The organism is Pseudomonas sp. D47 (assembly GCF_045447305.1).
GTDB lineage: Bacteria > Pseudomonadota > Gammaproteobacteria > Pseudomonadales > Pseudomonadaceae > Aquipseudomonas.
In genome coordinates, this window is sequence record NZ_JBJGXU010000040.1 from 1 (window position 1) to 54,340 (window position 54,340).

The 54,340-nt window shown below is 59.5% G+C and carries 45 protein-coding genes, 4 tRNA genes, 1 pseudogene and 1 riboswitch; of the genes and pseudogenes, 14 read left to right on the top strand and 36 right to left on the bottom strand.

What is annotated here, in order from left to right:
- Window positions 1-129: 129 nt before the first annotated feature.
- The 3 genes from ACI77I_RS22170 to ACI77I_RS22180 are packed head-to-tail and all read right to left on the bottom strand — an operon-like array spanning window position 130 to window position 2,477.
- Window positions 130-1,476, bottom strand: coding sequence for an ATP-binding protein (locus tag ACI77I_RS22170; RefSeq protein WP_094950529.1), 1,347 nt, complete (start codon window positions 1,474-1,476; stop codon window positions 130-132).
- Window positions 1,473-2,150 carry a response regulator gene (locus ACI77I_RS22175; protein ID WP_017138377.1) on the bottom strand — a complete coding sequence of 226 codons (678 nt, stop codon included), beginning with the start codon at window positions 2,148-2,150 and terminating at the stop codon, window positions 1,473-1,475. Before ACI77I_RS22175 ends, ACI77I_RS22170 begins: the two co-directional genes overlap by 4 nt.
- An 18-nt stretch (window positions 2,151-2,168) precedes the next feature.
- On the bottom strand, window positions 2,169-2,477 hold the full coding sequence (locus ACI77I_RS22180; protein WP_094950528.1) for a hypothetical protein: 309 nt from the start codon (window positions 2,475-2,477) through the stop codon (window positions 2,169-2,171).
- A 138-nt stretch (window positions 2,478-2,615) separates the two neighbouring features.
- Here ACI77I_RS22180 and ACI77I_RS22185 point away from each other — a divergent pair, with 138 nt between their 5' ends.
- A complete protein-coding gene (locus ACI77I_RS22185; RefSeq protein WP_406998439.1) occupies window positions 2,616-3,332 on the top strand; it encodes a 4'-phosphopantetheinyl transferase in 717 nt (238 codons plus the stop codon).
- A gap of 90 nt (window positions 3,333-3,422) precedes the next feature.
- On the opposite strand, the gene ACI77I_RS22190 is transcribed toward ACI77I_RS22185, so the two are convergent.
- The gene (locus ACI77I_RS22190) at window positions 3,423-5,033 is read right to left on the bottom strand and encodes an ATP-binding protein (RefSeq protein WP_242152091.1); all 1,611 of its coding nucleotides are present in this window, start codon (window positions 5,031-5,033) and stop codon (window positions 3,423-3,425) included.
- Window positions 5,030-5,755 (bottom strand): response regulator, encoded by a 726-nt coding sequence (locus ACI77I_RS22195; protein ID WP_406998440.1) that lies wholly within the window; start codon window positions 5,753-5,755, stop codon window positions 5,030-5,032. Before ACI77I_RS22195 ends, ACI77I_RS22190 begins: the two co-directional genes overlap by 4 nt.
- A 753-nt stretch (window positions 5,756-6,508) precedes the next feature.
- Between ACI77I_RS22195 and ACI77I_RS22200 the strand changes: the two genes are divergently transcribed.
- A complete protein-coding gene (locus tag ACI77I_RS22200; RefSeq protein WP_094950524.1) occupies window positions 6,509-9,403 on the top strand; it encodes a ribonucleoside-diphosphate reductase subunit alpha in 2,895 nt (964 codons plus the stop codon).
- Window positions 9,404-9,496: 93 nt separating this feature from the next.
- Here ACI77I_RS22200 and ACI77I_RS22205 read toward each other — a convergent pair whose 3' ends face one another.
- From ACI77I_RS22205 to flgB, 5 genes are all read right to left on the bottom strand, one after another.
- Window positions 9,497-10,594: a hypothetical protein gene (locus ACI77I_RS22205; protein ID WP_406998442.1), complete on the bottom strand. Its 1,098-nt coding sequence runs from the start codon at window positions 10,592-10,594 to the stop codon at window positions 9,497-9,499.
- A 182-nt stretch (window positions 10,595-10,776) separates the two neighbouring features.
- Window positions 10,777-12,093: a flagellar hook protein FlgE gene (gene flgE / locus ACI77I_RS22210; RefSeq protein WP_094950522.1), complete on the bottom strand. Its 1,317-nt coding sequence runs from the start codon at window positions 12,091-12,093 to the stop codon at window positions 10,777-10,779.
- 31 nt (window positions 12,094-12,124) lie between these two features.
- Window positions 12,125-12,850 (bottom strand): flagellar hook assembly protein FlgD, encoded by a 726-nt coding sequence (gene flgD / locus ACI77I_RS22215; RefSeq protein WP_094950521.1) that lies wholly within the window; start codon window positions 12,848-12,850, stop codon window positions 12,125-12,127.
- 16 nt (window positions 12,851-12,866) lie between these two features.
- Window positions 12,867-13,310: a flagellar basal body rod protein FlgC gene (flgC, locus tag ACI77I_RS22220; protein ID WP_016973698.1), complete on the bottom strand. Its 444-nt coding sequence runs from the start codon at window positions 13,308-13,310 to the stop codon at window positions 12,867-12,869.
- 3 nt (window positions 13,311-13,313) lie between these two features.
- Window positions 13,314-13,721: a flagellar basal body rod protein FlgB gene (gene flgB, locus ACI77I_RS22225; protein ID WP_016973699.1), complete on the bottom strand. Its 408-nt coding sequence runs from the start codon at window positions 13,719-13,721 to the stop codon at window positions 13,314-13,316.
- 318 nt (window positions 13,722-14,039) lie between these two features.
- Here flgB and ACI77I_RS22230 point away from each other — a divergent pair, with 318 nt between their 5' ends.
- Window positions 14,040-14,828: a hypothetical protein gene (locus tag ACI77I_RS22230; protein WP_094950520.1), complete on the top strand. Its 789-nt coding sequence runs from the start codon at window positions 14,040-14,042 to the stop codon at window positions 14,826-14,828.
- Between the two features lie 89 nt (window positions 14,829-14,917).
- On the opposite strand, the gene cheR is transcribed toward ACI77I_RS22230, so the two are convergent.
- Window positions 14,918-15,745: a protein-glutamate O-methyltransferase CheR gene (gene cheR / locus ACI77I_RS22235; RefSeq protein ID WP_094950519.1), complete on the bottom strand. Its 828-nt coding sequence runs from the start codon at window positions 15,743-15,745 to the stop codon at window positions 14,918-14,920.
- Window positions 15,746-15,789: 44 nt separating this feature from the next.
- Window positions 15,790-16,722 (bottom strand): chemotaxis protein CheV, encoded by a 933-nt coding sequence (locus tag ACI77I_RS22240; protein ID WP_094950518.1) that lies wholly within the window; start codon window positions 16,720-16,722, stop codon window positions 15,790-15,792.
- Between the two features lie 80 nt (window positions 16,723-16,802).
- On the opposite strand from ACI77I_RS22240, the gene flgA reads away from it, so the two are divergent.
- The 4 genes from flgA (at window position 16,803) to ACI77I_RS22260 (ending at window position 19,395) form a co-directional block, all read left to right on the top strand.
- Complete coding sequence (gene flgA / locus ACI77I_RS22245; RefSeq protein WP_094950517.1) at window positions 16,803-17,561, top strand: flagellar basal body P-ring formation chaperone FlgA; 759 nt, start codon at window positions 16,803-16,805, stop codon at window positions 17,559-17,561.
- A gap of 142 nt (window positions 17,562-17,703) precedes the next feature.
- On the top strand, window positions 17,704-18,030 hold the full coding sequence (gene flgM, locus ACI77I_RS22250; RefSeq protein ID WP_094950516.1) for a flagellar biosynthesis anti-sigma factor FlgM: 327 nt from the start codon (window positions 17,704-17,706) through the stop codon (window positions 18,028-18,030).
- A gap of 48 nt (window positions 18,031-18,078) precedes the next feature.
- Window positions 18,079-18,549, top strand: a complete 471-nt coding sequence (locus tag ACI77I_RS22255) for a flagella synthesis protein FlgN (RefSeq protein ID WP_094950515.1) — start codon at window positions 18,079-18,081, stop codon at window positions 18,547-18,549.
- Between the two features lie 96 nt (window positions 18,550-18,645).
- Entirely contained in the window at window positions 18,646-19,395 is a 750-nt protein-coding gene (locus tag ACI77I_RS22260) for a flagellar brake protein (RefSeq protein ID WP_094950514.1), read from the top strand.
- A gap of 61 nt (window positions 19,396-19,456) precedes the next feature.
- Here the strand turns inward: ACI77I_RS22260 and ACI77I_RS22265 are convergent, their stop codons facing one another.
- Both ACI77I_RS22265 and ACI77I_RS22270 read right to left on the bottom strand, forming a co-directional pair.
- On the bottom strand, window positions 19,457-20,842 hold the full coding sequence (locus ACI77I_RS22265) for an MFS transporter (RefSeq protein WP_094950513.1): 1,386 nt from the start codon (window positions 20,840-20,842) through the stop codon (window positions 19,457-19,459).
- A gap of 276 nt (window positions 20,843-21,118) precedes the next feature.
- A tRNA-Arg gene (locus ACI77I_RS22270) sits at window positions 21,119-21,195 on the bottom strand.
- A 323-nt stretch (window positions 21,196-21,518) separates the two neighbouring features.
- On the opposite strand from ACI77I_RS22270, the gene ACI77I_RS22275 reads away from it, so the two are divergent.
- The 3 genes from ACI77I_RS22275 to ACI77I_RS22285 all read left to right on the top strand — a co-directional run bounded on the left by ACI77I_RS22275 (window position 21,519) and on the right by ACI77I_RS22285 (window position 22,653).
- Window positions 21,519-21,743 (top strand): hypothetical protein, encoded by a 225-nt coding sequence (locus ACI77I_RS22275; RefSeq protein ID WP_094950505.1) that lies wholly within the window; start codon window positions 21,519-21,521, stop codon window positions 21,741-21,743.
- 10 nt (window positions 21,744-21,753) lie between these two features.
- Window positions 21,754-21,933, top strand: coding sequence for a PA3371 family protein (locus ACI77I_RS22280; protein WP_406998444.1), 180 nt, complete (start codon window positions 21,754-21,756; stop codon window positions 21,931-21,933).
- Window positions 21,934-22,326: 393 nt separating this feature from the next.
- Window positions 22,327-22,653, top strand: a complete 327-nt coding sequence (locus ACI77I_RS22285) for an Arc family DNA-binding protein (protein ID WP_003193592.1) — start codon at window positions 22,327-22,329, stop codon at window positions 22,651-22,653.
- Between the two features lie 102 nt (window positions 22,654-22,755).
- Here the strand turns inward: ACI77I_RS22285 and mgtE are convergent, their stop codons facing one another.
- From mgtE to ltaE, 8 genes are all read right to left on the bottom strand, one after another.
- The gene (gene mgtE, locus ACI77I_RS22290; RefSeq protein ID WP_094950503.1) at window positions 22,756-24,198 is read right to left on the bottom strand and encodes a magnesium transporter; all 1,443 of its coding nucleotides are present in this window, start codon (window positions 24,196-24,198) and stop codon (window positions 22,756-22,758) included.
- Between the two features lie 338 nt (window positions 24,199-24,536).
- A tRNA-Arg gene (locus tag ACI77I_RS22295) sits at window positions 24,537-24,613 on the bottom strand.
- A 72-nt stretch (window positions 24,614-24,685) separates the two neighbouring features.
- Window positions 24,686-24,762, bottom strand: a tRNA-Arg gene (locus ACI77I_RS22300).
- Between the two features lie 108 nt (window positions 24,763-24,870).
- Window positions 24,871-24,961, bottom strand: a tRNA-Ser gene (locus ACI77I_RS22305).
- A 62-nt stretch (window positions 24,962-25,023) separates the two neighbouring features.
- Window positions 25,024-25,212 carry a carbon storage regulator CsrA gene (csrA, locus tag ACI77I_RS22310; protein ID WP_003175645.1) on the bottom strand — a complete coding sequence of 63 codons (189 nt, stop codon included), beginning with the start codon at window positions 25,210-25,212 and terminating at the stop codon, window positions 25,024-25,026.
- Window positions 25,213-25,387: 175 nt separating this feature from the next.
- Window positions 25,388-26,629, bottom strand: a complete 1,242-nt coding sequence (locus tag ACI77I_RS22315; RefSeq protein ID WP_094950502.1) for an aspartate kinase — start codon at window positions 26,627-26,629, stop codon at window positions 25,388-25,390.
- A 97-nt stretch (window positions 26,630-26,726) separates the two neighbouring features.
- A complete protein-coding gene (alaS, locus tag ACI77I_RS22320) occupies window positions 26,727-29,345 on the bottom strand; it encodes an alanine--tRNA ligase (protein WP_242152097.1) in 2,619 nt (872 codons plus the stop codon).
- A gap of 146 nt (window positions 29,346-29,491) precedes the next feature.
- Window positions 29,492-30,496: a low-specificity L-threonine aldolase gene (ltaE, locus tag ACI77I_RS22325; RefSeq protein ID WP_094950500.1), complete on the bottom strand. Its 1,005-nt coding sequence runs from the start codon at window positions 30,494-30,496 to the stop codon at window positions 29,492-29,494.
- 191 nt (window positions 30,497-30,687) lie between these two features.
- Window positions 30,688-30,857: riboswitch (FMN riboswitch) on the top strand.
- Window positions 30,858-30,970: 113 nt separating this feature from the next.
- Here ltaE and ACI77I_RS22330 point away from each other — a divergent pair.
- Window positions 30,971-31,480, top strand: a complete 510-nt coding sequence (locus ACI77I_RS22330) for a 6,7-dimethyl-8-ribityllumazine synthase (RefSeq protein ID WP_032879834.1) — start codon at window positions 30,971-30,973, stop codon at window positions 31,478-31,480.
- A 161-nt stretch (window positions 31,481-31,641) separates the two neighbouring features.
- Here the strand turns inward: ACI77I_RS22330 and astE are convergent, their stop codons facing one another.
- From astE to ACI77I_RS22365, 7 genes are all read right to left on the bottom strand, one after another.
- Window positions 31,642-32,646 carry a succinylglutamate desuccinylase gene (gene astE / locus ACI77I_RS22335; protein ID WP_242152102.1) on the bottom strand — a complete coding sequence of 335 codons (1,005 nt, stop codon included), beginning with the start codon at window positions 32,644-32,646 and terminating at the stop codon, window positions 31,642-31,644.
- 11 nt (window positions 32,647-32,657) lie between these two features.
- Window positions 32,658-32,948: a hypothetical protein gene (locus ACI77I_RS22340; protein WP_003214319.1), complete on the bottom strand. Its 291-nt coding sequence runs from the start codon at window positions 32,946-32,948 to the stop codon at window positions 32,658-32,660.
- Between the two features lie 23 nt (window positions 32,949-32,971).
- Window positions 32,972-34,318, bottom strand: coding sequence for an N-succinylarginine dihydrolase (gene astB / locus ACI77I_RS22345; RefSeq protein ID WP_094950498.1), 1,347 nt, complete (start codon window positions 34,316-34,318; stop codon window positions 32,972-32,974).
- A gap of 173 nt (window positions 34,319-34,491) precedes the next feature.
- Window positions 34,492-35,961: a succinylglutamate-semialdehyde dehydrogenase gene (gene astD / locus ACI77I_RS22350; RefSeq protein WP_406998451.1), complete on the bottom strand. Its 1,470-nt coding sequence runs from the start codon at window positions 35,959-35,961 to the stop codon at window positions 34,492-34,494.
- A complete protein-coding gene (gene astA / locus ACI77I_RS22355; protein ID WP_094950495.1) occupies window positions 35,958-36,983 on the bottom strand; it encodes an arginine N-succinyltransferase in 1,026 nt (341 codons plus the stop codon). Before astA ends, astD begins: the two co-directional genes overlap by 4 nt.
- 48 nt (window positions 36,984-37,031) lie before the next feature.
- Entirely contained in the window at window positions 37,032-38,051 is a 1,020-nt protein-coding gene (gene aruF, locus ACI77I_RS22360; protein WP_242152108.1) for an arginine/ornithine succinyltransferase subunit alpha, read from the bottom strand.
- A 257-nt stretch (window positions 38,052-38,308) separates the two neighbouring features.
- Entirely contained in the window at window positions 38,309-39,529 is a 1,221-nt protein-coding gene (locus tag ACI77I_RS22365) for an aspartate aminotransferase family protein (protein ID WP_094950492.1), read from the bottom strand.
- A 305-nt stretch (window positions 39,530-39,834) separates the two neighbouring features.
- On the opposite strand from ACI77I_RS22365, the gene ACI77I_RS22370 reads away from it, so the two are divergent.
- A complete protein-coding gene (locus ACI77I_RS22370; RefSeq protein WP_406998446.1) occupies window positions 39,835-44,880 on the top strand; it encodes a dermonecrotic toxin domain-containing protein in 5,046 nt (1,681 codons plus the stop codon).
- Here ACI77I_RS22370 and ACI77I_RS22375 read toward each other — a convergent pair whose 3' ends face one another.
- From ACI77I_RS22375 to acs, 7 genes are all read right to left on the bottom strand, one after another.
- The gene (locus tag ACI77I_RS22375) at window positions 44,881-45,861 is read right to left on the bottom strand and encodes a GlxA family transcriptional regulator (protein WP_406998448.1); all 981 of its coding nucleotides are present in this window, start codon (window positions 45,859-45,861) and stop codon (window positions 44,881-44,883) included.
- 247 nt (window positions 45,862-46,108) lie between these two features.
- Window positions 46,109-46,873, bottom strand: a complete 765-nt coding sequence (locus tag ACI77I_RS22380) for an ABC transporter ATP-binding protein (RefSeq protein ID WP_003214336.1) — start codon at window positions 46,871-46,873, stop codon at window positions 46,109-46,111.
- Between the two features lie 27 nt (window positions 46,874-46,900).
- Window positions 46,901-48,013: a succinylglutamate desuccinylase/aspartoacylase family protein gene (locus tag ACI77I_RS22385; RefSeq protein ID WP_406998450.1), complete on the bottom strand. Its 1,113-nt coding sequence runs from the start codon at window positions 48,011-48,013 to the stop codon at window positions 46,901-46,903.
- Between the two features lies 1 nt (window position 48,014).
- Entirely contained in the window at window positions 48,015-48,713 is a 699-nt protein-coding gene (locus ACI77I_RS22390; protein WP_094950488.1) for an ABC transporter permease, read from the bottom strand.
- Window positions 48,710-49,399, bottom strand: a complete 690-nt coding sequence (locus ACI77I_RS22395) for an ABC transporter permease (RefSeq protein WP_053257623.1) — start codon at window positions 49,397-49,399, stop codon at window positions 48,710-48,712. The genes ACI77I_RS22390 and ACI77I_RS22395 overlap by 4 nt, the downstream gene beginning before the upstream one ends.
- A 91-nt stretch (window positions 49,400-49,490) precedes the next feature.
- The gene (locus ACI77I_RS22400) at window positions 49,491-50,276 is read right to left on the bottom strand and encodes an ABC transporter substrate-binding protein (protein ID WP_094950486.1); all 786 of its coding nucleotides are present in this window, start codon (window positions 50,274-50,276) and stop codon (window positions 49,491-49,493) included.
- A gap of 693 nt (window positions 50,277-50,969) precedes the next feature.
- Window positions 50,970-52,925: an acetate--CoA ligase gene (gene acs / locus ACI77I_RS22405; protein ID WP_056861684.1), complete on the bottom strand. Its 1,956-nt coding sequence runs from the start codon at window positions 52,923-52,925 to the stop codon at window positions 50,970-50,972.
- Between the two features lie 399 nt (window positions 52,926-53,324).
- Here acs and ACI77I_RS22410 point away from each other — a divergent pair, with 399 nt between their 5' ends.
- The gene (locus ACI77I_RS22410; RefSeq protein WP_094950485.1) at window positions 53,325-53,594 is read left to right on the top strand and encodes a DUF2790 domain-containing protein; all 270 of its coding nucleotides are present in this window, start codon (window positions 53,325-53,327) and stop codon (window positions 53,592-53,594) included.
- A 578-nt stretch (window positions 53,595-54,172) separates the two neighbouring features.
- A pseudogene (locus ACI77I_RS22415) lies at window positions 54,173-54,340 on the top strand (ribonucleotide-diphosphate reductase subunit beta); the annotation flags it as partial.

Below are 54,340 nucleotides of genomic sequence, written 5' to 3' on the forward strand. Positions count from 1 at the left end.
ATAAGCAGCCGTTACCGCAGCAACGGATATGTACTCATATCCACCTAAAAACCCCGTCAAAAGCTTAGCCCAACACAAAAAGTTGCGTAGATACCCATGCTGCGATGAGGCCCGCCCAGGCAATAAAGATCAAACAGCCGGAAAGTGAATCTTGAACGCCGCGCCACCCAGTGGCGAATCCCCAAGGGTCAGCCGCGCGCTGTAGCTTTCGATGATGTCCTTGACCACCGCCAAACCAATGCCCTGCCCCGGGTGCTGACGGTCAAGCCGTTCGCCCCTTTGCAGAATCCGTGCACGCTGATCGGGCGGCACGCCAGGGCCATCATCCTCAATGCACAGCTCAGTGCCTTCGAGGTTTTCCGTCAGGCTGATGTGCACTTCGCTCAGGCACAGGCGGTAGGCGTTTTCCAGCAGGTTGCCGAGCATCTCGAGCAAGGCGCCCTTCTCGATCGGCAAATCACACTCTGGCGGCAAATCGAAGGTCACCGTCACGCGCTTGTCGCGGTAGACCTTGTCCAACGTGTCGCACAGGCTTTGCAGCACCGGCTCCAGGCGCACCTGGTGGCGCACCAAGCCACTTTTGCGCAGGCTGGCGCGCTGCAATTGATAGCCGATCTGCTGGCTCATGCGCTCGATCTGCGATTGCAACACCCAGGCCTGGCCGCGCTCTTCGGGGCGCTGGGCCATGTCTTCGCTCACGCCCTGCAACACCGCCAGCGGGGTTTTCAGGCTGTGGGCCAAGTCGTCGAGGGAGTCGCGGTAGCGCGCCCGCTGCTCACGCTCGCTGTGCAGCAAACGGTTCAGAGAACCGGTGAGGCGCAGCAGTTCGCGCGGGTGCTCTTCGGTCAGGCTTTCGCGGGTGCCGCCTTCAATCTGGTCAAGTTCCTGGCTCAGGCGCCGCAGGGCCTGCAGGCCCCAGGTCAGGCCCAGCCACAGCAGCGTCAGCAACACTAGCAAGGCGGCGCCGAAACCCAGATAGAGGTTTTCTTGCAGGCCTTCAAGGGTCAGCTGGTATTCGCGTACCGGTTGCAGGGCGACGATACTGAACGCCGCGCTCTTGCCGCCCAGCAGCCTGACCTCGACGTCATACACGAAAAACTCCTGGCCATTGGCCTCGCGGATCCGCGCAAACTCATTCCCGCGCCCGTCATAGCGCGGCTTGTAGTTGATGTTTTCTTCCTGGGTCGCCCGCGAACGCCAGACCAGATGGCCTTCACGGTCGTAGATATAGCCGAGCAGGCGACTGTCGGTGAGGTTGAAGCGTTCATCCGGCAACTGCGCCGGCATCAGCAGGCGGTTGTTGTCGACCCGCGCGGCGGAAATCAGCGTGGTAACGTCCGAGGCCAAGCGCTGCTCGATGGAATCCTGCAGCGCCAGGCTGAACGCACCTTGCATCGCGGGCAATAAGCCCAGCATAAACAGCACGGCCAGGGTGGTGGCCGCCAGCATCAAGCGCACACGTAACGAGCGTATCAACGGCAGCGCTCATTAAACAGGTAACCCAGGCCGCGCACGGTGTCGATCGGCTTGAACCCGGCCGGGCCTTCCAGCTTGCGGCGCAGGCGCCCGACCAGCACTTCGATCACATTCGGATCACGCTCGTCGTCATCGGGGTAGAGCTGTTCCATCAAGCGGTCCTTGGCGACAACTTGCTGATGGTGACGCATCAGGTATTCGAGAATCCGATACTCATAGGCGGTCAGCGCCAAAGGCTGCTCATCCAGGGACGCCTGCTTACGATTGAGGTCCAGCAGCAAGGGCCCGGCGACGATGGTCGACTGGGTGAACCCGCTGGAGCGGCGCAGCAAAGCGTTCATGCGCGCTTCCAGCTCTTCGAACTGGAACGGCTTGACCACGTAGTCATCGGCGCCGGCCGCCAAGCCTTCGACCTTGTCCTGCCAGTTGCCGCGCGCGGTGAGGATCAGGATCGGAAAGGTCTTGGCCTGGCTGCGCAGTTGGCGGATCAGGTCCAGGCCGCCCATGCCGGGCAGGCCCAGGTCGATGATGGCCAAGTCATGGTTGAACTGCCCGGTCTGGTACAGGGCTTCCTCGGCATTGGCCACGGCCTCGACCACGTGCCCGCTGTCGGTCAGGCGGGTGAACAGGTGATGACGCAACAGCGCCTCATCTTCCACGACCAGCAATTTCATAAGGCTCTCCAAGGCAATTCAACTGTCCGACAGGGGGATATCATAGCGGCCCTGCAAGTCTTGCGGGCGCAGTTTAATGCCATTGTATTGGCTCGTCAGGTGTTCGTAGCCGGTGCGGTAGCCTGGCTGGGGGCTGGTCAGCCCCAGGGACTGGCCCCACGGTGCGGCCTGGCTGCCCGCGTCTTCGAAGCTGACACGCTGGATCAGGTTGCTGGACTTCTTGGTTTTCTCGCCACCAAAGCCTGCAAAAGCGCTGTCCGAAGCCTGGACCCCGGCAGTGGCACTGAGCATGGTTAACGCCAACATCAGCTGTTTGATCGCAGTCATGGTGCTTACCTCTACGCGTTTTGGCTGTTGAAGCCAGACTACGCAAGCGCCCCTGAACTCCCCCTGAACAGGCTCTGAACCTGGCCTGAACCGTTACGGGCTATCCACTGGCGCGCCAACTGACGCAAAATACCGCGCATGACGCCCCTACCTGCTTGCTGCACCCCACTCGATGCCCATTGGCCGCTGCCCGTCCCGTTACCGGGCACGGTGTTTCTGAGCACCCGATTCGATCCAGCTTTATTAGAGGCCGGTGATTTCCAGCGCTGCGCGGTGCCGCCGCCGGCCAGCATCCAGCGCTCGGTGGCCAAGCGCCAGGCCGAGTTCCTCGCTGGCCGCCTATGCGCCCGTGCGGCATTGCAACAACTCGACCACTTGGACTGCGTGCCGGCCATCGGCGAAGACCGTGCGCCGTTATGGCCTGGGCACATCAGCGGCTCCATCACCCATAGCACCGGGCATGCGGCGGCGATTGTCGGGCACAAGACGCAATGGCGTGGGCTGGGAATAGACTTGGAGAATGTGCTGACACTGGAGCGGGCGGAACGCCTGGCCGGGGAAATTCTTACGGCTGAGGAAATGCAGCGCATGACAAGCGTGCCGCGCGAGCAGCTCGCCTTGTTGGTGACGCTGACGTTTTCGGTCAAGGAAAGCCTGTTCAAGGCGCTCTACCCGATTGTGCAGAAGCGTTTTTACTTTGAGCATGCCGAGGTGTTGGAGTGGTCGGTGGCTGGGCATGTGCGGTTGCGGTTGCTGACCGACCTGTCGGCGCAGTGGTGCCATGGCACCGAATTAGAGGGGCAGTTTGTGGTGGATGGGGAGCAGTTGTTGAGCCTAGTGGCTATCGGCGCCTGATTTACCGCCATCGCGGGCAAGCCCGGCTGCCGCATTTGATTGGGTTCACACTTTCAAACTGTGGGAGCTGGCTTGCCTGCGATAGCGGTGTCAGGGTTTCTCCTGATCCCTGGGCCAACTCAGGCTAAAGCACGCCCCACCCAGGTTGTTGCTCTTGCTGATCAACGCCCGCCCGCCGTGCCAATAGATAATCCGCCGCACAATCGACAAGCCCAGGCCATGCCCGCCCGAGGCGCGGGTGCGGCTGTCGTCCAGGCGCAGGAACGGCGTGAAGATCCGCTCCCAGGCGCTTTCCGGCACGCCGGGGCCGTCGTCTTCCACGTCGATGCGGCAACGCACCTGGCCCACCTGATAACTGATCAACACGTGGCCCTGAGCATGGCGCATCGCATTGCTCACCAGGTTTTGCAGGGCGCGATGCAGGTAGCGCGGCTCGGCGTCGACCCAGGCGTCATCCCAATGCGCGGAAGACAAACAAACGCCGCGAGTCACCGTGACCTGCGGGCGCAGTGGTGACAATTCGCCGATCACCTGATCGAGCAGCGCGTTGAGGTCGACCCGTTGGAAACTCAGCTCCGGCGCGCCTTGCTCCAGGCGTGCGTAAGTGAGCATTTCGTCAACCAGGCCATCCAGGTCTTGAATGTCGCTGTCCATGCCGTCCATGTATTTGCGCCGCGCCTCGGGGGTGGCGGCGTCGCCGATCATCTCCAGGCCAAAGCGCAGGCGCGCCACTGGGGTGCGCAGTTCGTGGGACACCGCGCGCACCAGTTCACGCTGGATCGCCAGCAATTGCTGCAGGTGCTCGGCCATGCCATTAAAAGCAGCGGCCAGGCGCCCCACCGAGTCGGCGCCGCGCGCCGGTACGCGCACCTCCAGGTTGCCTTTGGCAATGCGCGTGGCCGCCGCTTCCAGGCCCTTGAGGCGCCGCTCGAGCTGGCGCACCAATAAATACACGATCAAGCCGATCAGGGTCAGGCTGATCAAGGCAATCAGGATCAACCACTGCGGCGGGTAAGGGTTCATTTGGTAAAGCGGGCCGATTTCCAGCACCCACGGCGTGCCGACCATGCCGGCAAACACGCGGATCGAATCGCCGCCCTTGCCCAAGGCCATCACCGTGTCGCCTTCCGCAACCCGGCGGCGCTGGTCATCGTCCATGTCGGCCTGATCCAGGGTGATCAGGTGCATGTCAAAACCAAAGCCCTTGGCCTGCTTAATGTCGGCCAGCGTTTGCGGCTGCTCGGCGACCGGGAAGCGCACCAGTTCGTCAGCCAGCAGGTAAATCGTCGCGCGGGCCAGCTGTTCGCTGATCTGCTGCACTTCGCCCGTGAGTACCAACTGCTCCGGTTCGCTGACCAGGCGCAACACGCGCGCCGCATGCGGCCCGGTCTGCTCCACCAGCACCTGGCCGCGTTGCAGGCGGTTGCGTTGGCTCAGGTCCAACTTGGCATCAGCCAGTGTGCGCAACTCCAGCGGGATACCCAGTAAGCGCTCCCACACTGCCAGCGCGCGCTGGCGTTCGATGGGGCTCATGGGTTGCAGGTTGTCGCCCATCAGCGCAAAGGTGCCGTGGGCCAAGCGCTCACGGTACTGGCCACTGCGCACCTCATTGAGCAGGTGCAAGGCCAGCACGCCGAGCAGCGCGACCAGGATCAGCGCCGCGCACATGCCGCCGTAGATGCGCAGGAAGATCGAGTTCACAGCGGCATGTCGGCGGCGGCTTCGGGGACGAACAAGTAGCCTTTGCTGCGAATGGTCTTGATCAGGCGCGGGTGGATCGGGTCGTCGCCAATTTTTGGGCGAATGCGTGAGATGCGCACATCAATGGAGCGGTCCTGGCCGTCGTAGCCGATGCCACGCAGCGCAATGAAGATTTCCTCGCGGGACAGGATGCGCCCGGCGTTCGCCACCAGCAGCCACAACAGGTCGAACTCGGCACTGGTCAGCTCGATGCCACCCTCGTGCAGCCAGGCTTCGCGCAGGGCGTTGTCCACCACCAGCGGGCCGAATTGCAGGCGGCGCTGGTTTTCCACGGCGACGGGCAACGCCGGCTCGCTGCGCCGCAGCAGGGCCTGGATACGCGCCAGCAACAAGCGCGGGCGCACGGGTTTGCACACGTAGTCGTCGGCGCCCATGTCCAGGCCCAGCACCTGGTCCATGTCGTCGGTGCGCGCGGTCAGCATCAGAATCACGCCGTCATAGCGTTCGCGTACTGAGCGGCAAATGCTCAGGCCGTCTTCGCCGGGCAGCATCAGGTCGAGGATCACCAGATCAGGCTGCTCCGCAATGATGCGCGCCGCCGCCAGGGAGCCGTCGCCCTCCACCGACACCCGCAGGCCGTTGCTCTCCAGATAATCACGGGTCAACTCGGCCAATCGCTCGTCGTCCTCGACAATCAATATTTGCCAGGCTTCTTGCTCCACGGGTGATCCTCATTGTTATAAAGGGATTGGTTGGCCAGCTCGCTCACCCGCCGCACCTTATTTGTAATGTTTTGAGGGCATAACAACGCCTGTCAGTAGTCCGATTGTAGCCATGGGCCAACCCTCCAGCACAAGCCGGGAAATCCATTCGGTGATCAGGTTTTTTTGTGGTAGGGTTCGCGCCCTCAAAATTCCAATCAGCTGTTTTTACCTTGGAATATTCGGTGACAAACGGCGCAATCCAGCAGTACTGCGGCCTACACGGGCGTTCCACGTTTCATACACATTTTACCCACAGCGTTATCCACAGGTAGTGCGTTGCTAAGCCCCTGAAAACGCATTATCTTGTAGCTCGGCGCTAAAAAAACCCTACATGTAGGGTTTTAAGCGAAAAACCAAACACAGATCAGACAAGAAACTCAAGTGCTTTCTTGCTCCCGTTTGGTTGAACCAAAACATTTTTTCAAAGCCCAAACCGCGCACGCGGATGGCAGCCGTTTTCCAGCCTCAACGGCAGAAAGCGGTACGGGTGTTGCAGTGTTCGAAGCGAGCAACTGTCACCCACCAGGAATACGGCGAAGGGTGCTTCAAGGCCCGAACCGAAGACTTCGGCATGGAAGCGGCGCGATGAGCTCCCTTCCTCCTGTCCCGAAGTTGTTATGCCAGGCCCAGGCCTGCTGTAAGTGCTTCAGGACGGAACGGTGGGCACCGTGATGGTGCCCAAATAAATATAGAATGTGGAGACAACCCCCCATGCAAACCGACACAACTCGCGAGAACCCGCAAGGCTCCGTGCCGCAGGCCGCTGATTCGAACCTGGATCTGTCCGCCACCGCACCGGGCCAACTGCGCGTGATCAAGCGTAACGGCACTGTCGTTCCTTACACCGATGACAAAATCACCGTCGCCATCACCAAAGCGTTTCTTGCAGTTGAAGGCGGCACCGCTGCTGCCTCGTCGCGCATCCACGACACCGTTGCCCGCCTGACTGAACAAGTCAGCGCAACCTTCAAGCGTCGCATGCCATCGGGCGGCACCATCCACATCGAAGAAATCCAGGACCAGGTTGAACTGGCCCTGATGCGTGCCGGCGAGCAGAAAGTAGCCCGCGACTACGTGATCTACCGTGACGCCCGTTCCAAAGAACGCGCCGTGCGCTCCCCGGCCGAAGAAGCTGCCGTACAAGCTCACCCGTCGATCCGCATCACCCTGGCTGACGGTACATTTGCACCGCTGGACCTGGGCCGCCTGAACACCATCATCACCGAGGCCTGCGAAGGCCTGGAAGAAGTTGACGGTGACCTGATTCAGCGCGAAACCCTGAAGAACCTGTACGACGGCGTGGCCCTGACCGACGTCAACACCGCCCTGGTGATGACCGCACGTACCCTGGTTGAACGTGAGCCGAACTACTCGTTCGTGACCGCGCGCCTGCTGATGGACACCCTGCGTGCCGAAGGCCTGGGCTTCCTGGGCGTGGCCGACAGCGCCACTCACCACGAAATGGCCGACCTGTACGCCAAGGCCCTGCCTGCCTACATCGCCAAGGGTATCGAATTCGAATTGCTGAACCCGATCCTGGCCACTTTCGACCTGGAAAAACTCGGTAAAGCGATCAACCACGAGCGCGACCAGCAGTTCACCTACCTGGGCCTGCAAACCCTGTACGACCGTTACTTCATCCACAAGGACGGTATCCGCTTCGAACTGCCGCAAGTGTTCTTCATGCGTGTGGCCATGGGCCTGGCGATCGAAGAGAAGAACAAAGAAGACCGCGCCATCGAGTTCTACAACCTGTTGTCGTCCTTCGACTACATGTCGTCGACCCCGACCCTGTTCAACGCCGGCACCCTGCGTCCACAGCTGTCGAGCTGCTACCTGACCACCGTGCCGGATGACCTGTCGGGCATCTACCACGCGATCCACGACAACGCCATGTTGTCCAAATTCGCCGGCGGCCTGGGTAACGACTGGACCCCGGTGCGTGCACTGGGTTCGTACATCAAGGGCACCAACGGCAAGTCCCAGGGCGTTGTACCGTTCCTGAAAGTTGTCAACGACACCGCCGTTGCGGTTAACCAGGGTGGCAAGCGTAAAGGCGCTGTGTGTGCCTACCTGGAAACCTGGCACATGGACATTGAAGAGTTCATCGAGCTGCGCAAGAACACCGGTGATGATCGTCGTCGTACCCACGACATGAACACCGCCAACTGGATCCCTGACCTGTTCATGAAGCGCGTCTTCGATGACGGCCCGTGGACCCTGTTCTCGCCATCCGAAGTGCCAGACCTGCACGACCTGACCGGCAAGGCCTTCGAAGAGCGTTACGAGTACTACGAAGCGCTGTCCCAGTACCCGGGCAAGATCAAGCTGTTCAAGACCATCCAGGCCAAAGACCTGTGGCGCAAAATGCTGTCCATGCTGTTCGAAACCGGCCACCCATGGTTGACCTTCAAAGACCCGTGCAACCTGCGTAGCCCGCAGCAGCACGTCGGCGTGGTCCACAGCTCGAACCTGTGCACCGAGATCACCTTGAACACCAACAAGGACGAGATCGCCGTTTGCAACCTGGGCTCGATCAACCTGCCGAACCACATCGTCAACGGCAAGTTGGACACCGTGAAGCTTGCACGCACCGTGAACACCGCCGTTCGCATGCTCGATAACGTTATCGACATCAACTACTACTCGGTACCACAGGCGCAGAACTCCAACTTCAAGCACCGTCCGGTTGGCTTGGGCATCATGGGCTTCCAGGACGCTTTGTACCTGCAGCACATTCCTTACGGTTCGGATGCTGCGGTCGAGTTCGCCGACAAGTCCATGGAAGCGGTCAGCTACTACGCGATCCAGGCTTCCTGCGACCTGGCCGACGAGCGCGGTGCCTACGAGACGTTCCAGGGTTCGCTGTGGTCCAAAGGCATCCTGCCGCTGGATTCGCAACAGATCCTGATCGAGCAACGTGGCCAGAAGTACATCGACGTTGACCTGAACGAATCCCTGGACTGGGCGCCGGTACGTGCCCGTGTGCAGAAAGGCATTCGTAACTCCAACATCATGGCCATCGCACCGACCGCGACCATCGCCAACATTACCGGCGTATCGCAGTCGATCGAACCGACCTACCAGAACCTGTATGTGAAATCGAACCTGTCGGGCGAATTCACCGTGATCAACCCGTACCTGGTTCGCGACCTGAAAGCCCGCGGCCTGTGGGACTCGGTCATGATCAACGACCTGAAGTACTACGACGGTTCGGTGCAACAGATCGAGCGCATCCCGCAAGAACTCAAAGAGCTCTACGCGACCGCCTTCGAAGTCGACACCAAGTGGATCGTTGACGCCGCCAGCCGTCGTCAGAAGTGGATCGACCAGGCTCAGTCGCTGAACCTGTACATCGCCGGCGCTTCGGGCAAGAAGCTCGACGTGACCTACCGCATGGCGTGGTACCGTGGCCTGAAAACCACTTACTACCTCCGTGCCCTGGCCGCGACCAGCACCGAGAAGTCGACCATCAACACCGGTAAGCTGAACGCTGTTTCCAGCGGCAACCACGGTGATGATTCGGTACTCGCAGCGCCAGCCGGCCCGGCACCTGTGCCAAAGGCCTGCGCGATTGATGAGCCGGATTGCGAAGCTTGCCAATAAGCTGAGCCAATCCAGGGCTTGAACGCCCTGGATTGAAAAAGCCCGATAGACCCTGATTGCATGGGGTTTATCGGGCTTTTTCGTTTCTCGCCCCTAGAGGAACGCGTACGCAATACCCTGCTTCGGCGCGCCACCTCGTCTTCCCCACAACTCCACTCGCCCATCGATGACCGCCATCGAGTGGCGATCATAGGCCACGACACCGAGCTTACCGCTCGCCAGCTCACTGCTCGAAGACTGCCGGTAAAGCCCTTTCAACCCCAGGCGATCCAACGCTTCGTGGGGCATTTCGCCGTTATTCAGGCTTTGCATCGCATGGGCAAAGCTCTTTTTCGATTCATTCGGGTTGTCGTCCAGGCCATTGCCTTCCATCTGCGCGCGCTTGGCACTCGCCGCAAACATGAAGTTGGCATCAGTCAACATCTGCGGATTATCGCCCTTGAACTGCGCATACCTGGCCGCTTGCTTCAATTCGTCCTTGGATAAATTGAGTTCGAAGCCGTCACGCATTTTCACCTGATAACCATTGGCCGTCTCTTTCACCTCCTTGAAAACGTCAGTGGGCTTCTGACCAAACTTCATCATTGCGCCCTTTATCGCTGAAACGGTGACGCAGTTACCGTCCGGCCCCTGGCTGAACCCACTCCAGATATTGTCTGGTTTTTTCCCTGGATTACTTTGATCAGGCTTGTAGTTGAAGTGCTTGGAGCCTTCGGTAACCGGCAGGTTACTCATGGGCTGGCTGGGACCAAAATTGTTTGGACTGGCCCTGCCACCGCCGCCGCCTCCGCCACCTCCGCCAGGCGATGGCGCGGGGGAAGGCGGTGATGGTGTTGGAGATGCATCATCCATTTCTGGAAACCACAACTTCATCAGGCGGCGCATATACTCCAACCAAGAGACGTCAGCCTTTTCCATCAGCTCTTTCATGATCTCTTTGAATTTTTCGTCACCCAGCTCTTCGCGCTTATCATTCAACTTGTTGCGAAGGTCTTGAGCCGTCTGGCTCTTGGATGTTTTTTCGGCATCCATCAATTCACTGAGCAGTTGCCTGACCGACTCCGTGTTGGCAGCCTTGTCATCGTTGGCCCCATACGCCGGACTTTGCCGCCCATACGTGCCGCCATAGACAGTCGCGTCGAAACCACGCGCTCCACGCGCGCTTCCCTCCCACAGTGCATAGCCCGCCATTTACTTACCCCTATAGTCGCTGGACGACGTTCGTCCGTTGGCTCATACGTGGCGAAATTGGCGTTACGCGTTCCCGCATCGGGGTAAGATGAAACAAGCAGTAAATGACTAAGTAGCGCACACAAAAAAGGCCCCTCGATCGAGGGGCCTTTTTTGTGTGCGTTGGTACTTGAGCGACGATATCAGGTCATCTGAATGATGGTCTGCATGATGGTGCTCTGGGTGGAGATGGTCTTGGCGTTCGCCTGGTAGTTGCTCTGGGCCTTGATCAGGTCCACCAGCTCGCTGGTCAGGTTGACGTTGGAGTTCTCCAGGGAGTTGGCCACGATCGAACCCAGGGTACCGGATTGCGGGGAATCGTAACCCGGCTGGCCCGACGCGAAAGTCTCTCTCCAGGTAGTGCCGCCGGCTGGCTGCAAGCCCTGCTCGTTGTTAAAGCTGGCCAGGGAGATCTGGCCGATAGCCTTGCTCTGCTGGTTACTGAAGGTGGCGAACAGCACACCGCTGCCGTCGATCTTCAGGCCGGTGATCTGGCCGGTGGCGTAGCCATCGGTAACCGGTGGGTTACGGTAGCTGGCCGAGTTGTACTGGGTGACGGTGCCCATGTTAATGGCGATGCCGTCTTTGTTCGCCGTCGCATCGTTAGCCTTCCATACGCCATCGGTCACCGTGCCAGGTACCCAATCCTTGATGGTCAAGGTGTTACCGGCAACCCCCCCGGTCACGATGCTCTTGAGATTACCGGCACCATCGAAGCTCAAGGTCGACGGCACAGGCGCCGTCACGCCAGCACCAGTACCGGTAGGGGCCGAACCATCAGGATTGCGACCATCGATCAAGGTGTAGGCCTGCCACTGGTTGGCATCGGTTTTCACCAGGTACTGCACCATCGGGTGTGCGTTGCCCTGGGAATCGTACAATGTGGTGCTGTATTGCGTGGTGAAGGTCTCGGACTTGGTTGGATCAAACGGGTTCTTGGTCTGATCGATCACCGGCGACGAGGAGTTCAGGTTACTGCTGGAGTCCACCTTGGTGGAGGCCTTCGGTGGCAGGTTCGACAGGTTCAGTTGCAGGTCGACCAGGCCGCCCTTAGTGATCTTGCCATTCTCATCCGCGGCATAACCCTGCAGACGCGAGGTGCCGGTGTTGTTGGTGATATAGCCGTCTTTGTCAGCACGGAAAGCACCACTGCGGGTGTATTCCAGCGAACCGTCGCTGCCCTTCTGTACGAAGAAGCCGCCACCCTGGATCGCCATGTCCAGAATACCGCCACTGCCGTTAACGTCGCCCTGGGTGAACTGCTGAGACACCGCCGCCAGGTTCACACCATTGCCGATGCTGTTCTGGCCGGTGCCCAGCTTGGAGGCCGCGTAGATGTCCGCGAATTCCGCACGGGACGACTTGAAGCCAGTGGTCGCAACGTTGGCGATGTTGTTGCCGGTCACGTCCAGTTGTTTGTTGGCCGCATAGAGGCCGCTAAGGCCGATATTAAAAGACATGTTTCTCTCCCTCTGCCGTATTTAGCCGGCTCTATGTACCGATAGTCTGAATTTGCGACAGCTTGACGCTGCCCATGCCGCCAGCAAGGTTGAGCAGCATTTCGCCGCCGGTCTTGCTCAAAGTCACGCTGGTTACCGTGGCTGGCAGCGAAGTAGCGAGGGCAACCGAGTCGCCCTTGTCGCTCTTGGTGGTGGCATTGAAGGTGTAAGTGCCAGCAGGCGCGACCTCACCTTTGTCGTTCTTGCCATCCCAGATAAAGCTGGCATCGCCGGCACTCTGCGCCCCCATGTCGAGGGTGCGTACCACGTTGCCGTCCTTGTCGGTGATCTTCACGGAGACGTTGCCCGTCGCCGCCGTCACCGCCACTGAGCCGGTCATGCTCTTGCTGGTATCAACCATGGCCTTGTCGGTCTGGGTGATGATCGAACGCCCCACCAGCGACGACGCTTGCAGCGCTTGCGACGAACTGAAGTTGCTGGAGATCGCATTCACCGAGTCGTTCAGGGTGTTGATGCCTTCCAGGCTGCTGAACTGTGCCAGTTGAGCCACGAACGCACCGTTGTCCTGAGGAGACAGCGGGTTCTGGTTTTTGAGCTGGGTCACCAGCAGTTGCAGGAATGCGTCCTTGCCGAGCGACTGGTTACCCGTCGCGGCCTTGGAAGCAGCACCGACACCGCTGTTGTCCGTCGCAGTCTTGACCTTGGCGTTAAAAAGGTTCTGGACTGCCGTGTTGTTAGTGGTATCAACGATGGCCATTATTTGGCGCCCCTTATCACTGACCCAGGGTCAGGACCTTCTGCATCATGGTTTTGGCGGTGTTCATCATTTCCGCGTTGGTCTGGAACGAGCGGCTGGCGGAAATCATGTCGGCCATTTCCTCGACCACGTTGACGTTGGGGTAGTAGACATAACCCTTTTCGTTCGCGGCGGGATGGTTAGGCTCATAACGGGCTTCCAGGTTGCTCTGGTCTTCGACCACACCAAGCACCTGCACGCCTTGGCCCGCCGCATCCTGGTTCTGGAACAGTGAATCGCTACCGCCGCTCTGGCCACCCTGGAACATGGTGGCAAACACCGGGTGACGGGCGCGGTAGGTCTGGTCAATGCTCGAAGACACGGTCTCGGCGTTGGCGATGTTACTGGCGACGGTGTTCAGGCGCGTGGTCTGCGCGCTCATGCCACTGCCGGCAATATTGAAAACACTGGCTAAAGACATGGCTTACTCTCCACGCAGGGCTGACATCAGCCCTTTGAATTTACTGTTGAGCAGGGTGAAGCTGGCCTGGAAGTTCACCGAGTTCTCGGCGTAGGCCGATTGCTCCAGCTGGGCGTCGACGGTGTTCTGGTCGATCGATGGCTGCATCGGCGTGCGATACAGCAGCGACTCGTCGCCACTGCTCAGGCCTTGCGCTTCGATATGACGGCTATTGGTCATATTCAAGGCGAAGGTGCCGTTCTTGTTCTTGTCCTGCTGTGCGGCGAGCACGGCGGAGAAGTCCAAGTCCCGAGCTTTGTAGTTCGGGGTATCGGCGTTGGCAATGTTGTTGGCCAGGACTTCAGCACGCTGGGCGCGGAAGCCCAGGGCTTGTTCGTGGATACCGAGCGCTTTATCGAAGCTGATGCTCATGGCGGAAACCTTTAGGCTGACCTGCTTTTCGTATCTGGGTTATAGCAAGGCGCATGCCAATTCCCTTAAGGCCCGTAATTAAAGGGGTTGCGGGATGTTTGCCAGCGGCAATGCCAGAAAAGCGGCAACGGTCTTCCGCGTGGCGCCAGTAAAGCGGCAATGGCGGTTGCCGCTTTACTGGCGGCGGCAACGGTGAGAGGCGAACGTCGAGGTTGTTGAGTGACCACTTGTCTGCACTGTCATTTCTGACAGTTGCGCTGTACGTCGCCTCGAATGCCTTATTAGCAGACGTCCCACCGTGCCTGGCAGAGGTTAAAAATGTTGAACATTCCGCCTCCAAAATTTAACGAACAAGATTCAGTGGTCCCCATCCCGAATCTGAACACCCTGCTTATTCTCGGCGACAGCGCCAAGTTGACGCTCGATTTCCCCGTCCAAGCCGGCGACATGATCTATCTGACATTGAGCAGCAGCGTCCTCGGCGGCGAGTACAACCAAAGCTTTGCAGTTGCCCAAAACGCCCCCCGGCGCGAGATTCTGATACCTAAAACCTTTGTTGAAGCCAGCACGGGCACTGTTGTAAGTTTGCTGCTGCAGATAAGACGCGGACAGCTAATTACCCCCGCGCCGACCGCCAGAGTGCGTATCAACTCACTCCCCATCATCGTGCCAACTCCAACCACAATATGGGATTTCAGCAATGGCACTTTCCAGGGCTGGGTACCCCAGGGGCCTTACGCCGGCGGGTTGCTGCACGTTCTCAATTCAAGCGTGGTCGTTGACGTGCCCAACAGCCAGGCAACCCGTTCCCATATCATTACCCGTCCCGTGCAGGTGACTGCAGGGCGCACGTATGATTTCAGCTTTGATGTGATTGGAGGCGGCCCAACCTCCGATGGTTCGAGCCTATATATGACGATGAACGGTCTGCGGATAAGCACCGTCAATGTCCAGAACATTACCCAAGCCTCGCCGCAAACCGGGCGAGCAACCTTCACCGCCTCCGCCTCCGACACAGCCGGGCGGCTAGGTATTTTCAATGAGGCGGTTCCCAGCGGTGTTCATCGTCTTTCCCTGGGAAATATCCGAATGACGCTCAGGCCCTGAGTGACGACGACCAGGTGTCGTCAACACTTTGAGCGCATAAAAAACGGGAGGCCTTTGCGGGCCTCCCGTTTTTTATGCTCCAGCGCCGATCACTTGGCTTGGTAAATGATACCGGGACTGCACTGCACCATTTGGTAATGATCCGGCAGACCATTCAGTGCTTCGGATGCACCGAGGAACAGGTAACCACCGCGCTTGAGCGTACCGTGGATACGCAACAGAATGTCTTTCTTCACTTCAGCCGAGAAGTAAATCAGCACGTTGCGGCAAAACACCATGTCGAACTTGCCCAGACTGGCATAGCTATCGAGCAGGTTGAACGAGCGAAACTCCACTCGGCTCTTGATCGGCGCCTTGACCGCCCAACGCCCGGCCCCTTTCGGGTCGAAGAAACGTTGCAGGCGTTCCGGTGACAAACCACGGCCCAGGGCCAGGCTGTCGTACTCGCCGGTCTTGCAGTTGGTGAGCATAGAGCCTGACAAGTCAGTGGCGACAATTTGCGCCCCAGCCTTCAGTTGGCCCATGTTGGTGCGCTCGAACTCGTCGATGGACATCGAGATCGAGTACGGTTCCTGCCCTGAGGAACAGGCGGCCGACCAAATGCGCAGGCGCTGGCCCGGGCTGGCCTTGATGGCTTCCGGCAGCACTTTGTTCTTGAGCACTTCGAAGGGGTAGGTGTCGCGAAACCACAGGGTTTCGTTGGTGGTCATGGCATCCACCACCATTTCCTTTAGCCCGCTGCGCGGCTGGCCCTGGATGCGCTGTACCAACTCACCCAGGGACTTGATGCCCTGCTGCTCCATCAGTTTGTTGAGACGACTGGATACCAGGTACTGCTTGTTTTCACCAAGCAATATGCCACAGGCTTTTTCCAGGAAGACCCGGAACTGTTCGAAATCCAAATTACCCGTAGACACTGATACCGCCTCTAAAATCGTAAGACCGCCAGGGAAAAAGCCCCTTAGCCATGATCTGCTGCCTTGATCCGGTCGACTACCCGGGATGCCAGGTCATCAGGGCGGAATTTGGCCAGAAAGTCATCAGCACCGACCTTCTTGACCATCGCCTGATTGAATACACCCGACAACGAAGTATGCAGGATGATATGCAACTTTTGCATGCGTGGATCGTTGCGAATCTCGGCCGTGAGCGTGTAGCCATCCATTTCCGGCATCTCGATGTCGGAGATCATCATCAAGAATTCTTCTTCCGGCTTCTTGCCTTCATCCACCAGCTTACGCAGGTAATCCAAGGCCTGGCGACCATCGTTGAGGGCCACCACTTCCACACCCACGGTTTGCAGGCAACGGCTCACCTGCTTGCGCGCGACCGAGGAGTCGTCCACGGTCAGCACGCGCAACGAGATCGCCTTGTGCGCCGTCTCAGCGTCGACGACACCCACCGAAATGGATTCCGAGGTCGGCGCCACTTCGGCGAGAATCTTCTCCACGTCGATGATTTCGACCAACTGGTTATCGACCCGCGTCACCGCCGTGAGGTAGTGATCGCGGCCGGTGCCCTTGGGCGGCGGATGGATCTCCTCCCAGTTCATGTTGACGATGCGTTCCACCGAGCGCACCAGGAAACCCTGGGTCTTGGTGTTGTATTCGGTAATGATCACGAACGGGCTCTGGCGGTCCTGCAAACCTGCAGAACCGGTGGCCAAGGCCAGATCAAGAATGGGGATGGTCGCACCACGGATGTTGGCCACGCCACATACCACCGGACTGGACTTGGGCATGATCGTCAGTTTGGGGCACTGCAGCACCTCCCGCACTTTAAACACATTAATGCCATACAGCTGCTTGCCATCGAGGCGGAACAGCAACAACTCCAGGCGATTCTGCCCTACCAGCTGTGTGCGCTGGTTTACTGAATCCATTACTCCTGCCATGCCCAGACTCCTACGCTAAAACCTAGAGGTACGAAGCGTACCCAACACAAAACGGCACGAGCTTTGCTATTTATTGATTTATGAACTTTAAAACGACAGTTTCCCGACGCCTGCCACGGTACCGCAGATTGCTCTGCGTCACGATGGCGTTGCTCGCCTTGAGCTCGGGCACGGCGGCCCGTGCAGATAATGTCACCTTGCCTGATCTCCTTATCGGCGTCACTCAAGGCTTTCTTGAGTTCACTGTAGAAGATTATTTGGCGACCACTCAGACGCCTGGCCGTTATGAAATCCAGGTCAGCCAATTGGACCCGCGCCTACGCATGCCAATGTGCGACAAGGAATTGACAGCCACCCTGGAAAGCCCCGCCCAGCCCATCGGCCGCGTGACGGTAAAAGTGCGTTGCGACGGCGCTTCGCCCTGGACCGTATTCGTACCGGCCCAGGTCAAGCTGTTCCGCGATGTAGTGGTCGTCACACGCCCGCTCAAACGCACCGGTATCATCGGTTTTGAAGACGTTGCGCTGCGCGAACGGGACATAAGCCTGATCAGCCAGGGCTACCTCACCTCTGTGGACCAAGCCGTCGGGCAAAAACTTACCCGACCAATGGTCACCGACCAGGTGATAACGCTCGTCCACCTGGAACAGGCTGAAGTGATTCGCAAGGGTGACCAAGTGGTGATTTCGGCCAGCAGTGGCGGGCTGATGGTAAAGATGCCGGGCGAAGCGCTGTCCAACGGAGGGATGAGCGAACAGATACGAGTCAAGAACCTCAACTCCAACCGCGTGATCAAGGCTCAAGTTACCGCGCCGGGCCAAGTCGAGGTAGCTTTATAGATCACTGGTATCAAGCGTCAGGTTTTCCTACACTGTGCGCTGGATGTCGACCTGTACAGGTTTATTGTCATTCGAGCCTAAAGTTTGTTCGGGTATGGCCGAAAACATGGCAAGCGTCCAAATACCCAGAGGTTTTTTTATCATGGTCATCGATTTCAGTCGTTTGAATAACACCCCGGCATTGCCCGGCAATACGCGCACCAGCGGTGCCAAGGACAGCGTAGAAGCCAAGGCCCAGCCAGCGCCCGCCGCCAAGACCGAACAGGCCAGCGCCAGCCAAAGCGGGGAATCGGTACACCTGAGCAATGAGGCTCAACAGTTGCAGAAGGTCACTGACTCGCTGCGCGACCAACCGGTTGTCAATAAAGCCCGCGTGGCCGAGTTGAAACAGGCAATCGCCGATGGCAGCTATAAAGTCGACAGCAACCGTGTAGCCAGCAAGCTGCTTAACTTCGAAGCCGAGCGCTAGGCAAAGGCCTGCGCAGGGCTTTTGGACGCTTAAAACCCAAGGCCAGCCATGCACCACGACGAACATTTGCTTGAACTGATCATTGATGATCTGGCGCCGACGCAACATTTGCTCGAGCTGCTGAAAGAAGAATCCCTGGCACTCTATGGCCGGGACATGCGCTTGCTGGAAGAAATTCTGGCGCGCAAGCAGTCGCTGATTGTGCTGCTGGAGCAGCATGGCAAAAAGCGCAGCGAGATTCTCATCAGCCTCGGCCTACCGGCTGATCACGACGGCCTCGCACAACTGGCTAGCCACTCCTCAGTCGGCGATCAGTTGCTGGCGCAGAGCACCGCACTGAACCAATTGCTCACCGAGTGTCAGGACGCCAACCTGCTCAACGGTCAGTCGATCCAGCTGCAGCAAGCCACGACCGCCAACCAGTTGCGCATACTTCACGGCGGAGAGCCTCCGGCCCTTTACAACGCCCAAGGCTCAACCTCGCGCCTGGTCAAGCCAAGCACCCGCAGCCAGGCCTGACGCTGGTTTACAGCGCGCCCTATCCAAGGCGCGCTACATGCTGGCAAAATGCCGGTTCTTGCGTGTAGTCGTATTTTGTCTGGAGATGGAAGAACCGTGTTCAACGCCCTTAATGCGGAAGATGCCCCGCAGCCACCCAAGGTGCTCACCACGCCTCTGGAAATCGCCAGCACGTTGCGCATGCTGCAAGAAAGCCATGATCCGCTGATCATCACTTTCCACGAACGCAGCCAGCGCTTCCAAAGCTACTTGGTGGACGTTGACCGGGACAGCAAGACGCTGGCCCTGGACGAAATGATCCCCCGCGACGGTGAACGCTATCTTGAGAATGGCGAACCGTTCCGCATCGAAGGCTTTCATGACGGCGTACGCGTCGCCTGGGAAAGCAATGGCACGCTGACGATCAGCGAAAAAGACGGCCATCGCATCTACACCGGCAGCATGCCCGACGAAGTGGTCTACCATCAGCGTCGCAATGCTTTTCGCGCCGCCTTGAAGCTGGCGCAATTGGTCAACATCGAGCTGGGTGGCGAGAAACTCAAGGCGCCTATCAGCGGCAAGTTGCTGGATATCTCCGCCACCGGCTGCAAATTGCGCTTTGAGGGCGATATTTCCGAGCGCCTGCAACTGGGCCAGGTCTACGATCGCTTTATCGCCGCCCTGCCCTTCGGCAGCATGACCACCTCCGTCGAGCTGCGCTACTTGCACCTCGAAGACAAGATCAACACCACATTCGCCGGTGTGCGCTTCCACAACATGAGCGGCCTGGTGCAACGGCAGGTGGAGCGGTTTGTGTACCAGTTGCAGCGTGAAGCGCGGCGCTTTGACAAAGACGACGACCTTTAAGCCTTAAAGGTCGCGGCAAAAAAAACGGGCAGATCCTGATGGGATCTGCCCGTTTTTGCTTTCAGGGGCGTGCCCTGCTCAAGTCATGAGGATGCTCGTCCGGCCCCAGAGGCTCCGGCGGACCTTCAAAAGCCGGCTCATCCGCCGGTTGTTGCGGATCAGCTTCAGGCTCTGGGTCCGGGACAACGGTCTGCATTTGCTCCTGTACCACGGCTTCGTCTACACGCGGGTCCAGGCACGCCACCAGCGGCGAGCTGGACATGCTGTCGGGCATCGCCACGTGGTGCAGCGGCGCATCGTCCACCTGATGCAGGTTGGTCACCGCCTTCGGCCGGATACGCCACACCAGGATCAACGCACACAGGCTGAAAAACGCATACAGCATGTGGCTGCCGAACAGCTTCATGACCACACCGGCCAACAGCGGCCCAATACTTGCGCCGATGCCGTAGGTCACCAGCAACATGGCGGTCAGCGAGACCCGACGATCGCCTTCAACATGGTCATTGGAAAACGCCACCGCCAGCGGATACAGGCAGAACTGCACCAGGGAACACAGGAACCCGGCCACAAACAGCACTTCCAAAGGCACTTTGGTCAACACCGCCAACGGCAATGCAGCCACCGCCAGGCACAAGGCAAAGCAACGAATCAGCAAGGCTCGATCATAGCGATCCGATAACCAACCCAACGGCCACTGCACCAACAGCCCGGCAAAAATGCAGCTACCCATAAACAGACCGACTTGCTCGGTGGTCAGGCCTTGCTGCGAGGCATAGAGCGGCGCCAAACCGTAGAACGAACCGACGATCAACCCTGCGCCCAACACCGTGCTCAGTGACTGCGGCACACGTTTGATAAAGAAGCGCGGCTCCATCGGCGCAGGATGCAGGGGCGCCGGGTGAATCCGCCGGGTCATGGCTACCGGCACCAGGCACAGCGCAAAACACAGGGCGACCAGCATCAGCAACTCGAGACCGAGCTCGGGGTGCATCACTAGGATCAACTGGCCCAGTACCAGGCCGAGATAGGACGCGATCATATAGCCGCTGAACACCACGCCACGCTGCTTGGCGTCCGCCTGCTCATTGAGCCAGCTTTCGATGACCATGTACTGGCACATCATCCCCAGGCCCACGATCATCCGCAGCACGATCCAGGCCGGCAGCCAGTTGATCAGGCCATGGCCCAACACCGCCGCACCGACAATCCCGGCACAGGTGGCATACGCGCGAATATGCCCGACCCGGGCGATCAGGCGGTGCCCGATCTTGCCGCCCAGCACCAGGCCAAAGTAGTTGGCCGCCATCAGCGCACCCACCCACAGGCTGTCGACATGGTCGGCAGCGAGGCGCAGGGCCAGGTAAGTACTGAGCAGGCCGGAGCCGATCAGCATCATCAAGGAGGCGAAATAAAGGGCTCGAAAAGATTTCCAGATTTGGCGCATCGGCGTTCCGAGCGGCTCCTTGCAGTGGGTGACAGGGCTACCGGCATGATAGTCCGGGGTTGCCGGGTCCGGACAGGCGATAAATCGGTATCCGGGGAATATTTTGCTTAATAGCTCAGACGTTGCCTGGCCGCGTGCAAGGTACAAAGATGGCGATAAATACATCGCGCACCTGCTGTGAACACCGATCGCCGGCAAGGTTCGACCGGTGTTTGACGAGCACCCACAAAAAAGCCCCGCCAGAGCAATCTGTACGGGGCTTTTCAGCGTTGAATCTGGTGTCCCAGGGCCGGTTCGAACGGCCAACCTTCCCCTTAGGAGGGGGATGCTCTATCCAATTGAGCTACTGGGACAAATGACAGCCATCGGGCCAAAAGCGCAGCGACGGACGGCGTGCATGTTAACGGCCGAGGTCGGTTTTGTCATGTCGTCCGTTGGCTTTTTGAGTGTAGGCCGATCCTTGTCGTGGGGATTACAGTTTCGCCGAGTAAACCCGGGCACTTGGCGCCATCGTGCAAATTGCACTCCTGCAAAATAGCCGCATTGCAAATTGCAACGTAGCATGACTAAAAATAACACCTAACTTATTGTTTTTATTGATATAAAAGATTGGCACGGGACCTGCAATACTTATCCTACAAAACCATTCGGCCCAGCCACTGCGGAGAACATGAACATGAACAGCGCCCTACTGTTAAGCCTCAACGCTGTGGCCCTGGCTGCACTGGTCATGTTCCATTTTCAAGCAACCCAAGATGACGTCGCGCAAATCAGCCAGCCGGTGCCTCACCACCTGCAACAGCGTCCGCAATTGGCGGTGATGAACCCCACTGTGCAGTCGCCGATTCGTGTGGCCCAAGACACTCAGGCAGCCCCCGTCTCTGAACACTGGGTTTTCTGAGGAAACCTTTATGACGAAACCCGCCTGGTTATTCCTGTGCCTGACCCTGGCAGCCGGCCTATTTGGCCTGAGCACACCCTCTCAAGACGGCCAAACAACAGCGCTCATAGCCACCGGCGTCTTCGCTGGTTTGCTGGTTCTGACGCTGATCATTGGGCGCCGTATCAAGTTCGATCCTGTGCTGCGCTAAGAACCTCCTCGCGTCACCCCTTCCTACCTTATGTCGCAACGCCCTAGCAAATCGGCAAATTGCCACTAGTCTTAAATGCGAGGGCAAAAGGCCATATTGCTATAGGATGTGCGGCCTCAAACCCTGTCGTGGCCTGGACTTACGAGAAGTTCCGTCGCGGAATCACTCGTTGAAAAGTTTTCAAACCAGTCCGCAAAAATGCAAATGAGTGCTGGCATAAAGCCTTTAGGCGGTTCAATATTTGTCACAGAATTGACGCCAAGGAAATGTCAAATCTGAGGCATGATGCGGCCTCTTTGCAATTCGGGTTGAACTTTGGTCGTGAGCCTTGTCTTAACACTCATCTTGCGGCCAATTCCAAAAACCGCTCCCCTGAACTAACCGGTTAAATATATGCGCCCATTGAAACAGGCAATTTATTCCAGCCGTACGGCTGACAAGTTCGTCGTACGTCTGCCAGACGGAATGCGGGAACGCATTGCCGAGGTGGCTCGCAATCATCACCGCAGCATGAACTCCGAAATCATCGCGCGCCTCGAACAAAGCCTCATTCAGGAAGGTGCGTTGGGCGAAGAGTTGAGCATGCGCCTGGACAGCCCAGAGCTGTCACTGCACGAACGCGAACTGCTGCAGCGTTTTCGTCAGCTCTCCCACCGCCAGCAAAATGCTCTCGTCTCGCTTATTGCGCACGACGTTGAGGCGGCCGCAGAAGCCAATTGATCTGCAACTGAAAGCCGAAGCCAGCCATGTGCTGGCTTTTTTTTGCCTGGGATTTGAGTAGAAGAAGCAAAGCGGGAGCAGATTTGCTCCCGCGGGAAGGGATCAGAGCAGGAAGATCGTCGCCAAGCCCAGGAAGATGAAGAAGCCACCACTGTCGGTCATGGCGGTGATCATCACACTGGCGCCCATCGCCGGGTCGCGCCCAAGGCGCGCCAGGGTCATGGGGATCAGCACCCCCATCAGCGCCGCCAATAGCAGGTTGAGGGTCATGGCGGCCGTCATCACGACGCCCAGTGACCAACTGCCATAGAGCAAATAGGCGACCACACCGATCACACCACCCCACACCAGGCCGTTGATAAGGCCCACGGCCAACTCTTTGCGCAGCAGGCGCGAGGAGTTGGCGGTACTCACCTGATCCAGCGCCATCGCGCGCACGATCATGGTGATGGTTTGATTACCGGAGTTGCCGCCGATACCAGCCACTATCGGCATCAGCGCCGCGAGCGCCACCAGCTTCTCGATGGAGCCTTCAAACAGCCCGATCACACGTGAAGCTATGAAGGCGGTGATCAGGTTGATCGCAAGCCACGCCCAGCGGTTATGCAGGGAACGCCAGACCGACGCAAAAATATCTTCCTCTTCACGCAGACCCGCCATGTTGAGGACTTCGGTTTCACTCTCTTCACGGATCAGGTCGACCATTTCATCGATGGTCAAACGGCCGATCAGCTTGCCGTTCTTGTCGACCACCGGCGCCGAGATCAAGTCATAACGCTCAAACGCCTGCGCCGCCTCATAGGCGTCTTCATCCGGGTGAAAACTCACGGTATCGCTGGCCATCAGATCCGCAACTTTCTTGTCAGGATCATTCACCAGCAAACGCTTGATCGGCAACACACCCTTAAGAATGCCTTCGTAGTCGACCACGAACAGCTTGTCGGTGTGACCGGGCAATTCTTTGAGGCGGCGCAGGTAACGCAATACCACTTCCAAGCTGACGTCTTCGCGGATGGTGACCATCTCGAAGTCCATCAACGCGCCGACCTGATCCTCATCGTACGACAGCGCTGAACGCACACGCTCACGCTGCTGGCTGTCGAGAGCCTCCATCAGCTCATGGACAACATCACGGGGCAGCTCGGGGGCCAAGTCGGCCAACTCGTCGGCGTCCATTTCCCTGGCCGCAGCGAGGAGCTCGTGATCGTCCATGTCGGCGATCAGGGTTTCACGGACCGAGTCGGACACTTCGAGCAGGATGTCGCCATCGCGGTCAGCCTTGACCAACTGCCAAAGGGTCAGTCGATCATTCAGCGGCAAGGCTTCGAGGATATAGGCGACGTCGGCGGAGTGCAGGTCGTCGAGCTTGCGCTGCAACTCGACGAGGTTTTGCCGGTGCACCAGGTTTTCGACGCGGTCGTGATGCGGACCTTCCTGGCGGTGCGTGAGGTCTTCGACCACGCGCTGGCGCTGCAGCAGCTCGATAACTTGAGCCAAACGATCCTGCAGGCTGTCTTGTGTTTTCTTTACTTCTACTTCGGTCATAGGCGAACTCCACTCCCAGCAGCGGGGCACGCCGGAAGGATCAATCAGTCAATTCATGATTGGAAAAACGGGGTACTGAGTAACTACTGGGTAAGTCCATGGAGGTATTCCACAAGCCCCGGCGGGGCTGACGGGCGCAATGATACACCTTGCGTCCGTTTTAAACGTTAAAAAACTGGAAAGAACAAGCGCTTGCGAGCCAAAGCTGAACATCGGCTGCATATAGAACTGCGACGACGCAGGCTGAAAGGAAAACACATGGCGCTGGAGAAAAAGATGAAACCCTACACAAACCCCAGACGGCAAAAAGCCCGCACTAGGCGGGCTTTTTGTTTGTATGGTGCACTCGACAGGATTCGAACCTGTGACCGCTCGGTTCGTAGCCGAGTACTCTATCCAGCTGAGCTACGAGTGCAGATTGTGTTTTTAGACCAGATCACAACTGGTTGAAGCTGAGTCACCTGCATCGCTGCAACTAACTCTTAAATGGTGCACTCGACAGGATTCGAACCTGTGACCGCTCGGTTCGTAGCCGAGTACTCTATCCAGCTGAGCTACGAGTGCATTTGTTGCCGCGCATTATAGGCCGTTCAATCTCTATGTAAAGCTATTTTTTCGAGCAATTTCAACAACTTACCGAAAAAACCAGATTGCAACGTACTAAGCAAATAATGGCGGAGAACGGGGGATTCGAACCCCCGACACCCTTTTGAGGTGTACTCCCTTAGCAGGGGAGCGCCTTCGGCCACTCGGCCAGCTCTCCGCAACACGGGGCGTATATTAACCACGTTCATCCCCGTTTGCAAACATAAAAAACGATAAAAATTAAAGGCTTGGTTCTTCGTCCTTCTCTTTCTTGATCCGCAGGTAGATTTCCTCGCGGTGGACCGCTACCTCTTTCGGAGCGTTAACCCCTATACGTACTTGATTGCCTTTGACGCCGAGCACGGTCACGGTGATTTCGCCATCACCGATAATCAGGCTTTCTGCGCAACGACGAGTCAGAATCAGCATACCTTTCTCCTCACGCATTTCAGTTCAGGAACAACAGTCTGCAAAAAAAAGGCCTTCGAACTGCAACCCAAAGGTCACAGCCCTACTCGCCTAAGTATTGTCGAGCGCACCAAAAAGAACATGCGCCCGGCAAAAAAATGAAAGGCGCGGTAAGCCGCGCCTTCCTGGCATCGCATCACTCGCCCGGTCGGGCCGGAGCATCCAGCTCAAAAGCGGTATGCAGCGAGCGTACAGCCAGTTCCAGGTACTTCTCTTCGATCACCACCGAGACTTTGATTTCCGACGTGGAGATCATCTGGATGTTGATGCTTTCCTTGGCCAGCGCCTCGAACATGCGGCTGGCAACGCCGGCATGGGAACGCATGCCCACACCCACGATCGACACCTTGGTAATCTTGGTATCGCCGACCACTTCACGGGCGCCGATCTCGCTCGCGGTGTTCTGCAGGATCCGTTCCGCCGCATCGTACTCGTTACGGTGCACGGTGAAGGTGAAATCGGTGGTGTTATCGTGCGAAACGTTCTGCACGATCATGTCGACTTCAATGTTCGCACCGCTGATAGGGCCGAGGATCTTGAAGGCCACGCCCGGGGTATCCGGCACGCCACGGATCGTCAGCTTGGCTTCATCGCGATTGAAAGCGATGCCGGAAATGATCGGCTGTTCCATGGATTCCTCTTCATCAATAGTAATGAGGGTGCCCGGACCCTCTTTGAAGCTGTGCAATACGCGCAGCGGAACGTTGTACTTGCCGGCGAACTCCACCGCGCGGATCTGCAACACCTTGGAACCGAGGCTGGCCATTTCCAGCATCTCTTCAAAGGTGATCTTGTCCAGGCGCTGGGCCACGGACACCACGCGCGGATCGGTGGTGTACACGCCGTCCACATCGGTATAGATCTGGCATTCATCCGCCTTGAGGGCCGCTGCCAGCGCCACACCGGTGGTGTCCGAACCACCACGCCCAAGGGTAGTGATGTTGCCGTGTTCGTCCACACCCTGGAAGCCTGCTACAACTACCACGCGCCCAGCCTTGAGATCAGTACGAATTTTCTGATCATCAATCTGCAGGATGCGCGCCTTGGTATGTGCGCTATCGGTGAGGATGCGCACCTGACTGCCAGTGTAGGACACTGCCGGCACACCGCGCTTATTCAGCGCCATAGCCAGCAAGGCGATAGTCACCTGCTCGCCAGTGGACACGATCACATCCAACTCACGCGGCAGCGGCTGTTGATCACCGCTGATTGCCTTGGCCAGATCGATCAGGCGATTGGTCTCCCCGCTCATGGCTGACAGCACCACCACCAAGTCGTCGCCGGCGTCGCGGAATTTCTTAACCTTGTCGGCGACCTGCTCGATTCTTTCGACAGAGCCGACCGAGGTGCCTCCAAATTTCTGTACGATCAAAGCCATTTCTAAGCCGCCTCAGCCCGTAAAGGGGCGCCCAATAAACAAATATTCCAGCAACCGAACGAGCCCATGACTAGACCACGGGCTCAGCCATAGCGCCTTAAATACCGGCTTCGACAAACGGTACGGTCAGGGCCAGGGCCGCGTCCAGGCTGCCGGCGTCTACACCACCGCCTTGCGCCATGTCCGGACGACCACCGCCCTTCCCGCCCACTGCCGCAGCGGCTTGCTTCATCAAATCACCGGCCTTGAGTTGGCCAGTCAGGTCTTTGGTTACACCGGCAACCAGAACGACCTTTTCCTCATGGACACCGCCGAGCAGGATCACTGCGCGGCCGAGCTTGTTCTTCAACTGATCGACCAAGGCCAACAGCGCCTTGCCGTCCTGACCGTCCAGGCGTACGGCCAGAACTTTCACGCCCTTGACGTCCAGCGCCGAGGCCGACAGATCGTCGCCCGCCGCGCTGGCTGCCTTGGCCTGCAACTGCTCCAGCTGTTTCTCCAGCGCGCGGTTGCGTTCCAGTACGGCGGACAGCTTGTCGATCAGGTTGTCGCGACTGCCCTTGACCAGGCCGGCCGCTTCCTTGAGTTGTTCTTCGCCCGCATTGAGGTAGGCCAGGGCCGCAGCACCAGTAACCGCTTCAATACGACGTACGCCGGAGGCCACACCGCCTTCGCTGATGATTTTCAGCAGGCCGATGTCGCCGGTACGGTTGGCATGGATACCGCCACACAGCTCCACCGAGAAGCTGCCGCCCATGCTCAGTACACGCACTTCGTCGCCGTACTTCTCGCCAAACAGCGCCATGGCGCCTTTGTTCTTGGCGGTTTCGATATCGGTTTCTTCGGTTTCCACCGGGGTGTTCTTGCGGATTTCAGCGTTGACGATCTCTTCCAGCGCCTTGATCTGTTCAGGCTTGATCGCTTCAAAGTGGCTGAAGTCAAAGCGCAGGCGCTGGCTATCGACCAACGAACCCTTCTGCTGCACGTGCTCACCCAACACCTGACGCAACGCGGCGTGCAGCAAGTGAGTGGCAGAATGGTTCAAAGCAGTTGCATGCCGCACGTCGGCATCAACCTGGGTGTCGACTGGCGCGCCGACCGTCAGGTTACCCAACACCAACACACCGTGGTGCAGGAACGCACCGCCGGTCTTGGTGGTGTCGCGCACTTCAAAACGACCGGACGTCGAGCTCAGGAAGCCGCAATCACCCACCTGGCCACCGGACTCGGCGTAGAACGGCGTCTGGTCAAGCACCACCACCGCCTCTTCGCCTTCGCTCAACACGTCAACCGACTTGCCATCTTTATAGATAGCCACGATCTTGGCCGAGCCTGCCGTGGCCTGATAACCGGTGAACGCGGTCGGCACATCAACTTTGACCAAGGTGTTGTAGTCCAGACCAAAGGAGCTGGCGGAACGCGCGCGTACACGCTGGGCTTCCATCTCACGCTCAAAACCCGCCTCATCGACGGTCAGCTCGCGCTCACGGGCGATGTCGGCGGTCAGGTCCATCGGGAAACCGTAGGTGTCATACAGCTTGAACACCACGTCGCCCGGCACCACAGTGCCTTTGAGCTCAGCCAGGTCCTGCTCGAGAATCTTCAAGCCGTGTTCCAGGGTCTTGGAGAACTGCTCTTCTTCAGCCTTGAGCACACGCTCGATGTTGGCCTGCTGCTGCTTGAGTTCCGGAAAGGCATCGCCCATCTCGGCCACCAGCGCGGCAACGATTTTGTAGAAGAAGCTACCGGTAGCGCCCAGCTTGTTACCGTGACGGCAGGCGCGACGAATGATACGGCGCAACACATAGCCACGGCCTTCGTTCGACGGCAGTACGCCGTCGGCGATCAGGAAGCCACAGGAACGGATATGGTCCGACACCACCTTGAGCGAAGACTGGCCTTCGTTGGCGCAACCAATGGCTGCGGCAGACGCGCTCAACAGGTTGGTGAACAGGTCGATTTCGTAGTTGGAGTGAACGTGCTGCATCACCGCACTGATCCGCTCCAGACCCATGCCGGTGTCAACCGACGGCGCCGGCAGCGGATGCAACACGCCATCGGCGGTGCGGTTGAATTGCATGAACACGTTGTTCCAGATTTCGATGTAACGGTCGCCATCTTCTTCCGGCGAGCCCGGTGGGCCGCCCCAGATGTCGGCGCCGTGATCGTAGAAAATCTCGGTGCACGGGCCGCACGGGCCGGTATCGCCCATGGTCCAGAAGTTATCGGAGGCGTAAGGGGCGCCCTTGTTGTCGCCGATGCGAATCATGCGCTCAGCTGGAACGCCGATTTCTTTGGTCCAGATGTCATACGCTTCGTCGTCCGTCGCGTAGACGGTGACCCAGAGCTTTTCTTTCGGCAGCTTCAGCACGCCAGTCAGGAAGGTCCAGGCGAACGTAATCGCATCTTTCTTGAAATAGTCGCCGAAGCTGAAGTTACCCAGCATCTCGAAAAAAGTGTGGTGGCGAGCGGTGTAGCCGACGTTTTCCAGGTCGCTGTTCTTGCCCCCGGCGCGTACGCACTTCTGGCTGCTGGTCGCGCGGGTATACGCGCGCTTTTCCTGGCCCAGGAAGCAGTCCTTGAACTGGTTCATCCCCGCGTTAGTGAACAGCAGGGTTGGGTCATTGCCTGGGATCAAGGAGCTGGAGGCTACACGGGTGTGGCCTTGCTCTTCGAAGAAGCGAAGGAAGGCTTCACGGATTTCTGCGCTTTTCATTAGGTTCTTCCACGGAGGCTGCGGCCAAAGGCCAGTGCGCAACATCATCAGACGGAGCGACGGCAAAGGGCCGCATTATATCGGCCCTTTGCCGGTGGTACAGCGTGTTTATACGATAGAAACGCTCAATTAGACGGCGGGCACGGTCATTTCTGCGAAAAATCGACAAATGCCTGCACGACGTGCTCAATCTGCGCCCGGCTGACATCCAGATGCGTGACCATGCGCAGACGCGGCGCGGCGCTCAGCTTGATCCCGCGCTCAGCAGCAAATGCCTTCAAGGCCTGCGCCCGATCACCGACCTGCACATACACCATGTTGGTCTGGACCGGTTCCACCTCAAAGCCGGCTTTGCGCAACGCATCGCCCAGCCACTGCGCATTGGCGTGGTCATCGGCCAGGCGCTGCACCTGGTGATCCAACGCATACAGCCCCGCCGCCGCCAGGGAGCCGGCCTGGCGCATACCGCCACCGACCATCTTGCGCAGGCGACGCGCCTTGGCGATCAACGCCGCCGAGCCGCACAACACTGAGCCGATCGGCGCACCCAGGCCTTTGGACAGGCACACCGACACCGAGTCGAAATGCTGGGCGATTTCCCGCGCATCCACCCCAAGCTTGACCGCCGCGTTGTAGATTCGCGCGCCATCCAAGTGCAAAGACAGGCCATGCTCACGGGTAAACGCACGCGCCTTCGCCAAGTATTCCAGCGGCAACACTTTGCCCTGCATGGTGTTTTCCAGGGCCAGCAGGCGGGTGCGGGCGAAGTGGAAATCGTCGGGTTTGATCGCTGCCAGCACGTGGTCCAGATCCAGCGAGCCGTCCGCCTGTACTTCCAGCGGCTGCGGCTGGATCGAGCCCAGCACCGCCGCGCCACCGCCTTCGTATTTGTAGGTATGAGCCTGCTGCCCGACGATGTACTCCTCGCCGCGCTCACAGTGAGCCATCAACGCCAACAGGTTGCTCATGGTGCCGGTGGGCACGAACAACGCCGCCTCGAACCCCAGGCGCTTGGCCAGTTCGGCCTCCAGGTGGTTGACGCTCGGGTCTTCGCCGTAGACGTCGTCGCCGCTGGCGGCACTGGCCATCGCGTCACGCATGCCGGGGGTGGGTTGGGTCACGGTGTCGCTACGCAGGTCGATCACAGACATGAAACAAGCCTCTAATGGGTTAAATAAGTTCCTTTTATGGATGATTACTGCGGGCAAAGCCACGCAATATCAAGCCCCACGTTACTTCAATCGAATACCAACCAAACAAACCGATATAGGTTATCGATGCGGCAATCGTGCAGTTTTTGAAAAACCATGTTAAAAACTCTCCGCCACCAGGGTTCTGGCGGCAACGTTCTCAGGGCGGGGTGCAATTCCCCACCGGCGGTAATTGCGCGCAATGTGCATAGCCCGCGAGCGCTTGGCGCCTCGAACTGCTCACGCAGGACGGCGACAAGGTCAGCAGACCCGGTGTGATCCCGGGGCCGACGGTCATAGTCCGGATGAAGAGAGAACGGGATTGGCACCTAAGGGCCGCGCGCCGGGTTCATGCTTGCATGACGCAGCGCTTCGTACCCTTAAATCCCATTCGATTCATAACGCCCTGTTTTTTTCTTAAACAGGAGTCAGAACATGCAACCCACCGCAATCGACAGCAAAAGCAAAAACCATCACGGCGAGCGTGTCGCGTTTATCCAGGCCTGTTGGCACAAGGATATTGTCGACCAATCGCGTAAAGGCTTCCTCGCCGAAATGATCGCCCAGGGCTACCAGGAATCGGACATCGACTTCTTCGAAGTCGGCGGCGCCTTTGAACTGCCCCTGCACGCCAAGCTGCTGGCCAAGACCGGCCGTTACGCCGGTATCGTTGCCGCCGCGCTGGTGGTGGACGGCGGCATCTACCGCCACGAATTCGTCGCCCAATCGGTGGTCAGCGGCCTGATGCAGGTGCAGTTGGAAACCGAAGTGCCGGTGTTCTCGGTGTCCCTGACCCCGCATCACTTCCACGCCGGCAGCGAGCACACCACGTTCTTCTACGAGCACTTTGTGCACAAGGGCCAGGAAGCTGCACGCACCTGCGCCGATACGCTGCACAAGGTCCGCGCTATCCGTCGCAGTGAACCGCGCGCTGTAGCGGTTTAAGCAACACCGCAAAAAAATGTGGGAGGGGCTTGTGTGGGAGTCGGGCTTGCCCGCGATGCAGTCACCTCGGTGTGTCAGTCACACCGCGGTGATGCTATCGCAGGCAAGCCAGATCTTACACAAGCCCGCCCCCACAGTTGGATCCGATCAAGCCTTGAGATTTATGCCAGGCCAGCATCCGTGGTCGGCACAATCAATATCCCAGCACGCAAACCATTCTTCACCTTAGGGTTGGGAAAGATGATGCGCGCGCCCTCCTCTTCGATCACCCAACGCGTCTTGGCCACGTCTTCAGCCAGCAGATAGCCCTTGGCCAATGGCGAAAAGTTTTCCACATCCGCCGGCAGGTGCAGCAAGAACGCATCACTGTGCTTGATCACTTCACGCGACACGGCAAACAGCTGCAGGCCATCCAGGCTCTCGGTCGCAGGCTCAGAGCCTTCGATGATGTGCTTGAGGCGCGCCTCCAGGCGGGAAACATCCACGCCCTGGTTATGCCCGAACGGCCGCGCCTTGCCCAATTCCAACGTGAAGGCTTCGGCCTCCAGTTGTTCGTAGGTAAACGCGGTGAAGGTGATCGAAGTTTTGTTCTGCAACAGCACCGCTTGCATGCCGGCGGCGCACAGGCGCGCCAGTTCGTGGCGTGAGTGCTGGCGGCCTTCCTTCCACGGGTACAGGGCGAACTGCTCGATCTTCGAGCCGCGAATGGCGGTGTGCAGGTCGTAATGCAGGCGCGAACGGCCAGGCAGGCTGAAGAAGGTGCGGGCCAGTTGCTCAAGCTCGGCGGCGCGCATGGCCTCCGGGCCGATGTTTTGTTCATGACGGCCGTTGAACAGCCGGTTGACGTCCAATTCGAGGTAACGCTCGCCGCGGCGCATGGCCTCGGGGTTGCCGAACAGGAACAGAATACGGGAGCGGGGTTTAATCTCCCCACGGGCGATGCCATGCAACAGGCGATCGAGCAGTTCGATCGGCGCCGTTTCGTTGCCATGGATGCCGGACGACAGCAGCAGGTCGCCGCCGTTGTCCTTCGCTTCAGGCGGGCGCACTTCGAGCGCGCCCTCGCTGAGCCAGCGCATCTGCACGCCGTCGACAGTCAGTTGAATTTTTTGCGCCGGTTCGCGACCGGCGAGGGTCAGTTCAAGCAGTTTGCCGAGGGCGAGCATAAGCAGCTTCCTTAGTGGTTGCAGCCAGGGCCGTGGACGTGATCGTCGTCATCACCTTCGACATCAGCCGGTTCCATTTCCAGTTGCAGGCTCATCAGGTTGGTGGCCAGTGGGCGCATCAGCAGGTTGGCGTACTCGGCGTCGCCTTCTTCCACGTCTACACCGATCAGCAGTTGGCCGCGGCCGTCGTGCTGGATCCAGATCTCTTTGCCCTGCCAGACCACGGCGACGCGGGTGCAGGAGGTTTCCAGCTGGGTGCCGTCGGTGTCTTCAAGGATCAGTTTCAGGGTGTCGGTGGTCATAAATAGTTCTCAGCCGTGCGGAATTAATTGATCTGGAAAGGATAAACCGAGCCCAGTTTAAGGATTTGCGTCAGTTCATCCAGTGCCGTCCGGCACTCAAGCAGCAATTGCGGGTCAGCCAGGTCGCTTTCGCGCAGGCTGTCACGGTAGTGCTTGTCGACCCATTGGGTCAGCGTGTCGTACAACGGCGCCGTCATGATAACGCCTGGATTCACCGCCGCCAGTTCCGTTTCATTCAGCGCCACGCGCAAGCGCAGGCACGCCGGGCCACCGCCGTTCTGCATGCTTTGCTTGAGGTCGAACACCTTTACTTCGCGGATCAGCCCGCCGGACGCCGTCAGGCCTTGCAGGTACTGCCAGACGCGCTCGTTGGCACGGCATTCTTCCGGCACGATCAGCAGCATCGAGCCGTCGGCGCGGGTCAGCAATTGGCTGTTGAACAAGTAGGAACGCACCGCGTCCTCGACGCTGACCTGGGCGCGCGGCACGCACACCGACTGGAAGTTGCCGCCCAGCTTGCCCAACTTGCCGTGCAACTCAGCGAGCATCTGCTCGGTGTTGAGGAAGGCGTCCTCGTGATAGAACAGCACCTCGCCGTTGCCCACCGCAATCACGTCGTTGTGGAACACACCGGCATCGATCACTGATGGGTTCTGCTGGGCGTAGACCACGCCGTCGTCCTTCAAACCGTGCAAGCGCGCGACGGCTTGGGAGGCTTCAAGGGTCTGGCGCGCCGGGTATTTCTGCGGCGCCGGGTAACGGGTGTCGAACGCACTGCGGCCGAACACGAAGAACTCGACGCCCGCCTCGCCATAGTCACGGCAGAAACGCGTGTGGTTGGCCGCGCCTTCGTCGCCGAACTGCGCCACCGCCGGCAATGCGGCGTGGTGGGCAAAGTGTTTGCCATTGGCAAACATCGCCCCCAGCACGCGGCTGGTGGTCGGGTGCTCGATGCTGCGGTGGTATTTGCAGTTGAGGTTGGCGGCAGTGAAATGCACGCGACCATCCGCCGTGTCGGCGCTCGGGCTGACCGTGGCGGCGTTGGCCACCCACATGCTCGACGCCGAGCAGCTGGCGACCAGCAGCGGCATGGCTTGCTTGGCGGCTTGCTGGATGACTTGGGCATCGCTGCCGCTGAAGCCGAGGTTGCGCAGGGCGGCTACGTCAGGACGTTCCTGCGGTGCCAGCACGCCTTGCACAAAGCCCATGTCCATCAGCGCTTTCATTTTTTGCAGGCCCTGCAACGCCGCTTCCTTCGGGTTCGAAGACTGCTGGCTGTTGCTCTGGGACGCGACGTTGCCGTAGGACAAACCGCCGTAGTTATGGGTCGGCCCCACTAGACCGTCAAAATTGACTTCATAGGATTTCATCGGCGAGGCTCCACGAACATCTGTTTTTATAGGCATCTAGTGCAGATCTCTATCTGTAACCCGATCAAGTGCGGGAGCTGGCTTGCCTGCGATGCAGACGACTCGGTCTTTCAGCTGGACCGAGGTGATGCCATCGTAGGCACGCCAGCGCCCACATTAGATCAGTGTCACCTTCACTTCAGCGTTATACCTGGGGTCAGCGTTGCTGGGACCACCAAGCTCGGGGTCTCAAGCGAGGCCACCGGGTACGCGCAATAATCCGCCGCGTAATAAGCACTCGCGCGGTGGTTGCCCGAGGCCCCTACCCCACCGAACGGCGCAGTACTGGCGGCGCCGGTCAGCTGTTTGTTCCAGTTGACGATGCCGGCGCGGCTTTCCAGCCAGAACTGCTGGTAGCGCGATTCGGAATCGGACAACAAACCCGCGGCCAAACCGTACTGAGTGTTGTTGGCCTCAGCGATGGCCGCGGCAAAATCAGCGTAGCGGATCACCTGCAACAGCGGGCCGAACAGCTCTTCATCTTCGCGCTCGGTCACGCCGGTCACATCGATAATGCCTGGGGTCAGCAACGCGGCCTGATCCTGGGGCTGGGTCATTTCCAGCAGCGCCACGGCGCCATTGGCCAACATCAATTGCTGGGCGTCCATCAAGGCTTTCGCCGCACCGAGGGAAATCACCGAGCCCATGAACGGCGCCGGCTGCTGGTCGAACGCACCGACTGCAATCGTCGCGCTCACCGCCACCAGGCGCGCCAACAACGCATCGCCCCAGGCGCCTTCCGGCACCAGCAAGCGACGCGCACAGGTGCAACGCTGGCCGGCAGAAATGAACGCTGACTGGATGATGGTGTAGACCGCCGCATCCACGTCGGCCACTTCGTCGACCACCAGTGGGTTGTTGCCGCCCATTTCCAGCGCAAGGATCTTGTCCGGGCGCCCGGAGAATTGTTGGTGCAAGTGATTGCCGGTGCGGCTGGAACCAGTAAAGAACAACCCGTCGATACCTGGGTTGGCCGCCAGGGCGATACCGGTTTCGCGCGCGCCTTGCAGCAGGTTCAACACGCCCGCCGGCAAACCGGCTTCGATCCAGCACTGCACGGTCAGCTCGGCGACTTTAGGGGTCAGCTCGCTCGGCTTGAACAGCACGGTATTGCCCGCCAGCAACGCCGGGACGATATGCCCGTTCGGCAAGTGGCCCGGGAAGTTGTAAGGGCCGAACACCGCCACCACACCGTGGGGCTTGTGGCGCAACACGGCAGTGGCGTCGCCCAGCGGGCCGCTCTTCTCGCCGGTACGTTCGCGGTAGCTTTGCACCGAGATCGCGATCTTGTTGGCCATGCTGGTGACTTCGGTGACCGACTCCCACAGCGGCTTGCCGGTTTCTTCACCGATGCAGCGGGCGATTTCATCGGCGCGGCTTTTCAGCGTGGCGGCGAAGGTTTCCAACACGCTGATGCGCTCTTCCAGCGGGCGCCGGGCCCAGCCGGGGAACGCTTGGCGCGCGGCCTGCACCGCCGACTCAACCTGTTCGGCAGTGGCGCCATTGCCGGCCCACAGCACGTGCTGGGTGACGGGGTTGCGCGATTCAAACAGTTCACCCTGGCCAGCCAGCCAGCTACCTGCGATATACAGCGAATTCATTATTTCGACTCCCGAGCAGCAGACAACGCAACAGCACGCACTTGATCACCCACCACCAGTTGCAGGCGTTTGGCGGTCTGCTGATCGACCACCAAGGTGCCTGCCGCCAGCCGGGCCGGAGCGGCCGTGATGCGGCACTCCTCGCGCTTGCGGTTATGAATCAGGAACGGCGTGGCGTCGTCCCCCGGCGTGCCGATGGCCAACACCAGCGACTGGCTGTCGCGCACCGCACGGATTTTACTGGTCTCACACTCCACCGCCGGGCCAGCATCGAAAATATCGACATAGCCTTGATAGCTGAACCCTTCGCTCTTGAGCATGCTCAGCGCCGGCTCGGTATCCGGGTGCACCTTGCCGATCACATTGCGCGCGTCCTCAGACAGGAAGCAGCTGTACAGCGGAAACTTGGGCATCAGCTCGGCGATAAAGGCCTTGTTGCCCACACCGGTGAGGTAGTCGGCCTGGCTGAATTCCATCTTGAAGAAGTGCCGGCCCAGGCTTTCCCAGAACGGCGAACGCCCGGCCTCGTTGGACACGCCGCGCATCTCGGCAATGATCTTGTTGCCGAACAGTTGCGGGAATTCCGCGATAAACAACATGCGCGCCTTGGCCAGCATGCGGCCATTGAGGCCGTTGCGGTAATCGGCGTGCAGGAACAGCGAGCACAGCTCGGAATTACCGGTGAGGTCGTTGGCCAAAAACAGCGTCGGAATCTCGCGGTAGATATTCAGCTCCTGGGAGGCGCTGACGGTCAGCCCGACCCGGAAGTTGTACCAAGGCTCGCGCAGGCCGACGGCACCGGCAATGGCAGAAATACCCACCACACGGCCTTCGTCGTTTTCCAGCACAAACAGGTAGTCGGCATCGCCGCGCCCGGCTTCGCCGCGAAAGGTTTTCTCGGCCCAGCCCACTCGGTGGGTCAGGCGCTCTTCGTTGGCCGGCAAGGTGGTGAGGCCGGTGCCGGTGCTGCGCGCCAGATCAATCAGGGCCGGTAAATCGCTGCTGCGTACGGGACGAACGATCATGCTATCTCCTCAAACGGGCCGCTTTGCAGCCACCCGCGAAACTCTTTTTTAAACAGCAACCAGGCGCACACTGGCACCTTCGCCAACACCCAGGGCTTCGGCCGTTTCCAGGTCCAACGTCACCGGTTTGCCGGGTGCGTAGTCCAGGTCCAGCATCACCGCGCGGTAATCCTGCAACTGCGCATTGCTCACCAGGTACTGACGGCCGGCCCCCTTGACCATCTCGCCGATCTTCACTGGCACCACGCGGCTCTGGGCAATCGAGCGAATGCCCGAGACCCGTGCATGCAGCGTTGGGCCGCCGTCGAAGATGTCGATGTAATGATCAGTTTCAAAACCTTCACGCATCAGGATGTCGAAGGTGATCTGCGCACGCGGGTGTACCTGGCCCATGGCTTCCTGGGCTTCGTCCGGCAGCAGCGGCACGTAGATCGGGTAATGCGGCATCAGTTCGGCGAGGAACGTGCGGCTTTTCAGCCCGCACAGCCGTTCGGCGGCGGCGTAGTTGAGGTCGAAGAAATTGCGGCCGATGGCGTCCCAGAACGGCGAATCACCGTTCTCGTCGCTGTAGCCAACAATCTCGGTCACCACCGAGTCGGCAAAGCGCTCGGGGTGGCTGGCGACGAACAACAGGCGGCCACGGGAGTTGAGTTCCGACCACGGCGAACCGACCAGCGCAGGCTCCACATAGAAGCTGGTGAGCAGGCTGTTGCCGGTGAGGTCGTGGCACTGGGAAAGCACGTGGATCTTGTTGTGGATCTTCAGCTCGCGGGAGGCGTGCACGAAGGTTTCGTTACGAAAGCTGTAGAACGGCTCCGAGTAACCGGCCGAGGCCACAATGGCCGAGCAGCCGACGAGCTTGCCGGTTGAGGTGTCTTCGAGCACGAAGAAATAACTTTCTTCACCGTTGAAACTGACCTCGGCCGCGAAGGACGCTTCGCTGGCGGCGATCTTGTCGCTTAGGCGTTCCACATCATCCGGCAAGGAGGTGACACCAATCGGGCTGTCCGCAGCCAGACGCTGTACCTCGCCCAGATCAGCCATTTGCGCGGGGCGCATCACCAGCATGGTGTCACTCCTTAACTCGAAAAACTCACAGAGGGAAAAATGCCGGACACAGGATCTGGGCTCACACAGATCCAATGTGGGGAGTCTTTTGTGGGCGCTGGCTTGCCTGCGATAGCATCAACGCGGTTTAACAAATGCACCGAGTTGTCTGCATGGCAGGCAAGCCAGCTTCCACAGAAATTGGCTCCCACATTTGATTCGGTCCGGCATATAGAATTTTTGCTCGACGCCCGATCACTCAGGCGCCGAACGGTCAATCAGGCTTGCGTCAACGTCTTCACAGCACGTTCAAAACGGTCCAGGCCTTCCTGGATGTCCGCCTCTTCCACCACCAGGCTCGGGGCGAAACGCACCACGTCGGGGCCGGCTTGCAGGATCATCAGGTTTTCTTTCTCGGCCGCGTTGAACACGTCCTTGGCCTTGCCTTTGAACGCATCGCTGAGCACGCAACCAATCAGCAGGCCCATGCCGCGCACTTGGGTGAAGATGCCGTACTTCTCGCCGATCTGTTCCAGGCGCGCCTTGAACAGGTCGTGCTTGGCATTCACGCCGGCCAGCACTTCTGGGGTGTTGATCACGTCGATCACCGCTTCTGCCACCGCGCACGCCAGCGGGTTACCGCCGTAGGTGGTGCCGTGGGTGCCGACCACCAAGTGCTTGGCCAGGTCTTCACGGGTGAGCATGGCGGCAATCGGGAAACCGCCGCCCAGGCTCTTGGCGCTGGTGAGGATGTCCGGCACCACGCCGTAGTGCTGGTAAGCGAATAGGTGGCCGCTGCGGCCCATGCCGGTTTGCACTTCGTCGAACACCAGCAGCGCGTTGTTGGCGTCGCACAGCTCGCGGGCACCTTGCAGGTAAGCCAGCTCGGCCGGCAACACGCCGCCTTCGCCCTGAATCGGTTCCAGCACCACGGCGCAGGTCTTGTCCGACACGGCGGCTTTCAGCGCGTCCAGGTCGTTGTAAGGAACGTGCGTAATGCCGGTGATTTTAGGCCCGAAACCGTCGGAGTACTTCGACTGGCCACCGACGTTGACGGTGAACAGGGTACGGCCGTGGAAGCTGTTCAGCGCGGCGATGATCTCGTACTTCTCAGTACCGAAACGGTCGAACGCCACACGACGAGCCAGCTTGAACGCGGCCTCGTTGGCTTCGGCGCCGGAGTTGCAGAAGAACACGCGCTCGGCAAAGGTGGCGTCGATCAGCTTATGTGCCAGGCGCAGGGCCGGCTCATTGGTGAAGACGTTGGAAACGTGCCACAGCTTGTTGGCCTGCTCGGTCAGTGCACCGACCAGCGCCGGGTGCGCGTGGCCCAATACGTTAACCGCGATGCCGCCGGCAAAGTCGATCAGCTCGCGACCGGCCTGGTCCCAGACGCGCGAACCTGCGCCACGCACGGGGATAAAGGCGGCAGGTGCATAGTTGGGAACCATGACCTGGTCGAAATCGGCACGTTGCACCGGGGCTTGCTCAACGGACATCGGAGTCTCCTGAAGAGGAACGCCTGCCTGGAACTGGCGGGCGATGCAGGGATTGTAAGGACAGTTTTCAGCGCCACCTTGTCGCCAAGCGACAACTTCTTATAGCGCCAACCCCGGTTTTACGCGGGTTTACGGCAATGCGACATATTGCGTCGCAATGGCGCAGTGTAAACCAGCGGCGGATGTTTCGGCACAACGCGCCGGGATCAGATCAACCCCTGTCGATTGCGATAAACCTGTAGCGCCCCGAAAGGGTCGTGCGCCGATTAACTGGAGCTCTTTCATCACGCTCAAGGATTGGCACCATGCCCGACGCTACTGAACAAACGCTGCAAGCCGCGCCCCCGAACCAGCCCGACAACCACTACGCCCCGCTGAAAAACGCGCTACCGCGCTGGCTCGGCGAAACCTCCCTGCGCCGCCGCCAAGCCTTGGGCAACAGTGTTGTGGGCCTGCCTCAATCGGTGCGCAGCGCCAGCCCCGACAACCTGGGCGAACTCAAGCGCTTGGCCACCGCCCACTGGAGCGCCCAAAACACCGTCGAACACGCCCTGGCCAACGTGCTCAATGCCCAAGACTTTGCCGAACCGATCCTCACCCTGGCCCTCAAGACGCAGTTCGGCCTGGACCTGGACGTCAAAAATACCTTCTTGCGCCTCTATGTCCCGCAAACACTGCCAGGCCTGCCGATCCACTCGGGAGCCGCGCGCACCTGGACCGTGTCACTGCTGGAGGCCGTGCTGCACAACTTTGAAGCCAAGGAAACCCAGGCAGACGCCTATGAAGCGGTGTCGACCTTCATCACCCGCCCCGACGCCAGGGGCCACTTCGACACCTTGCCAGCCATCAAAAAGGTGCTGTCGATCCACGCCTTTACCCAGCTGTGCCGCGACCTCGACATCGGCGCGCTGTATGCGAGCTACCTGCGAGAGCAACTAGGCTTGAACGAACCGGTCGCCGAAGCCGCCTTGCGCCTGAAGGTTGAGAACAGCCACAAGGCCGAGCTGCAAGCCGCACTGCACTGTGCCTTGATCACCGGCGACATCCAGCTGGACTATTTTCGCTTGATCCAAGGCCTGCTCGACGGCCTGGCCGGCATGCGCCTGGACGGCCAGGCGCTGCGCTATCACGACCTGAGCCTGATGGGCGCCGACCTGCCCGGCATCATCGTGTTTGCGCCTGACCTTGAGACCAGCCGTTCGGCGGCGCGGGTGGTCGCCTATGTGCCCGGCGACCCCAAGCACCCGATCAAGGAATATGCCTCCTCCCAGGCGATGCAAAAAGAGCTGGTGCGCCAGCTGCGCGATGAAGGCTACCAACGGTTTTTCAGCCGGTTTGTCGCCCATGACCAACGCGGGCATTTTTTCGCCAACCTGGGCCAACTGCTGGCCAAAGTCACCTGGCACCCCCACGTACATGGCAGCGGCCTGCCGACCTGGTATGAAGCGCCCACGGACAACCCACGCGTGCGCTTTGTCGCCACACCCCGCAGCGGCGGGCTGGAGCGACATCAATACCAGCGCACACTCAATCAGATCCTCAACGACGGCCGCACCACCGCCGTCGCCACGGCAACCGTGGACCGCAATGCCCGTTGGGCACTCTGGGATTCATTCGTCAACGTCGCCTCCTCAATCCTGCAAGCCGCTGCCTTGATCATTGCGCCCTTCGTGCCGTTTGCCGGCGAATTGATGCTCGGCTATATGGCCTACCAATTGCTGGATGAGGTGTTCGAAGGGATCATCGACTGGAGCGAAGGCGTGCACAGTGAGGCCGTCGGGCACCTGCTGGGGGCGGTCGACGCCTTGGTGCAACTGGGTGGTTTCGCCGTGGGCGGTACGATTGCCATCGCCGAGTTTCGCAAGGTCCTGCCCCAGAGCGTCATCGACTTCATCGACCGCTTCAAGCCGGTAAAACTCGCCAACGGCCGCACCCTCTACTGGAAACCCGACCTCAGCGCTTACGAACAACCGATCAGCGTGCCGCAGGGCAGCTACCGCGACCCATCGGGGCTGTTCCAACACCCGCGCGCAAACCTGCTGAAGCTGGACAACAAGGTCTACAACGTGGAAACAGACCCGGCGTCCAACACCCAGCGCATCGCGCATCCTTCGCGCCCTCACGCCTACCGCCCGCACGTGCGTCACAACGGCCATGGCGCCTGGCACACGGAGCTGGAACAACCGCTGCAATGGGGCCGACAAACCCTTTTGCGGCGCTTGGGGCACAGCGTGGAAGGCATCAGCGAGGCTGACCAGACGGTGGCGCTGAACATCAGCGGTGTCGACGAAGCGGCGCTACGCAAGATGCACGTCAACAGTGAAAAGCCCCCGGCCCTGCTGATTGATACCCTGGACCGCTTGCGCGTCGACCGCGCGCTTCAAACCCAAATCGACCAGCTCAACAGCGATGACCCGCAGGTGTACGGCAAGGTCGACCCACAGGCCAACCTGCAGTTATTGACCGGCCAGGGCTATTGGCCGCAAACCCGCAGCTTGCAATTTATCGACGCCCAAGGGCAAACCGCCTGGACGTTTGGCGACAACCAACTGCCCGCCATCCGGATCCTCGAAAGCCATTTGAACAATGGCGATCTGCTCAAGGCGATACTCACCCAACTGCCCCCGCAAGATGCAGCTCAAGCGTTTGGCGCAGACGTGGGTGATTCGCGCCTGAGCCTGGACACACGCGCCACCCACTTGCGAAAAAAACTTGCGGCGATTGCCCAAGAAAAGCGCATGTCGTTGTTCGAATCACACTACGCGCCCCTGCAAGCCACCCGTAATCCAAGAGCACAGCGCCTGATGGATGCCGCCCCTGGGCTGCCGGCCAGCGTCGCGGAAAAACTGCTGGACCACGCCACAGCCGAGGAGCTGGCAGAACTGGACAACCAACGCACGCCCCAGCGCCTGAACCAGTCGGCACGCGATGCGTGGGCCGAAGTACGCGTTTGCCGCGCCTACGAAGGCTTGCACTTTGGCGCGGCCACCTGGGACACCGAGCGCCTGGCCCTGCATTCGCTGCCCCAACTGCCGGTATGGCCTGCGCAGGTGCGCCTTCAGGTCAGGGACTATTCGGCCAACGGCCTGCTGCGCGATCAGGTCGGCACTGCCCAGGCGCCGATCGTGCGCACGTTGGTACGCAGCGAAACCGGCGAATACACATGGCCTGACGACAACGGCGCACTCACCAAGCCCACCGATCTTTACTCGGCGATCCTCGGCGCACTGCCCGAGGCGCAACGCCAAACCCTTCAACTGGGCATTGATCAAGGCGTACGCCTGCGCCGGCGTATTCGAGAACACGCCCTGGCACGCAATCAATTGCGCGAACTGCTCAGTGCAGACCCCCTTCGCAAACCGACTTACGACCCGGGCATCATGAAGCTGCTGGGCGGCATGGAGGGCTACCCGGCCCTGGCTGAGCACGGTGATGGACCGCCGCCGCTGCTTGCGCAGGTACGCGATCTGTTTCCCACGCTTGACGATGCGCAAATACAGAACGCACTCGAACACATGCAAGCGCAACCAGGCGGCGCCAGCAATGAGCTCGCCCTCCTACGCGCGGAGCGCCAGGTATTGCGCCAAAACCTGCAAACCTGGCAGCAAGCCATCCCCGCTATCGACCCCGAAACCCAGCTTGCAATGACGCCTCAGCGACGGGATTACGAGCAAAGGACCCGCCACCTGATAGCCGCACAACTGGAAGAGTGCTGGCGTCAGGAAACCCCGCGCGACCAGTACTTTACGGATGGCTCGCCCAATGGTTATACCCTGAGGCTCAATGCCCCGGGCTTAACCGACCTGCCGGACCCCGGCTCAACCTTGAAGCATGTGTCACTGTTGTCCGTGATCGGCGGCCCCCACCTGCAAGGAATCGAAGGGTTTTTGCAGCGTTTTCCCTGGCTTCGCCACTTGGAACTGCGCTCGATTGCGCTGGGAGACTTGCCGCCCTACATCAGCACGCGGCCCGATCTGAACAGCCTGATCCTGAGCGACTGCAACATTACCCTCACCGCGCAAAGCCAGGCCCGATTGAACGCCATGGCCGGCCTGCACGCGCTGGACCTGCACAACAATCCGCTGGGCCTGGTACCCGATGTGCAGGCCATGCCCAACCTGAGCCTGTTGGACCTGTCGTCCACCGACATCGACCGCCTGCCCAATGGCGTATTGGATCACCCGCAGTTGCAGGCCATCTTGCTGAGCGACAACCAAATCGCCGAGCTACCCCAGAGCCTGTTCAGCGTGACGCCCGAGGCCGCCCAAAAGTTCGACCTGTCCGGTAACCCACTCACTCGGACCACCCTGCAGCGGGTCAAGGCTTACTGCCAAAGCCAGGGCGCGTTTTTCGCCGCCCAGGCGCCCAGCGCGGAGCGTGCCAGGGTCATGAACCTGTACCCGACCTTTCTGGAGACTGAAGCGGACCGGTTCATCTTTCGTATGCCCGGCGACATGGACGCCGTCGCCCCGACACTCACGCGCCTTGAAGCCGAATACGCGCAACTGGGCACCGACCTTCAGCAGTGGGCCCTGAACATCCCCGCGCGCCATCCCACCCTAGGCATCCCGCTTGACGAACAGACTGCCGCGCTGGAGCAACTGGCACGCCAGAACTTCAAGACCTTGCTTGAAGACGCTTGGCGTCGCGAAAGTGAGGAGGACCAAGAAAGCCTGGACAGTGAATTCACCCATTCAGTGGCCATTGAAACATCGACCCTGGGCCCGCTGCCTGAACTGAGCGCAAGGTTCGAGCATGTCACCAACCTCGAAATCAACGGCAGCGGCGTCACCAACGGGGTTGATGGCACGCTCAGATGCTTCCCTCACCTGGAAACACTGACCCTCAACCAATGCATGCTCGGCAAGCTGCCGCAAACACTCGCGCACCTGCCGAGGCTGTCCATCCTGAACCTTGAAGACAGCCGGGTCACGTTGACCGCGCCAGACATCAATATGCTCAGCGACATGACCCAGCTTGAGTACATCAGCCTGAGCAATAACCCACTGGGCATGGCACCTGACGTCAGCAAACTGCATGAATTGAAGGCGCTTCATCTACGCAATAGCGGGATCAGCGCGGTGCCTCACGGCCTGTTCAGTCTTCAGGAACTGGAAACGGTGGACCTGAGCGACAATTTGATCAGCGACATTCCGGCCGACCTGCTGGAATCGACAGCGGCCTATGGCGAGGACAGCGATTTCAGCGGCAACCCGCTGTCACCGCAAAGCCTGCAGTATCTGAGGCAACACTACCTGCGCACCGGCATCGATTTTCAGGTAGAGGCCGCCACAGTGGACGATCAAGGCGTGCCCTTGGTGTTCGTGGGCCCGACGCCGATGGAGGAGTAATCAGCCGCGCTCAGAAGGCACTGACGACAGCTCGAAGGGGCTGCTGCTGCGTCGCTGGTTGCGGTCTTCACGTGGGGTGGCGCCGAAGAAGTTGCGGTAGGCGCTGGAGAAGTGCGGCCCCGAAGAGAAGCCACACGACAGGCCGATCTGGATGATCGACTTGCTGGTTTGCATGAGCATCTGGCGCGCCTTGTTCAGGCGCAGTTCCAGGTAATACTGGCTGGGAACGCGGTTGAGGTATTGCTTGAAGATCCGTTCAAGCTGTCGTCGCGACACGCACACGTGCTGGGCGATTTCGTCGGTGGTCAGCGGCTCTTCGATGTTGGCTTCCATCAACAGAACCGCCTGGGTCAGCTTTGGATGGCTGGAACCCAGGCGATTTTGCAGCGGGATACGCTGGCGTTCGCCGCCTTCGCGGATGCGCTCCACCACCAGCTCTTCGGACACCGCGCCGGCCAGCTCAGCACCGTGGTCACGGGCCAATACCGCCAGCAACAGGTCAAGTACCGACATGCCGCCACAGGCGGTCAGGCGATCACGGTCCCAGTCGAACAGATGGCTGGTGGCGATAACCTTGGGGAAACGCTCGGCAAAGTCATCCTGCCAGCGCCAGTGCACGGCGGCGCGGTAGCCGTCGAGCAAGCCCAACTGAGCCAGCGGATACACCCCGGCCGACAAGCCGCAGATCACGCAACCTGCCCGCACAAGCTGCTTGAGCGCAGTGCTTAGCTGGGAGGCGATGACGGTGGGCGGTTCGTCCGCGAGCAGGAAGAGTTTCTGGAAGCCTTCAAGCTTGCCGGCCCACGGCTCGCCCGGCAATTGCCAGGCGCCTTCAATGGCAGGCTCTGCGAGCAGAAACGACAACTCGTAGACCACGTCCGGATGCACCCGCTGAGCAACGCGCAAGGCCTCCTCAGCCAGCGCAAGCGTCAGGGCTTTTGTGCTGGGCCAAATCAGGAAACCAATTTTGTGGGCGGTCATGGAATGCTATCCGAAGCGAAGAACGGTAATGAAGACAAAGGCCAATGCTAGCCCGGAAACCAACACAAATCTCTAAAGCTAATGAAGATCAAAATGTGCGAGCTGGCTTGCCTGCGATGGCGGTGGGGCAGTTGGCACATCGGTTACTGATACACCGCTATCGCAGGCAAGCCAGCTCCCACAGGGACCGAAGTCAACTTCCGAGCTGCCAAGCATGCACTAACTCGGTGCACAAAAGCAGTCTTGATTATTTCAGGCTGCCGGACAGAAACTGCTGCAACCGCTCCGATTGCGGGTTCACCAGCACTTCGCGCGGGTTGCCACGTTCTTCGACGATGCCTTTGTGCAAGAACACCAGCTGGTTGGACACTTCACGAGCAAAGCCCATTTCGTGGGTCACCACCACCATGGTGCGGCCTTCCTGGGCCAGGTCCTGCATGACCTTGAGCACTTCGCCAACCAGCTCCGGGTCGAGCGCCGAGGTCGGTTCGTCGAACAGCATTACCTCAGGCTCCATCGCAAGCGCACGGGCAATCGCCACGCGCTGCTGCTCGCCGCCGGACATGTGGCCGGGGAACGCATCCTTACGATGGCCCACGCCGACTTTGGCCAAGTAGTGCTCGGCCTTCTCTCGCGCGTCTTTCTTCGACATGCCCAACACGTGCACCGGCGCTTCCATCACGTTTTCCAACGCAGTCATGTGCGACCACAGGTTGAAATGCTGGAACACCATCGACAGGCGCGAACGCATGCGTTGCAGTTGCTTGGGGTCGGCGGCCTTCATGGCGCCGTCCTTGTTGGCCACCAGTTTCAGCTCTTCGTTGTTGAGCAAAATCTTGCCGGCGTGGGGTTGCTCGAGCAGGTTGATGCAGCGCAAAAAGGTACTTTTGCCCGAACCACTGGAACCGATGATGCTGATCACATCACCGGCCGCGGCGGCCAGGGACACACCTTTGAGCACTTCATGACTGCCATAGCGTTTATGCAGGTCTTGGACTTCAAGTTTGTACATGCGGTCGGTTCTCACAAAAACAGGTGGTCAGTCGTTGAGCAAGCGCCCGTGACGCAGCGCTTCGCGCCCCGCCACCTTGGCCAGCCAGAAACCCGCTTGGGCATAACGTAGCCGTTCAACGGCAAACAACACCCCCGAGGTGCCCGCGCGGATGATGCTCACGCGGTCTTCCAGAGGGTCAATCACTTCAAAAATCGGCTCGCCGGCCTCCACCCAGTCACCGGCTTTACGCAGGTAACTGATTACGCCGGCATGGGGGGCGAACAACAATTCGGTGCCTTCAAAGGGCAAGCCTTCGCAAGGTTCGTGCTGCGGCGCGGGCCATTCACCTTTGATCAAGCCTTGCTCGGCCAGGAACGCCAAGATGCCTTCAGCGTGGAAGATCGCCTCATCCCGGCCGGTGTCGGCCTGGCCACCCAGTTCCAGGGTCGTCGCCAGGCACGCCAGCGGAATCTGCGCCTCGGGGAACGCCCGAGACAGACGCAACCACGGCAGCGAGCACGCCTCATCAAACGAGCTGCCGCCGGAGTCTTCGGCCAGCAGGCCGACTTTTACATTCAAATGCGCCGACAGCGAGCGCCACTGCGGCCAATGCTGGGGCAGCGCGTACATATGCAGCGCGGCTTCGGCGTCGCAATGCAGGTCCAGAACGATATCGGCGCTACAGGCGTGGCTCAGCAGAACGCGCTGCATGCCTTGCAACTGGCTGCTCGGCTCGGGCAATGCATTGAGCGCATCGCTCATCGCCTGGCGGATCATGCGCACATTCGCATGCGGATCATCGCCCAGCTTGCCTTGGAGCAGCGCGGCAACCGGCTCGCTCAATTCAACGAAATCACGGTTGAAATTCTTGCCGCTGCCGACCTCGAAACGCCCCTGGTGGCTGCCTTGCAACAGCTGGCCCAAGCCCATTGGGTTGGCCACCGGCACCAGCTCGATCACCCCGTTGAGGGCGCCTTGCTGTTCCAGTTCACTCAGGCGTTTTTTCAGCTCCCAGGCCGCGCGCATGCCGGGCAACTCGTCGGCGTGCAGGCTGGCCTGGATGTAGGCCTTGCGCTCGCCCTTGCCGAAACGAAACACGCTCAGTTGGCGCTCGCAGCCCAAGTGGCCCCAGGGCAACCGGTGATCGATACGTTCCATATCAGTGCTTCCGTGGCGCCAGGTAGCTCAGCCAGCGGCGCTCGGCCAACTTGAACAGGCGTACCAGGATAAAGGTCAGGCACAGGTAGAACACGCCGGCCGTGATATAGGCTTCGAACGGCAGGTAGAACTGGGCGTTCACCGTGCGCGCGGCACCGGTGATGTCGATCAAGGTGACGATGGACGCCAGACTGGTGGTCTGCAACATCATGATCACTTCGTTGCTGTACTGCGGCAGCGCGCGGCGCAGGGCCGACGGCAGCAGGATGCGGCGGTACAGCTTGTAGCGCGACATGCCCATGGCCTTGGCCGCTTCGATCTCGCCATTAGGGGTGGCCTTGAGGCTACCGGCAATGATCTCGGCGGTGTAGGCGCTGGTGTTGATCGCAAAGGCCAGGCACGCGCAGAACGTGGCGCTGGACAGCAGCGGCCAGAGGAAGCTTTCGCGCACGGCTTCGAATTGGGCCAGGCCGTAGTAGATCAAAAACAGCTGCACCAGCATCGGCGTGCCGCGAATCACATAGGTGTAGAGCCAGGCCGAGCCGTTGACGATCGGCTGTTTGGACACACGCATCAAGCCCAGAGGCAAGGCGGCGAGCAGGCCGAAGAACAACGAAATGGCGAGCAATTTCAGGGTGGTTGCCAAGCCGCCGAGGTACAGCGGCATGGCGTCCCAGATGACGTTGTAGTCGAAGATCATAGATCAGCCGCCCTTACGCCTACCGAGTAGCGCTTCTCAAGATAGCGCAGGGCCAGCAACGACACGCTGGTGATCACCAGGTACATCGCCGCCACTGCGAGGAAGAAGGTAAAAGGCTCGCGGGTGGCATCTGCCGCCTGCTTGGCCTTGAACATCATGTCTTGCAGGCCCACCACTGAAATCAGCGCGGTGGCCTTGGTGAGTACCAGCCAGTTGTTGGTAAACCCAGGGATCGCCAGCCGAATCATCTGCGGCACCATCACCCGGAAGAACACCTGAAAACTGCTCATGCCATACGCAAGGCCGGCCTCGGCCTGGCCCTTGGGAATGGCCATGAAGGCGCCACGGAAGGTTTCCGAGAGGTAGGCGCCAAAGATGAAACCCAGGGTGCCGATACCGGCGGCCAAGGGGTTCAAGTCAATATAGTCGTCATAGCCAAGCAGCGGCGCGACGCGATTCAGCAAGTCCTGACCGCCGTAGAAAATCAGCAGGATCAGCACCAAGTCAGGGATCCCGCGGATCACCGTGGAGTACAAGTCACCCAGCCAGGCCAACCAACGCACCGGCGACAGGCGTAACGCGACCCCGATCAGACCCAGAACGATCGCCAAGGCCATGGACGACAAGGCGAGCTGAAGCGTCAACCATGCGCCATCGAGGATGACGGCCCCGTAGCCTTTCAACATGATTCAGGTCCTCGAAAAGGGGGATGAAAAAATGGCGCAAACCGCAGGAATTCTGTTGCTTGCGCCATTCTGGACAGACAGCTAGGACGAGTTACTTAAGGTCAGCGCCGTAAATATCGAAGTCGAAGTATTTGTCCTGGATTTTCTTGTATTCGCCGTTGGCACGGATCGCAGCAATAGCAGCGTTGATCTTGTCCAGGTCGGCCTTGTCGCCTTTACGTACCGCGATACCGATGCCTTCACCGAAGTATTTGACGTCGGTGAACTGTGGGCCCACAAACGCGTAGCCTTTGCCTGCGTCGGTCTTCAGGAAACCGTCTTGCAGCAAGGTAGCGTCAGCCACGGTGCCGTCGAGGCGACCGGCTTCCACATCCAGGTAAATTTCGTTCTGCGAGCTGTAAGGAACCACGGTGGCGCCTTTAGGGGCCAGAACTTCCTTGGCGAAACGATCGTGGATCGAACCGCGCTGCACACCGATCTTCTTGCCTTTGAGTTCATCCAGGCTGTCGCTGACGGTGGTGCCTTCCTTCATCACCAGGCGCGCTGGGGACAGGTAGTAGCGGGAAGTGAAGTCCACGGACTTCTTGCGGTCGTCAGTGATGGACATGGACGACAGGATCGCATCGATCTTGCGCACTTTAAGCGCAGGGATCAGGCCGTCGAACTCTTGCTCAACCCAGACGCACTTGACCTTCATCTCTGCGCACAAGGCGTTGCCGATGTCGTAGTCAAAACCGACGATGCTGCCATCCGGCGCCTTCGAGGCAAACGGAGGGTAAGCCGCTTCGATACCAATCTTCAGGGGCTTTTCATCAGCGAAGGCCTGCATCGACAGCACGGACAGCGCCAGGGCGCCCAACAGCACAAGTTTCTTCATCTTGGGACTCCATCGGTAGGGCAAAAAGCAGAATGAGCCGTGGCCCACGATGCGACTTAAGTGAAACCGAATAGCGGTGCTGCGTCCTACCCCGAATTGATACAGGAGACGACGAGCGAGTGATCGGCATTCTAACGACAGGCCGGAAGCCGATATTTCCTCAATGCGACAACAATTTACAGAAGCACCGAGAAAGCGGTTCCAGCACATTGACAGCCGCTGCTTTTTATGCAGAGACAAAAGACATTAAACCTATTGATCCTGCAAATTGCGGGCCTATTATTCGCAAACCCTTCTAGCACGGCAAGTCTGGCGTTTAATCTTATTTCTGAGGGTGTCTAAACCGTGGGTTTTCGGGGCATGGGCGTAGCACTTTGCCTCATGTTTGGGCGTGGGGTTACACATTTAGGGTGCTCGGTAACATTCAGAAATATCCAACGAGGTAAGTCGATATTTATTGGCTTGAGGGTTATGCGGGTCTGTCAGACCACGGCTTCAGCCAGCCTGCAAATACATTCCAACTGTGGGAGCTGGCTTGCCTGCGATAGCGGCCTGTCAGCTAGCCCATTGTTGCCTGCCCCACCCTTATCGCAGGCAAGCCAGCTCCCACGCTAGCCCGCTTCGTATTCTGAACCCCACAAAAAAGCCCCATCCAGCTCACGCCGAATGGGGCCCTGTCCCATCAACCTCGCCTTACGCGACGTTCATGGTCTTGTGCGTCTCAATCAAATGCGCCACCACACCTGGGTCCGCCAGCGTGGAGATATCCCCCAACCCGTCATACTCAGCCGTAGCGATCTTGCGCAAGATACGGCGCATGATTTTCCCCGAACGCGTCTTCGGCAAGCCCGGCGCCCACTGGATCACATCCGGCGAAGCAATCGGCCCGATCTCTTTGCGCACCCAGTTTTTCAGCTCCAGGCGCAGCGCTTCATTCGGCTCTTCGCCATTTTTGAGCGTGACATACACATAGATGCCCTGGCCCTTGATGTCATGCGGCACACCCACCACCGCCGCTTCGGCGACTTTCGGGTGGGCAACCATGGCACTTTCAATCTCGGCGGTGCCCATGCGGTGGCCGGACACGTTAAGCACGTCATCCACACGGCCGGTGATCCACCAGTAGCCATCTTCATCGCGACGAGCACCGTCACCGGTGAAATACATGCCACGGAAGGTCTTGAAGTAGGTATCGACGAAACGGTCATGGTCGCCGTACAGCGTACGCGCCTGGCCTGGCCACGAATCGAGGATCACCAAGTTGCCTTCGGCAGCGCCCTCGATGATGTTACCGAGGTTGTCCACCAACGCCGGCACCACACCGAAGAATGGCCGCGCCGCCGAACCCGGCTTGAGTGCATGAGCACCCGGCAGCGGGCTCATCAGGGTGGCGCCGGTTTCGGTCTGCCACCAGGTGTCGACGATCGGGCAACGGGATTGGCCGACGTTCTTGTAGTACCAGTCCCACGCTTCCGGGTTAATCGGCTCACCGACAGAACCGAGCAAGCGCAAGCTGCTGCCATCCACGCCTTCGCAAGCAGCGGTGCCCGAAGCCATCATCGCGCGGATCGCAGTGGGCGCGGTGTAGAGGATATTGACCTTGTGCTTGTCGACGATCTTGCCGACACGGGTGATGTCCGGGTAGTTCGGCACGCCTTCGAACAGCAGCGTGGTCGCGCCATTGGCCAGTGGGCCGTAGACAATATAGGTGTGGCCGGTGACCCAGCCGACGTCGGCGGTGCACCAGTAGATTTCGCCCGGGCGGTAGTCGAACACGCGCTCGTGGGTCAGGGCTGCGTAGAGCAGGTAGCCGCCGGTGGTGTGCTGCACACCTTTAGGCTTGCCGGTTGAGCCGGAGGTATACAGGATGAACAGCGCCTCTTCGGCGCCCATCTCTTTGGGCGCACACACGGTGCCCGCCACTTTCATCAGGTCTTCGTACCAGATGTCGCGGTGCTGGTTCCACTTGATGTTGCCATTGGTGCGCTTGCACACGATGACTTTCTGGATGCTGCTGGTTTCCGGGTTGGTCAGCGCGTCGTCGACGTTGGCTTTCAGCGGAATTTTCTTACCCGCGCGGATGCCTTCGTCAGCGGTGATTACCACCTTCGACTTACAGTCGATGATGCGACCGGCCAGGGCTTCCGGCGAAAAGCCGCCAAACACCACGGAGTGAATCGCACCGATGCGGGTACACGCCAACATGGCGACCACGGCTTCGGGGATCATCGGCATATAGATAGTCACCACGTCGCCGCGGTGCACATCCTGGCCGCGCAGGGCGTTGGCGAACTTGCAGACTTCTTCATGCAGCTCGCGGTAGGTGATGGTGCGGCTTTCGGAAGGATCATCGCCTTCCCAGATAATCGCCGCCTGATCGCCACGCTCGGCAAGGTGACGGTCCAGGCAGTTGTAGGAAACGTTCAGGGTGCCATCGGCGAACCATTTGATGTCGACATGGTGGTCGTCGAAAGAGGTCTGCTTGACCGCGGTGAAAGGCTTGACCCAGTCAAGGCGCTTGGCTTGCTCACGCCAGAAACCATCGGGGTTGACCACCGACTGCTGGTACATGGCCTTGTAGGTCGCCTCGTCGGTCAGCGTGTTGGCTGCTACTTCGGGGCGAACGGGGTACAGGGAAGCCGCACTCATCTTTCTTACCTCGGTGACATAGTTGTTGTTGTATGGCCCCTGTTGTAGCCGGGGCTGCCCCATAGAACCATTCGACGATGGTAGTAACAAGCCCCTACACATTGCCCTGCTATGCCCGTATGCGGCTCTGGCCCGCGCCCTGCGTGGCTTTCACGCTGGGTGAAAAAACCTTTACCACAGGATTGTTACAAAAACCGCCAATAGTCTTTATCAAAAGCACGGGTATATGAATATAACCCGCGAGCCTAGAATCAACTCCGCCAACCAAGGCAATGTGATTAACACCGTAACAGCCCCCACGAAGGCAACGTTAATCCGAACTTCCCAACTCTTAAGTTACACACGCGGCCTCATAAGGGCCCCGTGACCCCTTTCGCCCTGAAGAAGGTAAATACAGTAATGAAAGCTCTCGTAGTTATGGCCCTCAGCAGCTTGTGCGCCACCGCCGCCCTGGCCGATGAGGCCCCGACCGAGCTGGCCGGCCAGAACGCCCCGATTGTTGAAGATTACACCTACAGCACACACTTGGATGTGGCCAAAGTATTGTCCATGAGCGCTGTTCCGGAAGTCTGCCAAGTTGTACCGGTAAAGATGGAATATGAAGACTCACACGGCCAGCGCCATATTCTTAATTACCAAGTGATGGGCAATGGTTGCTCTAACGGATAACAACTTCCCGCCGTGGAGTTAAATCCAGATCTTATTCGCCGCAAGAAATCGTTCTTGCGGCAAAGAGCCGATCCAGAGCCCACCACGAAACAAATGTGGTAGCTGGCTTGCCTGCGATGGCGATTTCGGCCTTACACACCTCCCAAAGCCCTCCACATCCCCGCCTCCTCCAGCCCCACAAAAACTATCCCACCGCCCGTCAAAAAATTCCTACCCTGGCAAAGCCTTGCAAACACACGCCTTGGCCGAAAACCACGGCATTTTGGCCCTCCATCGTGACCATCCGCCGCAACACAAAGACAAATTTTTCCTTATAATGCGCGGGTAAATCGGGCCTGCAATATCCCTTTACACGGGGATGAAGAGCCAGACCTGAGGCCCCCGCTGGAGCATGCACCTGTCGCTCCGCCCCTCAAGCCTCACGCAGAGCACCCGTTACCCTATTCCGTTTAATGCCTGCGCTAGCTGTTGCAACAAACGATTCCTTAAGATCCACCGCGGCCCGAGGGCCGTGTGAACACCCAACCATCCGGTTTCACACGGGCACCTTTGAGCCCTCACGCAGGAGACGACACGTCATGCTGAGCTGGGACGAATTCGACAAAGAAGAAGACGGCGAAGTAGTTGCCAAAGGCGCCAACGCCGGCCACGCCACCGAAGCCAACATGGACCGCCTCGACGGCGCCGGCGCTGCCGCCGCCATCGAAGCCCGCGCCGTCACCGCCAGTGACTCCGCCGCCATCGTG

Coding starts and splice junctions, on each gene's coding strand:
- ACI77I_RS22175 (WP_017138377.1), bottom strand. CDS start 2,150: ATGAAATTGCTGGTCGTGGAAGATGAGGCGCTGTTGCGTCATCACCTG.
- ACI77I_RS22180 (WP_094950528.1), bottom strand. CDS start 2,477: ATGACTGCGATCAAACAGCTGATGTTGGCGTTAACCATGCTCAGTGCC.
- ACI77I_RS22185 (WP_406998439.1), top strand. CDS start 2,616: ATGACGCCCCTACCTGCTTGCTGCACCCCACTCGATGCCCATTGGCCG.
- ACI77I_RS22200 (WP_094950524.1), top strand. CDS start 6,509: ATGCAAACCGACACAACTCGCGAGAACCCGCAAGGCTCCGTGCCGCAG.
- ACI77I_RS22205 (WP_406998442.1), bottom strand. CDS start 10,594: ATGGCGGGCTATGCACTGTGGGAGGGAAGCGCGCGTGGAGCGCGTGGT.
- flgE (WP_094950522.1), bottom strand. CDS start 12,093: ATGTCTTTTAATATCGGCCTTAGCGGCCTCTATGCGGCCAACAAACAA.
- flgD (WP_094950521.1), bottom strand. CDS start 12,850: ATGGCCATCGTTGATACCACTAACAACACGGCAGTCCAGAACCTTTTT.
- flgC (WP_016973698.1), bottom strand. CDS start 13,310: ATGTCTTTAGCCAGTGTTTTCAATATTGCCGGCAGTGGCATGAGCGCG.
- flgB (WP_016973699.1), bottom strand. CDS start 13,721: ATGAGCATCAGCTTCGATAAAGCGCTCGGTATCCACGAACAAGCCCTG.
- ACI77I_RS22230 (WP_094950520.1), top strand. CDS start 14,040: ATGTTGAACATTCCGCCTCCAAAATTTAACGAACAAGATTCAGTGGTC.
- ACI77I_RS22240 (WP_094950518.1), bottom strand. CDS start 16,722: ATGGCAGGAGTAATGGATTCAGTAAACCAGCGCACACAGCTGGTAGGG.
- flgA (WP_094950517.1), top strand. CDS start 16,803: ATGAACTTTAAAACGACAGTTTCCCGACGCCTGCCACGGTACCGCAGA.
- flgM (WP_094950516.1), top strand. CDS start 17,704: ATGGTCATCGATTTCAGTCGTTTGAATAACACCCCGGCATTGCCCGGC.
- ACI77I_RS22255 (WP_094950515.1), top strand. CDS start 18,079: ATGCACCACGACGAACATTTGCTTGAACTGATCATTGATGATCTGGCG.
- ACI77I_RS22265 (WP_094950513.1), bottom strand. CDS start 20,842: ATGCGCCAAATCTGGAAATCTTTTCGAGCCCTTTATTTCGCCTCCTTG.
- ACI77I_RS22275 (WP_094950505.1), top strand. CDS start 21,519: ATGAACAGCGCCCTACTGTTAAGCCTCAACGCTGTGGCCCTGGCTGCA.
- ACI77I_RS22280 (WP_406998444.1), top strand. CDS start 21,754: ATGACGAAACCCGCCTGGTTATTCCTGTGCCTGACCCTGGCAGCCGGC.
- ACI77I_RS22285 (WP_003193592.1), top strand. CDS start 22,327: ATGCGCCCATTGAAACAGGCAATTTATTCCAGCCGTACGGCTGACAAG.
- mgtE (WP_094950503.1), bottom strand. CDS start 24,198: ATGACCGAAGTAGAAGTAAAGAAAACACAAGACAGCCTGCAGGATCGT.
- csrA (WP_003175645.1), bottom strand. CDS start 25,212: ATGCTGATTCTGACTCGTCGTTGCGCAGAAAGCCTGATTATCGGTGAT.
- ACI77I_RS22315 (WP_094950502.1), bottom strand. CDS start 26,629: ATGGCTTTGATCGTACAGAAATTTGGAGGCACCTCGGTCGGCTCTGTC.
- alaS (WP_242152097.1), bottom strand. CDS start 29,345: ATGAAAAGCGCAGAAATCCGTGAAGCCTTCCTTCGCTTCTTCGAAGAG.
- ltaE (WP_094950500.1), bottom strand. CDS start 30,496: ATGTCTGTGATCGACCTGCGTAGCGACACCGTGACCCAACCCACCCCC.
- ACI77I_RS22330 (WP_032879834.1), top strand. CDS start 30,971: ATGCAACCCACCGCAATCGACAGCAAAAGCAAAAACCATCACGGCGAG.
- astE (WP_242152102.1), bottom strand. CDS start 32,646: ATGCTCGCCCTCGGCAAACTGCTTGAACTGACCCTCGCCGGTCGCGAA.
- ACI77I_RS22340 (WP_003214319.1), bottom strand. CDS start 32,948: ATGACCACCGACACCCTGAAACTGATCCTTGAAGACACCGACGGCACC.
- astB (WP_094950498.1), bottom strand. CDS start 34,318: ATGAAATCCTATGAAGTCAATTTTGACGGTCTAGTGGGGCCGACCCAT.
- astA (WP_094950495.1), bottom strand. CDS start 36,983: ATGATCGTTCGTCCCGTACGCAGCAGCGATTTACCGGCCCTGATTGAT.
- aruF (WP_242152108.1), bottom strand. CDS start 38,051: ATGCTGGTGATGCGCCCCGCGCAAATGGCTGATCTGGGCGAGGTACAG.
- ACI77I_RS22365 (WP_094950492.1), bottom strand. CDS start 39,529: ATGTCCGTTGAGCAAGCCCCGGTGCAACGTGCCGATTTCGACCAGGTC.
- ACI77I_RS22370 (WP_406998446.1), top strand. CDS start 39,835: ATGCCCGACGCTACTGAACAAACGCTGCAAGCCGCGCCCCCGAACCAG.
- ACI77I_RS22375 (WP_406998448.1), bottom strand. CDS start 45,861: ATGACCGCCCACAAAATTGGTTTCCTGATTTGGCCCAGCACAAAAGCC.
- ACI77I_RS22380 (WP_003214336.1), bottom strand. CDS start 46,873: ATGTACAAACTTGAAGTCCAAGACCTGCATAAACGCTATGGCAGTCAT.
- ACI77I_RS22385 (WP_406998450.1), bottom strand. CDS start 48,013: ATGGAACGTATCGATCACCGGTTGCCCTGGGGCCACTTGGGCTGCGAG.
- ACI77I_RS22390 (WP_094950488.1), bottom strand. CDS start 48,713: ATGATCTTCGACTACAACGTCATCTGGGACGCCATGCCGCTGTACCTC.
- ACI77I_RS22395 (WP_053257623.1), bottom strand. CDS start 49,399: ATGTTGAAAGGCTACGGGGCCGTCATCCTCGATGGCGCATGGTTGACG.
- ACI77I_RS22400 (WP_094950486.1), bottom strand. CDS start 50,276: ATGAAGAAACTTGTGCTGTTGGGCGCCCTGGCGCTGTCCGTGCTGTCG.
- acs (WP_056861684.1), bottom strand. CDS start 52,925: ATGAGTGCGGCTTCCCTGTACCCCGTTCGCCCCGAAGTAGCAGCCAAC.
- ACI77I_RS22410 (WP_094950485.1), top strand. CDS start 53,325: ATGAAAGCTCTCGTAGTTATGGCCCTCAGCAGCTTGTGCGCCACCGCC.